The 57,671-nt window shown below is 66.3% G+C and carries 45 protein-coding genes (1 of these 45 running past the window's edge); 25 read left to right on the plus strand and 20 right to left on the minus strand.

The annotated features are described in order from the left end of the window. Nucleotides 1-90: 90 nt before the first annotated feature. Nucleotides 91-1,326 (minus strand): dipeptidase, encoded by a 1,236-nt coding sequence (locus NQ204_RS06375; protein ID WP_256643375.1) that lies wholly within the window; start codon nt 1,324-1,326, stop codon nt 91-93. Nucleotides 1,327-1,388: 62 nt separating this feature from the next. Continuing rightward, a complete protein-coding gene (locus NQ204_RS06380; RefSeq protein WP_116864016.1) occupies nt 1,389-2,558 on the minus strand; it encodes a class I SAM-dependent rRNA methyltransferase in 1,170 nt (389 codons plus the stop codon). Nucleotides 2,559-2,912: 354 nt separating this feature from the next. Between NQ204_RS06380 and NQ204_RS06385 the strand changes: the two genes are divergently transcribed. Together NQ204_RS06385 and NQ204_RS06390 are read left to right on the plus strand one after the other, a co-directional pair. Beyond that, nucleotides 2,913-3,875: a TerC family protein gene (locus tag NQ204_RS06385; RefSeq protein WP_108770554.1), complete on the plus strand. Its 963-nt coding sequence runs from the start codon at nt 2,913-2,915 to the stop codon at nt 3,873-3,875. 107 nt (nt 3,876-3,982) lie between these two features. Then, the gene (locus tag NQ204_RS06390) at nt 3,983-4,753 is read left to right on the plus strand and encodes a rhomboid family intramembrane serine protease (RefSeq protein ID WP_256643376.1); all 771 of its coding nucleotides are present in this window, start codon (nt 3,983-3,985) and stop codon (nt 4,751-4,753) included. Between the two features lie 80 nt (nt 4,754-4,833). Here NQ204_RS06390 and NQ204_RS06395 read toward each other — a convergent pair whose 3' ends face one another. After that, nucleotides 4,834-5,940: a glycerophosphodiester phosphodiesterase gene (locus NQ204_RS06395; RefSeq protein WP_256643377.1), complete on the minus strand. Its 1,107-nt coding sequence runs from the start codon at nt 5,938-5,940 to the stop codon at nt 4,834-4,836. Between the two features lie 198 nt (nt 5,941-6,138). Between NQ204_RS06395 and NQ204_RS06400 the strand changes: the two genes are divergently transcribed. Further along, nucleotides 6,139-7,233, plus strand: a complete 1,095-nt coding sequence (locus NQ204_RS06400; protein WP_243402714.1) for a beta family protein — start codon at nt 6,139-6,141, stop codon at nt 7,231-7,233. On the opposite strand, the gene NQ204_RS06405 is transcribed toward NQ204_RS06400, so the two are convergent. From NQ204_RS06405 to rpmH, 6 genes are all read right to left on the minus strand, one after another. Then, complete coding sequence (locus NQ204_RS06405) at nt 7,181-7,768, minus strand: sce7726 family protein (protein WP_256643378.1); 588 nt, start codon at nt 7,766-7,768, stop codon at nt 7,181-7,183. The genes NQ204_RS06400 and NQ204_RS06405 overlap by 53 nt on opposite strands. A 104-nt stretch (nt 7,769-7,872) precedes the next feature. Continuing rightward, nucleotides 7,873-9,222 (minus strand): tRNA uridine-5-carboxymethylaminomethyl(34) synthesis GTPase MnmE, encoded by a 1,350-nt coding sequence (mnmE, locus tag NQ204_RS06410; protein WP_256643379.1) that lies wholly within the window; start codon nt 9,220-9,222, stop codon nt 7,873-7,875. Between the two features lie 3 nt (nt 9,223-9,225). Then, nucleotides 9,226-11,901: a polysaccharide deacetylase family protein gene (locus NQ204_RS06415; RefSeq protein ID WP_256643380.1), complete on the minus strand. Its 2,676-nt coding sequence runs from the start codon at nt 11,899-11,901 to the stop codon at nt 9,226-9,228. Nucleotides 11,902-12,000: 99 nt separating this feature from the next. Continuing rightward, nucleotides 12,001-13,719, minus strand: a complete 1,719-nt coding sequence (gene yidC, locus NQ204_RS06420) for a membrane protein insertase YidC (RefSeq protein ID WP_256643381.1) — start codon at nt 13,717-13,719, stop codon at nt 12,001-12,003. Further along, nucleotides 13,719-14,213, minus strand: coding sequence for a ribonuclease P protein component (rnpA, locus tag NQ204_RS06425; RefSeq protein ID WP_256643382.1), 495 nt, complete (start codon nt 14,211-14,213; stop codon nt 13,719-13,721). Before rnpA ends, yidC begins: the two co-directional genes overlap by 1 nt. A 5-nt stretch (nt 14,214-14,218) precedes the next feature. Then, nucleotides 14,219-14,359 (minus strand): 50S ribosomal protein L34, encoded by a 141-nt coding sequence (rpmH, locus tag NQ204_RS06430; RefSeq protein ID WP_005411729.1) that lies wholly within the window; start codon nt 14,357-14,359, stop codon nt 14,219-14,221. Between the two features lie 254 nt (nt 14,360-14,613). On the opposite strand from rpmH, the gene dnaA reads away from it, so the two are divergent. From dnaA to NQ204_RS06505, 15 genes are all read left to right on the plus strand, one after another. After that, a complete protein-coding gene (gene dnaA, locus NQ204_RS06435; protein ID WP_116864025.1) occupies nt 14,614-15,945 on the plus strand; it encodes a chromosomal replication initiator protein DnaA in 1,332 nt (443 codons plus the stop codon). A gap of 275 nt (nt 15,946-16,220) precedes the next feature. After that, nucleotides 16,221-17,321: a DNA polymerase III subunit beta gene (gene dnaN, locus NQ204_RS06440; RefSeq protein ID WP_005411731.1), complete on the plus strand. Its 1,101-nt coding sequence runs from the start codon at nt 16,221-16,223 to the stop codon at nt 17,319-17,321. A gap of 877 nt (nt 17,322-18,198) precedes the next feature. Then, nucleotides 18,199-19,293: a DNA replication/repair protein RecF gene (recF, locus tag NQ204_RS06445; protein WP_116864026.1), complete on the plus strand. Its 1,095-nt coding sequence runs from the start codon at nt 18,199-18,201 to the stop codon at nt 19,291-19,293. A gap of 112 nt (nt 19,294-19,405) precedes the next feature. Further along, nucleotides 19,406-21,865: a DNA topoisomerase (ATP-hydrolyzing) subunit B gene (gyrB, locus tag NQ204_RS06450; protein ID WP_116864027.1), complete on the plus strand. Its 2,460-nt coding sequence runs from the start codon at nt 19,406-19,408 to the stop codon at nt 21,863-21,865. Between the two features lie 67 nt (nt 21,866-21,932). Further along, nucleotides 21,933-22,778 carry a CPBP family intramembrane glutamic endopeptidase gene (locus tag NQ204_RS06455; protein ID WP_256643383.1) on the plus strand — a complete coding sequence of 282 codons (846 nt, stop codon included), beginning with the start codon at nt 21,933-21,935 and terminating at the stop codon, nt 22,776-22,778. Nucleotides 22,779-22,847: 69 nt separating this feature from the next. Beyond that, complete coding sequence (locus NQ204_RS06460) at nt 22,848-23,654, plus strand: M48 family metallopeptidase (RefSeq protein ID WP_256643384.1); 807 nt, start codon at nt 22,848-22,850, stop codon at nt 23,652-23,654. A 131-nt stretch (nt 23,655-23,785) separates the two neighbouring features. Next, nucleotides 23,786-24,976: a tetratricopeptide repeat protein gene (locus NQ204_RS06465; RefSeq protein WP_256643385.1), complete on the plus strand. Its 1,191-nt coding sequence runs from the start codon at nt 23,786-23,788 to the stop codon at nt 24,974-24,976. A gap of 143 nt (nt 24,977-25,119) precedes the next feature. Then, complete coding sequence (locus tag NQ204_RS06470) at nt 25,120-25,788, plus strand: energy transducer TonB (protein WP_488192347.1); 669 nt, start codon at nt 25,120-25,122, stop codon at nt 25,786-25,788. Between the two features lie 92 nt (nt 25,789-25,880). Continuing rightward, the gene (gene exbB / locus NQ204_RS06475) at nt 25,881-26,642 is read left to right on the plus strand and encodes a TonB-system energizer ExbB (protein WP_079224460.1); all 762 of its coding nucleotides are present in this window, start codon (nt 25,881-25,883) and stop codon (nt 26,640-26,642) included. Between the two features lie 59 nt (nt 26,643-26,701). After that, entirely contained in the window at nt 26,702-27,127 is a 426-nt protein-coding gene (locus tag NQ204_RS06480; RefSeq protein ID WP_040006786.1) for an ExbD/TolR family protein, read from the plus strand. Between the two features lie 3 nt (nt 27,128-27,130). Further along, complete coding sequence (locus NQ204_RS06485) at nt 27,131-27,544, plus strand: ExbD/TolR family protein (RefSeq protein ID WP_005411740.1); 414 nt, start codon at nt 27,131-27,133, stop codon at nt 27,542-27,544. Nucleotides 27,545-27,718: 174 nt separating this feature from the next. Then, the gene (gene cls, locus NQ204_RS06490) at nt 27,719-29,179 is read left to right on the plus strand and encodes a cardiolipin synthase (protein WP_256643386.1); all 1,461 of its coding nucleotides are present in this window, start codon (nt 27,719-27,721) and stop codon (nt 29,177-29,179) included. A 41-nt stretch (nt 29,180-29,220) separates the two neighbouring features. Beyond that, entirely contained in the window at nt 29,221-29,475 is a 255-nt protein-coding gene (locus NQ204_RS06495; protein ID WP_108767148.1) for a hypothetical protein, read from the plus strand. 9 nt (nt 29,476-29,484) lie between these two features. Next, nucleotides 29,485-30,228 (plus strand): pyridoxine 5'-phosphate synthase, encoded by a 744-nt coding sequence (locus tag NQ204_RS06500; protein ID WP_256643387.1) that lies wholly within the window; start codon nt 29,485-29,487, stop codon nt 30,226-30,228. A 244-nt stretch (nt 30,229-30,472) separates the two neighbouring features. Continuing rightward, the gene (locus NQ204_RS06505) at nt 30,473-31,585 is read left to right on the plus strand and encodes a PA0069 family radical SAM protein (protein WP_256643388.1); all 1,113 of its coding nucleotides are present in this window, start codon (nt 30,473-30,475) and stop codon (nt 31,583-31,585) included. 70 nt (nt 31,586-31,655) lie between these two features. On the opposite strand, the gene NQ204_RS06510 is transcribed toward NQ204_RS06505, so the two are convergent. From NQ204_RS06510 to NQ204_RS06520, 3 genes are all read right to left on the minus strand, one after another. After that, entirely contained in the window at nt 31,656-32,363 is a 708-nt protein-coding gene (locus NQ204_RS06510) for a 2OG-Fe(II) oxygenase (protein WP_256643389.1), read from the minus strand. Between the two features lie 108 nt (nt 32,364-32,471). Continuing rightward, complete coding sequence (locus NQ204_RS06515; RefSeq protein WP_116863654.1) at nt 32,472-33,488, minus strand: class 1 fructose-bisphosphatase; 1,017 nt, start codon at nt 33,486-33,488, stop codon at nt 32,472-32,474. Nucleotides 33,489-33,710: 222 nt separating this feature from the next. Further along, nucleotides 33,711-34,913, minus strand: a complete 1,203-nt coding sequence (locus NQ204_RS06520) for an amino acid aminotransferase (RefSeq protein ID WP_116863655.1) — start codon at nt 34,911-34,913, stop codon at nt 33,711-33,713. Nucleotides 34,914-35,081: 168 nt separating this feature from the next. On the opposite strand from NQ204_RS06520, the gene NQ204_RS06525 reads away from it, so the two are divergent. Beyond that, nucleotides 35,082-37,205: a TonB-dependent receptor family protein gene (locus NQ204_RS06525; protein WP_256643390.1), complete on the plus strand. Its 2,124-nt coding sequence runs from the start codon at nt 35,082-35,084 to the stop codon at nt 37,203-37,205. A gap of 27 nt (nt 37,206-37,232) precedes the next feature. Here the strand turns inward: NQ204_RS06525 and NQ204_RS06530 are convergent, their stop codons facing one another. Further along, nucleotides 37,233-37,622 carry a hypothetical protein gene (locus tag NQ204_RS06530; protein ID WP_116863673.1) on the minus strand — a complete coding sequence of 130 codons (390 nt, stop codon included), beginning with the start codon at nt 37,620-37,622 and terminating at the stop codon, nt 37,233-37,235. A gap of 149 nt (nt 37,623-37,771) precedes the next feature. Between NQ204_RS06530 and NQ204_RS06535 the strand changes: the two genes are divergently transcribed. From NQ204_RS06535 to ligD, 3 genes are all read left to right on the plus strand, one after another. Next, nucleotides 37,772-38,170 (plus strand): hypothetical protein, encoded by a 399-nt coding sequence (locus tag NQ204_RS06535; RefSeq protein ID WP_116863657.1) that lies wholly within the window; start codon nt 37,772-37,774, stop codon nt 38,168-38,170. A gap of 91 nt (nt 38,171-38,261) precedes the next feature. Beyond that, entirely contained in the window at nt 38,262-39,191 is a 930-nt protein-coding gene (gene ku, locus NQ204_RS06540; RefSeq protein ID WP_116863658.1) for a non-homologous end joining protein Ku, read from the plus strand. Nucleotides 39,192-39,194: 3 nt separating this feature from the next. Next, a complete protein-coding gene (gene ligD / locus NQ204_RS06545) occupies nt 39,195-41,669 on the plus strand; it encodes a DNA ligase D (protein ID WP_256643391.1) in 2,475 nt (824 codons plus the stop codon). A gap of 104 nt (nt 41,670-41,773) precedes the next feature. On the opposite strand, the gene NQ204_RS06550 is transcribed toward ligD, so the two are convergent. From NQ204_RS06550 to adh, 5 genes are all read right to left on the minus strand, one after another. After that, on the minus strand, nt 41,774-44,575 hold the full coding sequence (locus NQ204_RS06550) for a TonB-dependent receptor (RefSeq protein WP_256643392.1): 2,802 nt from the start codon (nt 44,573-44,575) through the stop codon (nt 41,774-41,776). 117 nt (nt 44,576-44,692) lie between these two features. Next, the gene (locus NQ204_RS06555) at nt 44,693-45,088 is read right to left on the minus strand and encodes a hypothetical protein (protein ID WP_116863661.1); all 396 of its coding nucleotides are present in this window, start codon (nt 45,086-45,088) and stop codon (nt 44,693-44,695) included. Between the two features lie 61 nt (nt 45,089-45,149). Then, nucleotides 45,150-45,527 carry a DUF779 domain-containing protein gene (locus NQ204_RS06560; RefSeq protein ID WP_116863662.1) on the minus strand — a complete coding sequence of 126 codons (378 nt, stop codon included), beginning with the start codon at nt 45,525-45,527 and terminating at the stop codon, nt 45,150-45,152. 81 nt (nt 45,528-45,608) lie between these two features. Continuing rightward, a complete protein-coding gene (adhP, locus tag NQ204_RS06565) occupies nt 45,609-46,637 on the minus strand; it encodes an alcohol dehydrogenase AdhP (RefSeq protein ID WP_116863663.1) in 1,029 nt (342 codons plus the stop codon). Nucleotides 46,638-46,712: 75 nt separating this feature from the next. After that, the gene (gene adh / locus NQ204_RS06570) at nt 46,713-48,242 is read right to left on the minus strand and encodes an aldehyde dehydrogenase (protein WP_116863664.1); all 1,530 of its coding nucleotides are present in this window, start codon (nt 48,240-48,242) and stop codon (nt 46,713-46,715) included. 237 nt (nt 48,243-48,479) lie between these two features. Between adh and NQ204_RS06575 the strand changes: the two genes are divergently transcribed. Continuing rightward, nucleotides 48,480-50,366 carry a sigma-54-dependent Fis family transcriptional regulator gene (locus NQ204_RS06575; protein WP_243402695.1) on the plus strand — a complete coding sequence of 629 codons (1,887 nt, stop codon included), beginning with the start codon at nt 48,480-48,482 and terminating at the stop codon, nt 50,364-50,366. A 99-nt stretch (nt 50,367-50,465) separates the two neighbouring features. Here the strand turns inward: NQ204_RS06575 and eda are convergent, their stop codons facing one another. Together eda and NQ204_RS06585 are read right to left on the minus strand one after the other, a co-directional pair. Further along, on the minus strand, nt 50,466-51,104 hold the full coding sequence (gene eda, locus NQ204_RS06580) for a bifunctional 4-hydroxy-2-oxoglutarate aldolase/2-dehydro-3-deoxy-phosphogluconate aldolase (RefSeq protein WP_108767183.1): 639 nt from the start codon (nt 51,102-51,104) through the stop codon (nt 50,466-50,468). Beyond that, nucleotides 51,091-52,110: a sugar kinase gene (locus tag NQ204_RS06585; RefSeq protein WP_116863666.1), complete on the minus strand. Its 1,020-nt coding sequence runs from the start codon at nt 52,108-52,110 to the stop codon at nt 51,091-51,093. The genes eda and NQ204_RS06585 overlap by 14 nt, the downstream gene beginning before the upstream one ends. Before the next feature lie 284 nt (nt 52,111-52,394). On the opposite strand from NQ204_RS06585, the gene NQ204_RS06590 reads away from it, so the two are divergent. Both NQ204_RS06590 and NQ204_RS06595 read left to right on the plus strand, forming a co-directional pair. Continuing rightward, nucleotides 52,395-55,175 (plus strand): TonB-dependent receptor, encoded by a 2,781-nt coding sequence (locus tag NQ204_RS06590; RefSeq protein ID WP_256643393.1) that lies wholly within the window; start codon nt 52,395-52,397, stop codon nt 55,173-55,175. Nucleotides 55,176-55,400: 225 nt separating this feature from the next. Further along, on the plus strand, nt 55,401-57,671 hold the 5' portion of the coding sequence (locus tag NQ204_RS06595) for a TonB-dependent receptor (protein WP_256643394.1). Its footprint extends 912 nt past the window's final position; the window shows 2,271 of its 3,183 coding nt (coding positions 1-2,271); it begins with the start codon at nt 55,401-55,403; its stop codon lies off the right edge, out of view.

Consider the following 57,671-nt stretch of genomic DNA (forward strand, 5'->3'; position numbering starts at 1 on the left):
CCCCCCCCCCCCCCCCCCCCCCCCCCCCCCCCCCCCCCCCCCCCCCCCCCCCCCCGACTCTACAAAGGCGCAGTCGAGCATGGCTCGACTCTACGTACCCGCGGCGTAATCCTGCGCCTGGCGCATCACCCGCAGCAGGTTGCCGCCCCAGATGCCGGCAATCTGCTGTTCGCTGTAGCCCTTGCGCAGCAGCCACGCAGTGATCTTCGGCAGCTGGCTGACATCGGGCAGGTCGCTCAGGCCACCGCCGCCATCCCAGTCCAGGCCGATGCCCACATGCTCGGGGCCGACCACCTTGAGGATGTGCTCGAAGTGGGTGAAGAAGTCGTCCAGGCTGGCGTGGCGCACCGGGTGTTCGTGGTCCAGCGCCTGCTCGGCCTGCTGCAGGGCAACGCCCTGGGCAATGGTCATGCCTTCCCAGCCGCCCAGCTGCTTGCTCAGCGCTTCTTCGGCCTGCTTGCGTTCGGGCGTCTTGGCGGTGTCGATCAGGTAGCCGCCATAGGCATTTACCTGGATCACGCCACCGGCCTTGGCCAACTGGCGCAGGCGCGCATCGTCGAGGTTGCGCGGGTGGTTGTAGACCGCCTTGGCCGAGCTGTGCGAGAGCACGAACGGCACCGGCATCATCGCCAGCAGGTCATCGAACACCGCATCGGACGCGTGCGACTGGTCGATGACGATGCCCAGCTTCACCGCGGCGCGCACCAGGTCCTTGCCGGCCGGGCTCAGGCCCTTCCACTCCGCACCCTTCGGGTCGGTGGCCGAATCGGCGAACTCGTTGTTGGCGAAGTGCACCGTGCTCAGCAGGCGCAGGCCGGCGCGGTGGTAGAACGAGAGCAGGCTGGGGTCTTCCACCAGCGGGCTGGCGTTTTCCATGCTGATGTAGACCACGCGCTTGCCGGCAGCCTTGATCCGCGCGGCGTCATCGGCGCTCAGCGCAAGCTCAAAGCGCTCCGGGTTGGCCGCCAGCATCTGCCGGATCTCCAGCAGCCGCTGCAGGCCATGGTCGCGCTCGGCCAGGTGGGCCGCTACGGTGCGGTCGCCCTGATCGGTGTAGATCGCCCAGAAGCCACCATCCAGCGCGCCCTCGACCATGCGCGGGTAATCCACCTGCGAAAGCGCGTTGTGGTCGTGCCGCTGTTCGATGTCGAAGCCGGCGCGGCCGAAGTTGGCCGGCGTGTCGAGGTGGCTGTCCAGGGTGAGCAGTCGCTGCTGCAGGGCCTTGGCGCGGGCCAGCTCCTGCGCGCTGAACTCGATGGCATGGGCGGACAGCGGCGCACTCAGCGCCAGGGCAAGCAGCAGGGACAGGCGACGCAGCGACGGCATGGGCTCTCACCGGTGAGGAGAAGAGCCCGACCATAGCGCCGTGGCCCGCCGTTTTGTTGAAATCAACCAACCACGCGGCAGAACACGGCCTTCAGGTAGCGCGATTCCTGCACGTGGGCCATGAACGGATGGTCCGGACCGGCGCCGGCCACCTTCAGGATCTGGATCGTGCGGCCAGAGAAGTAGGCCGCGCGGCGCAGCATGTCGAGGAACTGGTCCTCGGCCACCAGGCCGGTGCAGGAGAACGTGGCGAACAGGCCGCCCGGCTTGACCACGCCCAGCGCCAGCTTGTTCATGTCCAGGTACTTCTTCAGCGCGGTGATGACCTGGTCGCGGTCGCGGGTCATCTTCGCCGGGTCCAGGATCACCACGTCGTACTGCTCGCCGCGGTTGGCGGCATCGCGCAGCCACGGGAAGATGTCGGACTGGACGAACTTCGGGCGCACGTTGTTCAGGCGCGAATTGCCCTTGGCGATCTGGATGACGTCTTCATCGATGTCGATGCCGACCACTTCCGAAGCACCACGCGCGGCCGCGTACACGGCGAAACCGCCGGTGTTGCAGCACAGGTCGAGCACGCTCTTGCCTTCCACCTGCTGGCTCAGCCACTCGCGGTTCTCGCGCTGGTCGGCGAAGAAGCCGGTCTTGTGCGCACCGGCCGGGTCGGCGCGGAACTTGATGCCATACTCGGTGATCACCGACGCTTCGGTGGTGGTGTTGCCGTGGAAGTCGAAGCTTTCCTGCTTCTGCACGTGTTCGTCGGCGAAGCTGTGGAAGCGGCAGCCCGGGAACTGTTCGCGCAGGGCGTCGTAGATCCACTCGCGGTGGCGGAACATGCCGGCAGCGAAGAATTCGACCACCACCAGGTCGTTGTAACGGTCCACCACCAGGCCGGACAGGCCGTCGCCTTCGCTGTGCACCACGCGCCAGGCGTCGGACACCGCGTCCAGCTTCAGCACGCCACGGCGCAGTTCAACCGCCTGGGCGATCTTGCGCGAGAACCAGCCGGCATCGACCGGCACGTTCGGGTCGGTTTCGAGGATGCGCACGGCGATGCGCGAGTGCCCGTTGTAGAAGCCACGGCCGATGAACTCGCCATCGATGCCGACGACGTCGACGATGGAACCGGGCTTGGGCCGGACGGTCGGCTTCTCGACCAGTTTCTGGAAGATCCACGGGTGGCTGGAGCGCCACGCGTTCTTGAGGCGGACAACGGGAAGGGGGGTATTCATCGGCCTATTGTAGCCGGGGGCGCTTTTGTAGAGTCGAGCTTGCTCGACTGAACGGGACCGTTCAGCAAAGGCCGTCGAGCAAGCTCGACGCTACGAGGGGCGGGGAATGGCCGCCCATTTGACGGCGGCCCGGCCAGGCCGCAGAATCGGCCCCAGAAGGGGAGTAGCTCCCAGACGTTGTCGCCGTCAATTCGAGCCCGCAGGCTCCGGTGCAACGGCAATCCCACCCGCGTGGGGTTGCGAGCGAGACCTTCGCCGTACTGGCGAAGCTCTGTCCCTGGATCCCCCTCCCGATCCTCCGTTGCAGATCCTCGCCGTCCGGCCTGGCATTCATCTTTCCAACGGATATTCCCAATGCAGACGATCGGTAATGTGTGGATGTGGGGCGGCTTCGTGGCGGTGGTCATCATCGCCCTGCTCGTCGACCTGGTGTTGATGCGACATGGCGGACCCCACAAGGTCACCTTCAAGGAGGCCCTGTGGTGGTCCATCGGCTGGGTCGTGCTGGCCCTGCTGTTCAACGCGGGCCTCTGGTACTACCTCAGCGAGACCGCCGGCCAGGTGGTGGCGAACAAGGTCGGCCTGGAATTCCTGACCGGCTACCTGGTCGAGAAGGCCCTGGCGGTGGACAACATCTTTGTCTTCCTGATGATCATGAGCTACTTCGCGGTGCCGGAGGAACAGCGCCAGAAGGTGCTGATCATCGGCATCCTGGGTGCGATCGTGCTGCGTACGATCATGATCTTCGCCGGTAGCGTGCTGATCAGCCAGTTCCATTGGCTGCTCTACGTGTTCGGTGCCTTCCTGCTCTTCACCGGCTGGAAGATGTGGTTCGCCGCCGGCCAGGAGCCGGACCTGGAGACCAACCCGGCCCTGCGCTGGATGCGCAAGCACCTGCGCCTGCTGCCGGACTACGCCGGCAACGCGATGAGCGTGATGCAGGACGGCAAGCGCTGGTTCACCCCGCTGTTCGCGGTGCTGATCCTGATCGCGGTGACCGACGTGATCTTCGCCGTGGACAGCATCCCGGCCATCTTCGCCATCACCACCGACCCGTTCATCGTGCTCACTTCCAACGTGTTCGCGGTGCTGGGCCTGCGTGCGATGTTCTTCCTGCTGGCCGGCATGGCCGACCGCTTCCACCTGCTGCCGTACGGCCTGGCGCTGGTGCTGGGCTTCATCGGCATCAAGATGATGATCATCGACCTGTTCAAGATCCCGACCCCGGTGTCGCTGGGCGTGGTCGCCGCGATCATTGCCGCCACCGTGGTGCTCAGCCTGAAGTACCCGCCGAAGGAAGACGCCGGCCAGGCCTGAGCCTGACCGGCCTGCAGCGCGCGGCCGGCGGGATTGTCCCGTCGGCCACCCCCACTCTCCCGCAGCGGTGGCCTTGGTTTCGCGCCAGCCACCGCCATTGCTGAGGTATGGACAACAACACGCCCCTGCCCGCCGGTGACGTGCCGGCCCCCCGCAACGACCGCATGCGCATCCTGCGGGCGTTCAATGTCAGCCTCGCCACCGTACTGGTGCTGCTGGCCGTGTTCGCCCTGCAGGGCAGCTTCGACTGGCGGCCGTGGGCGGTCGCGCCGCTGGAGGCCAAGGGACTGCTGGGGCTGATCGGCGGGCCGATGCTGCATGCCTCGGTCGAACACATCGCCGCCAATGGCTTTGCGATCCTGATCCTCGGCACCCTGGCCGGCAGCGTGTACCCGAAGGCCACCGTGCGTGCCCTGCCCCTGCTGTGGCTGGGTTCGGGCATCGGCGCGTGGATGCTGGGCACCCCCGGCAGCGTGCACCTGGGGGCCAGCGGCGTGACCCACGGCCTGATGTTCCTGCTGGCCAGCCTGGGGCTGCTGCGCCGTGACCGCGCGGCGATCGCCACCGGCCTGATCGGCATGCTGTTCTACGGCGGCATGCTGATGACCATCCTGCCGCATGCCGACGGCGTGTCCTGGCAGTCGCACATGGGCGGCGCCTTCGCCGGCATCATCGCCGCGCTGCTGTTCCGCAACGCCGACCCAATGACGCCGCGCCCGCACTACAGCTGGGAGGACGAGGAAGACGAGGTCGAGGCGCTGGCCGACGACGAGCTCGAGCCGCCTTCGCCGCACCGCGTGCCGGTGCTGTGGCAGCCGCGCGAGGGGCACGATTACGTGGTGATCCCGTTCCGTCGGCCGGAAGACCCGCGCGGCTGATGCAGCACGTCGGGGTCGGATCCCCGAAGGGGCTCTGACCCCAAACCGGATGCCGGCCCGCGGCCGACACTACCGGATTCTCAATTCCCTGCGGCGCCCATGCCATCCACCGCCTGCCGGCCCAGCGCCGGGTCATCGGTGAAGAACGCATCGATGCCGGTGGCCAGGTACGCGCGCATCTCGGCGATCGAGCCTTCCGGGTTGCGCGCGCTGTCGGCGCCCTTGCGCAGGTTGCTGGCCTGGAAATGGTTTTCCGGGCGGAAGGTGTACGGGATCACCATCAGGCCGGCCGCATGTGCGTCACGCACCAGCGCGGTCGGCGTGCCCAGCGCACCGTTGGCCTCCAGCGGGATGATCGAACGCAGCTCCGGGCCGATGCCATCGGCGTAGCTGGCGATGTCCTTCAGCCCGGCCGGGGTCATCATCTGCGCATAGCTGAGCGTGCCACCGGCCTTGGCGACATCGGCCGGGCGGGCATCGCCCTTCCACAGCAGCTGCAGCAGGCGGATGTTGCTGCCACGGCCGATCTTGCCGCGCAGGTAGCGCAGGTTGGCGGTCTCGAACGACTGGATCGTCACCGGCGCGACGGCGGTGTAGGCATTGCCGCGCAGCGCGGCCAGCACCTTGTCTTCCATCGGCAGGCCGATGGACTGGAAGTAGGTCGGGTGCTTGATCTCCGGCACCAGGCCGATGCCGCGGTTGGCGCGGCCGGCCTGCTGCATCAGGAAGGCCAGGATCTCGTCCAGGGTGGCGATGCGGAACTGGCCGTCGAACGCAGTGCTGCGCAGCTCCGGCAGGCGCTCGCGGGTGTAGAGGGTCTTCAGCTCGGCCAGGGTGAAGTCTTCGGTGAACCAGCCTTCGACCGTCTCGCCGTCGATGACCTTGGTGGTCTTCCGCTTGGCGAATTCCTTGTGCTCGGCGACGTCGGTGGTGCCACCGATCTCGTTCTCGTGGCGGGCCACCAGCACGCCGTCCTTGGTCATCACCAGGTCCGGTTCGATGTAGTCGGCACCATCGGCGATGGCCTGCGCGTAGGCCGCCAGCGTGTGCTCGGGCAGCAGCGCGCTTGCGCCGCGGTGGCCGTAGACCGAGACCTTCGCGGTCGCCGGGGTGGAAGTTTCAGCACTCATGGCCACCGATGGTGCCACGGCCAGCGACAACAGCAACGCACAACCCCACGACTTCACTGCGACTTCCCCAAGCGGTATGTGATGGGGGTCAGTATGCGGCGGGAATATGACAGCCGGGGGCGTCGGGGATGGGGTCAGAGCCCCTGCGGGGGATCTGACCCCAACCGCCATCATTCTTCAACTATTCCGATTGATGCGCGAAGTGGTGCGCGGCTAGCCTCGAATGACCAACACTGACGTTGTCGGAGGCAGATCGTGAAACAGCCGATGTACATGCCGATCCTGAAGTGGCGACAGGGCGAGTATCTTGCAGTGGGCCGTGCCAGCGAAGGCATCAAGGACTGGATCCATCCCCTGTTCGAGATACCCGTCGAGCAGTGGGACTTCGAGAACGATGCTCCCGCGAAGTCACTCGACGATCATCTGAAGAACGTCGGGAATCGCCTGGTCAAGAACTGGAAGGCGCGGCGTTGCCTGTTCGACTCGCCCTATCTTGCCGGCGATGACACCATGGCGGACGGGCAGCACCATCTGGAGCGGATCTTCGACCTCACGCGCACAGCCGGTTGCCAGGCCATTCCCGTAACCGGCATTGACCGGCATGTCGACTACCAGCAAGCCGTGGCACGTATCGTTGCCCGCGATGATCGCGGCTGCGGATTGCGGCTGGTACCGGATGATCTTGAAGGCAGGGGTCTGGCCCGCATCCCGGCATTGTTGAAACTGCTGGGCGTTGCGCCAGGCCAGGTGGACCTGATCCTGGACAGCTCGGCCGATGTCGCCGACTCGCCCACGCTGCAGGCAACCACGTGGCAGACCTGGATCGCAGCCGTTCCGGATCTGGCCGACTGGCGATCGGTCACCATCGCGGGCGGTAGTTTCCCTGCCAGCCTGAGCCCCTCGTCGAACTATCGCCCGCACGGTGACGTCAACCGCCGGGAGTGGCGCGCGTACACCCGGCTTGTCAGCAGTCGTCCCGATCGGATGCCGTGGTTTGGCGACTACGGCTGCGCCTCGCCACAGACCGAGCTGATGGATCCACGCCTGTTCGACCCCAATGCCAAGATCAAGTACACGATCGATGACCAGTGGCGGATCGTGGTCGGCACCCAGATCAAGCGCAATGGTCGCGACCAGTACCGCGATCTGTGCAACCACCTGGTCTCTGATCCACCGGTGGTGTTCATGGGACGCGGCTACAGCTGGGGTGATGCATACATCGAAGACTGCGCCAACAATGTCAGCAGTACCGGCGGAAGTTCCACCTGGCCGACCGTGGCCACCAACCATCACCTGACTAAGGTTGTTCGCGACCTCGCCAATCTGGCCGGCGCTTCATCTGTTCCCTGACCAGCATGCGGATTTCCGCAAGGCTGTAGAGCTCACCCAGGCGCTCGCACAGCGCTGCACGGTTTCCGCGCAGCGCTGATTTTTCAGCGGTCCTGCTGCTGATCAGGGCTGTCAGCTCATCGCGCCACAGCAGTGCCGCCACGGCAGTGGCGCTCACCGAGGGATTGAGCCTGGCAGGCCGCAGCAGTTCCATCCGGACGGCATTGCGCGCACCACGTGAGGCCAGCCTGACCCCCCACCATGCAGGCAGCGTCTCCAGCGCATGATCCAGATGGCGCTGGCCCACCACGATCGTCGCCTTGTCGAGCACGTCGGAATAGAACTGCTGCTGCAATGGCAGTCTGCGCAACGTGTCGACGTCACTCTTGATTTCGTAGCCGTGCAGGTGGCCATTGATGACACAGACATCGACCCGGCAGGCACCGCGTGCAAGCCCCATTTCCTCCACGACAAGCGTGTTCGGATTGGCGACATGCTCTGCGATGACCTTGCTCAGCAGCGCTGATCGCACGTCACTGTCGGTGATCGGGTTCATGGCGGGATGATATCAAGGAGGTGTCGCGGCCCGGGTTGAAACCACGTGGTGTCGATTGTGATGATGCGAAGGGTCAGAGCCCCGCAGGGGATCCGACCCCGGTATTACTTTCCGATGCAGAAGCTGGAGAAGATCCTGCCCAGCAGGTCATCCGCACTCATCTGCCCGGTGATCTCGCCCAGCGCGTCATGCGCCAGCCGCAGTTCCTCGGCGGCCAGTTCCAGGTGTTCATGCACCAGCTCGCCATCGGCGCGCTGCGCATGCTCCTGCGCGCGTTCGATCGCATCCACATGACGGGTGCGCGCGGAGAACTCGCCGTCCACCTGCTCCCCTGCCCCGGCCGAGGCAATCGAACGCAGGCGCGTGTGCAGGTCTTCCAGGCCGGCACCGGTGGCGGCCGAGACGAACACGCGGTCCGGGTCGTCCAGCACCGGCAACGCGTCCATCAGGTCCGACTTGTTGTGGATGTAGACCTTGTGCGGCACGGCGGCCACGGCTTCGCCCAGCGCGGCTTCGCCGGCGGCCGGGTCGCGCGCATCCAGCACGATCAGCGCCAGGTCGGTGCGCTCGATTTCCACGTGGGCGCGGCGCATGCCTTCGCGTTCGATGGCATCGCCGCCGTCGCGCAGGCCGGCGGTGTCGACCAGGGTCAGCTCCAGGCCGTCCAGGCGGATGGTTTCGCGCAGGGTATCGCGGGTGGTGCCGGCGATGTCGGTGACGATGGCGCGCTCGCTGCCGGCCAGGGCGTTCAGCAGTGAGCTCTTGCCGGCATTCGGTGGCCCGATCAGCACGGCATGCAGGCCATCGCGCAGACGACGGCCGCGCTCGGCGTCACGACGCAGCAGGGCAAGATCTCCGCGCGCCTGTTCCAGTCCACGCCGCACCTGCGCGCCGCCCAGGGTATCCAGCGGTTCGTCGGCGAAGTCGATGGCGGCTTCCACGTGGATGCGCAGCAGCACCAGCTGTTCCACCACGGCCTCGATGCGGCGCGAGAACACGCCATCCAGCGAGCGACGTGCCGCGCGCGCGGCGCGGTTGTCACCCGCGGCGATCAGGTCGGCGATGGCCTCGGCCTGGGCCAGGTCGAGCTTGCCGTTGAGGAAGGCCCGTTCACTGAACTCACCCGGCCGCGCCTGGCGCGCGCCGAGCACGATGCAGCGCGCGACCAGCTGCTGCAGCAGCACGGGGCTGCCGTGACCCTGCAGTTCCACCACTTCCTCGCCGGTGAAGCTGTTCGGTGCCGGGAACCACAGCACGATGCCGTCGTCGATCACCTCACCGTCGGCATCGCGCAGCCGGGCGTAGTGCGCGTGGCGCGGGCGCAGCGTGGGCGCGCCCAGTGCGTTGGCGATCGCCGCGGCACGCGGACCGGACAGGCGCAACAGGCCGACACCGCCCGCGCCGGGGGCACTGGCGATGGCGACGATGGTGTCGGTGCGGGTCACATCGTTCATGGCTCAGAGCTTCTCCAGCTGCGCGCGCGCCTGCGCGGCACCGCTGCCCTGCGGCTGCAGGGCGAGGTAGGTGGTGTAGGCCTGCTTCGCCTTGGCCTTGTCGCCGGCGTTGAAGTAGGCGTCGCCCAGGTTGAGGTGGGCCACCGCGCGCGACGGGTCGATCTTCAGGGTGTTTTCCAGCCAGCGCGCGGCTTCGGCGTAGCGCTGCTGGCGGTAGTAGACGAAACCGAGGTTGTTGGCCGCCTGGGCAAAGTCCGGGCGCAGCTTCAACGCTTCGGTGAACTGGGCGACGGCTTCGTCGTACTGCTTCTCGCGGTACAGCTGCAGGCCACGGTCGTTGGCCTGCTGCGCGCGCTGGCGGTCCGAGGCCGGGCCGGCGGTGGGCACCACCAGCTTGGCCTTCCCGCCCTGCAGGTCGGCCACGGTCACCGGCGCCTGCGCGCCCTTGGCATCCTGCGCGGCGTCGACCTTGTTGTTCAGTGCGATGGCATCCGGGGTCAGCTGGCGCGTGTCGGCATTGAGGTATTCCTGGCTGTCCGGCACCTGGAACACGAACTCGCCGCCCTGCGAACCGGGCAGGCTGCCGAAGGCCGGGGTCTGGTGCGAGACGGCCGACACCGCCGGCGCCACGTAGGCGGCCAGTTCGGTACCGGTGATCAGGCCGTCGCCATTGAGGTCGCCCTTGCCGGCCAGCGCCTGCAGCAGCACCCACGTGAACACCGAATGGCCGTTCGGGCCGGCATCGGCCACCTGCTGGTCGGCACCGCCGGCAGTCAGCATCTGCCGCGCGCTGCGGCGTGCGTTCTCGCGCAGGAATGACGACGACGACGGGCCACCGCGGGTCAGGCCCAGGCCGCTGTAGCAGGCATCCATCACGAACATCACGTGCTTGGCCTGCATGCTCTCGGCGATGTTCTGGATGTCGGTCATCGCGATGGCGTCGGTGGCGAATTCCTTCGGGTCTGAATCCACCGGGATGATGTAGCCGAGGTCGCGCCCGGAAGCGAGCTGGCGGGTGGCGCCGTGGCCGGCGAAGAACACGAACACGCGGTCGTTCCTGCCGGTGCGGTCGTCGGCCAGGCGGTCGTGGAAGGCGGCCAGGATGTTGTTGCGGGTGGCCTGCTCGTTCTTCAGCACGATCACCTGCGAGGACGGGAAACCGAACTGCCCGGTCAGGGTGTCGGCCACCGCCTGCGCATCGTGGCTGGCGTATTCCAGCTTTGGCCACTTGGCGTAGTTGTCGATGCCCACCACGATCGCCCACGACTTCTCGTAGCCAGTGGTGACGGTGGCATCGCTGGTCGCGCCCTTGCGCGCACGGGCGACGGTGAACTCGCGGCCGTTCCAGCCGGCGAACTGGTAGCCGTCGGCGATCAGCCGATCGAGGATCTGCGGCAGCGCCTTCACTGCGCGGTCGTGGATGTCATGGAACAGGATGATGCCGCGCTGTTCCTTGTTCACCTGGCCGAGCACGCGCTGCACGATCGATTCCGGCACCGGGTCGGCCCAGTCCATCGAGTCGATGTTCCACATGATCGACTTCAGGCCGGCCTCGTTCAGCAGCTGCAGGCCTTCGGCGTTGCGCGCGCCATACGGGAAGCGGAACAGCGGCGCACGCTTGCTGTCGACATCCTTCAGCAGGGTGTCGGTATCCAGCACCTGCTGGCGCAGCGCATCGCCGGTGGTGCGCGACAGCTGGGCGTGGGTCAGGCTGTGGTTGCCCACTGCATAGCCCTCTTCCATCAGGTTGCGGCTGATCTTCGCCATCGGGCCGAGGCTGACCTTGCCATCGGCCTCGACCTTGCCCAGGTTGCGGCCCACTTCAAAGAACACGCCCGGCACGTCGTAGCGCTTGAGGATGGCCACCACTTCATCGGTGTAGGCCTTGTGCGGGCCGTCGTCGAAGGTCAGCACCACGGTCTTGGCCGGCAGGTCGCGGCCGAAGATCTCGCGGTCGCTGTCCTTCATCGACATCGGGTATGGCTCGATCACCCCGTAGTCGCGCAGGATCGCCTCGCGGCTGTAGTCCTTGTGCAGGTGGGCGATGTAGTCCTCCCACTTCTCGCGCTTCAGGTCGATGGCGCGGGTGCGCTCGAAGCGGCTGAAGATGCGGGTCAGTTCCTGGTTGTAGTTGCGCTCGATCTCGTCCAGCGCGTCCAGGTCTTCGCCGATGCGCTGGTGCAGCTTCACTGCCGGCAGCGAGGAATCCGCGCCGACACGTTCGTGCAGGTCGCGCAGCACTTCGCGGAACGCCAGGCGATCGGCATCGAACAGTTCCGGCGCCGATTCGATGTAGTCCAGCACGCTGCCCAGCGTGGCGAAGCGCTGCGGGCTGCCGCCACGCAGCAGGCTGTCGAACTGCGCGGCGATGGCGGTGCGCTGTTCCAGCCCGTCGTGGAACAGCTGCTGGCCGATGCGGGTGGAGGTACCGCGGTCGGTGGCGCTCTGCTGCTCTTCGTCGGCCAGCAGCACGATGATGCGGCGGTAGCCATCGAGCTGCTTCTGCAGCGCGGCCAGCAGCGGTGCGGCGGCCGGATCGACGGCGGCGGCGGCCTGTGCGCTGGGCTGGGTGACGGCGGCAGCAGCGGGCGCCTTGCCCTCCTTGTCGCCGCAGCCGGCAACGGCCAGGGTCAACAGCAGCGAGGGCAGGAACAGGCGGAACGACGACGCACGCGGCATGGCAGGCTCGATGGATGGGGACACGGTGTGCGGGGCGATTCTAACCCCGCATGCGAAAAGCCCGCCTTGCGGCGGGCTTTTGCGGGGATCAGCGTCGGATTATTTCTTCTTGACCGGGGCCGGTGCGGTGGTCGCCGGCAGCGGCTCACCGCCGTGGCGCTTGGTCATCCACCACTGCTGCAGCAGGCCCAGGCCGCCGTTGACCACCCAGTACAGGACCAGGCCGGACGGCATGAACGCCATCATGAAGCCAAAGACCAGCGGCATGAACTGCATCATCTTCTGCTGCATCGGGTCCATGCCCGGTGCCGGGGTCAGCTTCTGCGTGGCCCACATCACCGCCATGTTGATGACCGGCAGGATGAAGTACGGGTCGCGCGCGGTCAGATCCTGGATCCAGCCCAGCCACGGCGCCTGGCGCAGTTCGACCGACTCGACCAGCACCCAGTACAGGGCGAAGAAGATCGGCATCTGGATGAGGATCGGCAGGCAGCCGCCCATCGGATTGATCTTTTCCTTCTTGTACAGCTCCATCATCGCGGTCTGGAACTTCTGGCGGTCATCGCCATAGCGTTCCTTCAGCTGCGCGATGCGCGGCTGGAAGCGACGCATCTTCGCACCGCTCTTGTACTGCACGGCCGACAGCGGGTAGAGCACCAGCTTCAGCAGGACCACCAGGCCGACGATGGCCCAGCCCCAGTTGCCGACCAGCTTGTGCACCTGGTTCAGTACCCAGAACAGGCCCTGGCCGATCACCGCCATCATCGAGAAGCGGCTGTAGTCGACCACGCGGTCCAGGCCCGGCACGTCTTCCTTGGCAATCTGGTTGACCAGCTTCGGGCCGACCCACAGGCGGGCTTCGGTGCTGGTGGACTGGCCCGGGGCCACGGTGAAGGCCGGGCCACGCGCTTCGATCAGGTCACGACCGGCCACCTGCGACAGCACGTAGTGGGCGGTCTGGTCCTTCTGCGGGATCCAGGCGGTGAAGAAGTGGTGCTGCAGCATCGCCAGCCAGCCGCCGGTGATGTTCTGGTTCAGCGCGCCATCGTCCAGGTAATCCTTGAACGCACGACGCTGGTACTTCTTGTCGTTGTCGTACCAGGTGGCACCGTTGAAGCTGAACGAGTCCGGGTTGGTCATGTTCCGCGACAGGATGGTCGGGGTACGGTCCAGGGTGCGGTAGACGTAGCCGTTCCACGGGGCGGTGCCGGTGTTGCTGACCTCGTCCTTGAAGCGCACGGCGTACTCGTTGCGCGAGACGGTCAGGGTGCGCTTGATGGTCACGCCGTTGTCGGCGGTCCACACGAACGGGATCTGCAGTTCGTTCTGGCCGTCGGCCAGCACGAAGTCGCGGACGTCACCGACCAGCTTGAAGCCATCGGCGCCCGGCACCGGGGTGTTCTTGTCTTCGCTGGCCCAGCCGCTGATCGCGCTGTACGGATGCGCGGGGTCTTCGGTCAGCAGGCGCACCGGGGCGCTGCCTTCTTCCTTGGACTGCGGGAACTGCAGCAGCTCGGCGTCGAGCACGCGGCCGCCGTCCACCACCAGGCGCAGCACGTCGGTGGTGATGGTCACGCGCTGGGCGGCCGGGGTGGCGCTGGCCTGGGCCTGCTGCGCCGCGGCCTGGCCCGGGGCACCGGGGACCTGCGCGCTGGGGATACTGCCCGGGGTCGCACCTGGAACGCTCTGTGCGGCGGCCTGAGCCGAGGTGGTGGCCGGAGCCGGGGTCGGCGCGGCCTTTTCACGGCCCCACTCCATCCACAGGAACACGGCCACCATCAGCCAGGCAAAAATAAGGAATACGCGGGTCTGGTTCATCAGCGGACAGGCTCGGCGGGGCCGGGACGCGATGCCGGCTCGATCAAAGAGGGAGGTGCGATGCCATCTGGCGGCGGCATTGTGCCGTCCACGCCCGGCGCGGGCAATGCACGCAGGCGCCGCAGCAGGCGCAGGAAGGCCTGACGGATGTCGTCGTTGCTGGCAGAACGCGCAGCACTACGAGCCACGACGACGAAGTCGCCTGGCTGGATATCGGTTCGTGTCCGACGCAAGATGTCGCGCAGGACGCGCTTGATCCGGTTACGCCCGACGGCGTTCGGATCAACCTTGCGGGAAACCGCCAGACCCAGCCTGGCCGGCCGGTCAGCCGGCAGCCAGTGCAGGGTCATCAGCGGATCGGACACACGGCGGGCGCCGTTGAAGACCGTTGTATATTCGGCACGCGTGCGAACCCGCGCAGAGCGAGGGAATCGCTTGCGCGGGTCTGCAGTATTCACTGTCGAAGGGATTGCGTCTGCCGCGATGTGCGGCATGGCAATCAGGCGCTCAGGACTTTGCGGCCCTTGGCGCGGCGACGCGACAGGATCTTGCGGCCGTCAGCGGTCTTCATACGGGCACGGAAGCCGTGGTCGCGCTTACGCTTGAGGTTGCTGGGCTGGTAGGTGCGCTTGGTGGCCATGTGGGCCTCTCGTATGAATGGGACGGGAAAGAACCGGAAATTCTAGAGAGGTCTCCCCCCTTGCGTCAACCCCTTGTGACTACGCCAATTCACCGGGCTGTGCAATAGCTGTGGATCTTTTTGTGAATAAGTGGGGGACAAGCATTCCGAAGCCGGGCGCTCGGTGGTAGTCTGAGCCATCCATTTCCCCCTTTCAGGCCTGTGTTTGGGCGCGTTGTCGCGCCTGTGCACAGGTCACCGGACGATTATTGCCGATGGATGCCTGGTCCCGAAGTCTCGAACGCCTCGAAGCGGAGTTCCCGCCGGAAGACGTTCACACCTGGTTGAAGCCGCTGCAGGCCGATCTGCGCGCGGACAGCCTGGTGCTGTATGCCCCGAACGCCTTCATCGTCGACCAGGTGCGCGAGCTGTACCTGGCCCGGATCCGCGAGCTGCTGACGCACTTCGCGGGTTTCGGCGACGTTTTTCTTGAAATCGGCTCGCGGCCTCGGCCCTCGGAGGCGCAGAACGCGCCGGTTTCGAGCGCGGCGACGGCGGTGGCAGCCCAACCGCAGGTGCCGTTCGCCGGCAACCTGGACAACCACTACACCTTCGCCAACTTCGTCGAAGGCCGCAGCAACCAGCTGGGCCTGGCCGCTGCCTTCCAGGCGGCGCAGAAGCCGGGCGACCGCGCGCACAATCCGCTGCTGCTGTACGGAGGCACCGGCCTGGGCAAGACCCACCTGATGTTCGCCGCCGGCAACGCCATGCGCCAGGCCAATCCGGGTGCGAAGGTGCTGTACCTGCGTTCGGAACAGTTCTTCAGCGCGATGATCCGGGCCCTGCAGGAAAAGACCATGGATCAGTTCAAGCGCCAGTTCCAGCAGGTGGACGCGCTGCTGATCGATGACATCCAGTTCTTCGCTGGCAAGGACCGCACCCAGGAAGAGTTCTTCCACACCTTCAACGCGCTGTTCGACGGCAAGCAGCAGATCATCCTGACCTGCGACCGGTACCCGCGCGAAGTCGAGGGCCTGGAAGCGCGCCTGAAGTCGCGGCTTGCCTGGGGCCTGTCGGTCGCGATCGAACCGCCGGACTTCGAGACCCGCGCCGCGATCGTGCTGGCGAAGGCCCGCGAACGCGGTGCCGAGATTCCCGATGATGTTGCGTTCCTGATCGCCAAGAAGATGCGCTCCAACGTGCGCGACCTCGAAGGCGCGCTCAATACCCTGACCGCCCGCGCCAATTTCACCGGCCGCGCGATTACCACCGAATTCGCCCAGGAAACCCTGCGCGACCTGCTGCGCGCCCAGCAGCAGGCGATCAGCATTCCCAACATCCAGAAAACCGTTGCCGACTACTACGGCCTGCAGATCAAGGATCTGCTGTCCAAGCGCCGGACCCGTTCGCTGGCCCGCCCGCGCCAGGTCGCCATGGCCCTGACCAAGGAGCTGACCGAGCACAGCCTGCCCGAGATCGGCGATGCCTTTGCCGGTCGCGATCACACCACGGTGCTGCATGCCTGCCGCCAGATCCGGACCCTGATGGAAACCGACGGCAAGCTTCGCGAGGACTGGGACAAGCTGATCCGGAAGCTGAGCGAATGATGCACGGACGCTGATGAGGCGTCATCGCACAAAACGGTGCAGAATCCGGTAGCAAGCGCGGGATGAGTTGTGGATAAAAAAGACGTCGGAAAACGCGTCGAATTTATCCACAGCTTTCCCCACCCCCTGGGGGGCGGTAATGCAGAGGGTTTCGAGGCTAGAAACTCTTTTTATTACAAAGACTTAGCATTGTTTTCCAGCGATTCTGTCTCTACCAGCACCACCAAGCTTTTGATTTATTCCACATTTTTTAAAGCATAGGGGCACGGAACCACATGCGTTTCACACTGCAGCGCGAAGCCTTTCTCAAGCCGTTGGCACAGGTCGTCAACGTGGTCGAACGCCGCCAGACCCTTCCGGTTCTGGCCAATTTCCTGGTCCAGGTGCAGAACGGCCAGCTGTCGCTGACCGGTACCGACCTGGAAGTGGAGATGGTGTCGCGGATCGCGGTTGAAGATGCCCAGGACGGCGAAACAACCATCCCCGCCCGCAAGTTGTTCGAGATCATCCGCGCCCTGCCGGATGGCAGCCGGATCACCGTCTCGCAGACCGGTGACAAGATCACCGTGCAGGCCGGTCGCAGCCGCTTCACTCTGGCAACACTGCCGTCCAACGACTTCCCGTCGGTGGACGAAGTGGAAGCCACCGAGCGCGTGGCCATCGGCGAAGCGACGCTGAAGGAGCTGATCGAGCGCACTGCGTTCGCGATGGCCCAGCAGGACGTGCGCTACTACCTCAACGGTCTGCTGTTCGACCTGCGCGGTGATGCCCTGCGTACTGTCGCCACTGACGGCCACCGCCTGGCCCTGTGTGAAACCGATCTGGCCAAGCCCAGCGGTTCCAAGCGCCAGATCATCGTGCCGCGCAAGGGCGTGACCGAACTGCAGCGCCTGCTGGAAAGCGGCGATCGCGAGATCGAGCTGGAAGTCGGCCGCAGCCACGTCCGCGTCAAGCGCGACGATGTCACCTTCACCTCGAAGTTGATCGACGGTCGTTTCCCGGATTACGAGGCCGTGATCCCGATCGGTGCGGACCGCGAAGTGAAGGTGGATCGTGAAGCCCTGCGTGCGTCGCTGCAGCGTGCCGCGATCCTGTCCAATGAGAAGTACCGCGGGATCCGCGTGGAAGTCTCGCCGGGCAACCTGAAGATCAGCGCGCACAACCCGGAGCAGGAAGAAGCCCAGGAAGAGATCGAGGCCGACACCACGGTCAGCGATCTGGCCATCGGCTTCAACGTGAACTACCTGCTGGATGCCCTGTCCGCCCTGCGCGACGAGGAAGTCATCATCCAGCTGCGCGATTCCAACTCCTCGGCGCTGGTGCGTGAGTCCAGCAGCGAGAAGTCGCGCCATGTGGTGATGCCACTGCGTCTCTGACGTCTGCGTTGTTCCACGTGAAACAGAAGACGCCCGGGAGCTCCGGGCGTTTTTTTTTTGTTCCACGTGGAGCATTGATGAGGATCCTGGGAAAGGGAGTTCCGCGTTGCCGTTTGGTCTCGGCTTCCTGGATCTCGATCGGTTCCTCGCTCGATGGATGCACGGCGATCGAGCGATCCCGGGAAGTTCTCAGCAGGCTGATCTGCCCTCTGCTGGCGCTACTGTCCACAGCCCGGATCTCTGGCCGTTCGGCCCTGCCCTAGCTTTTAAATCTGGGTATAAATCTAAAGCATGGTGGTGATGGTAGAGCCAGATTTCGTGGAAAACAGGGTTATATGATTGATTTAAAAGGTGTTTCTGTACCTGAAACCCCCTGTATATGCGCCCTTGGGGCTGGGGGGGAAGCTGTGGATAGTTTTTCAGACGGCTGAAAAGGGCTTTTTTATCCACAGATTGCCCATACCTTGTGTATAAGTCATACAGACCCCCTGTGGATAGCGTGGAACGACTGGCCTGAATTCTTTGAAATCTGTGGAACGCTTCGCAGCCCTGCCCTGCAGATTTCAAGCAGTTTGCGGCGACTTCGGCTGCTGCCCTGGCTGCGACGCACGGATACGGTTCCGCGCTGGGGTGAAATTCGCTGGATTCTGAGGGCGAGCACCCTGCCGGTTGCTGCAGATTTCAAGAAATCCAGGCCTTGCCAGCGTCCCTGTCGCAAGGATTCGCCGCATCGATTTCCACGTGGAACCGCCTGAACTGGCGGGACCGGCCAACTCCACCAGCAAGATGCTGCCCGCGACGGCGGTCTTGACCGATGCAGTAAGCTGATGGATTCCCTGCCCTGCTACCGCCCCGAGCGGATGGTCTCCTGCGTCCCATGCTGATCCGCCGCCTCGCCTTGAACCAACTGCGCCGCTTCAGTGCCGTGGAACTGTCACCCCAGCCGGGCTTGAACCTGCTGACCGGCGACAACGGTGCGGGCAAGACCAGCGTACTTGAGGCCCTGCACCTGATGGCCTATGGCCGCAGCTTCCGTGGCCGGGTCCGCGATGGGCTGGTCCGCCAAGGCCAGGAAGCGCTGGAAATCTTCGTGGAATGGGACGAACAGCGTTCGGATCACCCGCCGCACCGCCGTAAAGCGGGTCTTCGTCATAGTGGGCAGGACTGGAAGGGCCGCCTGGACGGCGAAGACGTTGCCCAGCTCGGCAATCTCTGCGCGGCGTTGGCTGTGGTGACCTTTGAACCGGGCAGCCACGCTTTGGTCAGCGGTGGTGGCGAACCCCGCCGTCGTTTCCTCGATTGGGGCCTGTTCCACGTGGAACCAGACTTCCTCTCGCTGTGGCGCCGGTACTCCCGGGCACTCAAACAACGCAATGCCCTGTTGAAGCAGGGCGGGCCCTCGCGGATGCTCGATACCTGGGACCACGAGCTGGCTGAAGCGGGTGAACCGCTGACCAGCCGCCGCCAGCACTACCTGGAACGGCTGCAGGAACGGGCGATTGCCCTGGCAACCGCGCTGGCACCGCAGTTGGGCATCCAAGGTCTGGATCTCAGCCCGGGCTGGCGCCGGCACGAGCTGCCGCTGGCCGATGCGCTGCTGCTGGCCCGTGATCGCGACCGCCAGGCCGGTTACACCTCCGTAGGTCCGCACCGGGCCGACTGGAGCGTGGATTTTCACAGCATTCCCGGCCGGGATGCACTCTCACGTGGCCAGGCCAAACTCACCGCCCTCGCCTGCCTGCTGGCCCAGGCCGAGGACTACGCCGAACAGCGCGGGCAATGGCCGGTCATTGCGCTGGACGATCTGGCATCCGAGCTGGACCGGACCCATCAGGCCCGTGTCCTCGAACGTCTGCTGGCCGGTCCGGCGCAGATCTTCGTAACGGCCACCGAGACCCCGGCGGCTTTGGTGGATCTCACCGACATCACCCGGTTCCACGTGGAACATGCGCAGATCGTGGCTGTGCCATAGTGGCTACATCAGGGCCTGCGGGGCCCGGCTGGTATAATTCAGGTTGCATCCCTTCTTACACGGCGCATCGCACCTGTGCGGTGACCGACCTGCGGAGCCTACGGCAAGCGCAATGACCGACGAACAGAACACCCCGGCAAACAACGGCAACTACGACGCCAACAGCATCACCGCCCTGGAAGGGCTCGAGGCTGTCCGCAAGCGTCCTGGCATGTACATCGGCGACGTCCACGACGGCACCGGTCTGCACCACATGGTGTTCGAGGTCGTCGACAACTCGATCGACGAAGCCCTCGCCGGCCACGCCGACCACGTCGCGGTGACGATCCACGCTGACGGCTCGGTGTCGGTGTCCGACAACGGCCGCGGCATCCCCACCGGCAAGCACGAGCAGATGAGCGCCAAGCTCGGCCGCGAGGTTTCGGCGGCCGAAGTCGTGATGACCGTGCTGCACGCGGGCGGCAAGTTCGACGACAACAGCTACAAGGTTTCCGGCGGCCTGCACGGCGTGGGCGTCAGCGTGGTCAACGCGCTGTCGCAGAAGCTGCTGGTGGACGTGTTCCAGAACGGCTCCCACTACCAGCAGGAATTCAGCAACGGCGCCGCGGTCACCGCGCTGGCCAAGCTGGAAGACACCACCAAGCGCGGCACCACCGTGCGCTTCTGGCCGTCGACCGTGGCCTTCCACGACAACGTGGAATTCCACTACGACATCCTGGCCCGACGCCTGCGCGAACTGTCGTTCCTGAACTCCGGCGTCAAGATCGTGCTGGCCGACGAGCGCGGCGACGGCCGTCGCGATGACTTCCACTACGAAGGCGGCATCCGCAGCTTCGTGGAGCATCTGGCCCAGCTGAAGACCCCGCTGCATCCGAACGTCATCTCGGTCACCGGCGAACACAACAACATCGTGGTGGACGTGGCGCTGCAGTGGACCGACTCCTATCAGGAGACGATGTACTGCTTCACCAACAACATCCCGCAGAAGGATGGCGGCACCCACCTGGCCGGTTTCCGCGGCGCCCTGACCCGCGTGCTCAACAACTACATCGAGCAGAACGGCATCGCCAAGCAGGCCAAGATCAACCTGACCGGCGATGACATGCGCGAAGGAATGATCGCGGTGCTGTCGGTGAAGGTGCCGGACCCCAGCTTCTCCAGCCAGACCAAGGAAAAGCTGGTCAGCTCCGACGTGCGCCCGGCGGTGGAAAACGCCTTTGGTGCGCGCCTGGAAGAGTTCCTGCAGGAAAACCCGAACGAAGCCAAAGCCATCGCCGGCAAGATCGTCGATGCGGCGCGTGCCCGTGAAGCGGCGCGCAAGGCCCGCGACCTGACCCGCCGCAAGGGCGCGCTGGATATCGCCGGCCTGCCGGGCAAGCTGGCCGACTGCCAGGAAAAGGATCCGGCGCTGTCCGAACTGTTCATCGTCGAGGGTGACTCCGCAGGTGGCTCGGCCAAGCAGGGCCGCAACCGCAAGAACCAGGCGGTGCTGCCGCTGCGCGGCAAGATCCTCAACGTGGAACGTGCCCGCTTCGACCGCATGCTGGCCTCGGACCAGGTCGGTACGCTGATCACCGCGCTGGGCACCGGCATCGGCCGCGACGAGTACAACCCGGACAAGCTGCGGTACCACAAGATCATCATCATGACCGACGCCGACGTCGACGGCGCCCACATCCGCACCCTGCTGCTGACGTTCTTCTACCGTCAGATGCCGGAGCTGATCGAGCGCGGTTACGTCTACATCGGCCTGCCGCCGCTGTACAAGATCAAGCAGGGCAAGCAGGAGCTGTACCTGAAGGACGACCCGGCGCTGGACAGCTACCTGGCCAGCAACGCGGTTGAAAACGCCGTGCTGGTGCCGGCCGCGGGTGAGCCGGGCATCGAAGGTGCCGCGCTGGAAAAGCTGCTGCTGACCTTTGCCGGCGCGCGCGACGCGATCGAACGCAATGCGCACCGCTACGACCGCAGCCTGCTCGAGGCGCTGGTCGACTTCGTGCCGATGGACCTGGCCCACCTGCGCGGTGCCGCTGAAGGCCAGGGCCTGGATGCACTGGCCCAGCGCCTCAACCAGGGCCGCCTCGGCAGTGCGCGTTTCAGCCTGGAACTGCAGGAGCCGAACGACGAGCGTCCGGCCGCCGTGCTGGTGACCCGCCGCCACATGGGCGAGGAACACGTGCAGGTGCTGCCGCTGGCCGCCTTCGAAGGTGGCGAACTGCGCGCCATCTACCAGGCTGCCAGCCTGCTGCACGGCTTGGTTCGCGAAGGCGCCACCATCGGCCGCGGTGCCAAGTCGGTCGAAGTGGACAGCTTCGCCAAGGCACAGAACTGGCTGCTGGAGGAAGCAAAGCGCGGCCGCCAGATCCAGCGCTTTAAGGGCCTGGGTGAAATGAACCCGGAACAGCTGTGGGATACCACCGTGAATCCCGATACCCGTCGCCTGCTGCAGGTGCGCATCGAGGATGCTGTCGCGGCTGACCAGATCTTCAGCACCCTGATGGGCGATGTCGTCGAACCGCGTCGTGACTTCATCGAAGACAACGCGCTGAAGGTCGCCAACCTGGATATCTGACATGCTTCGACCGTGGCCGCTGCGCGGGGATGCGCGCCGGCCTTCGCCCTCTGATCGCAGGTAATCGATGTCCGCTTCCGTCCCGGTATCCGCCCCGCCGCCCGTTCCGCCAGCCTCGGCTGCGCCGCGCCGCGGTTCGCCCGTGGCAGGCTTCTTCATCGATCTGGGCATCGGTGCCGCCACGCTGTTCATCCTCAGCCTGGTCGCTGGCCTGGCGTGGGGCCTGTATCGCGGCATCCAGGTCGGCTACGCGAGCGCGAAGAACAACGGCGCGGGCATCGACCCGTCCAGCGTGACCGAAGCGCTGGGCACGCCCGGTGCCCTGGCGCAGGTGCTGATGGCCCTGGTGTCGACCGGTGGCGCGGCGCTGCTGCTCTACTTCCTGCGGCGGCCGGCCAATGCGGCCGAACGGCAGGCCTCGACGCAGGCGCTGCGGCGCCCGTCCACCTGGGGCTGGACCCTGCTGGTGGCCACGCTGATCGTGATCGGCAGCAATGGCATCGCCTTTCTGGCCAAGCAGTTCGGCGTCGAACCGGTGCCGACCAACCTGGCGCTGATGCAGCACGCCATCGAGCGGTTCCCGCTGTTCCTGGTGCTGTTTGCGGTGGTGCTGGCGCCGGCCTACGAGGAGCTGCTGTTCCGCCGCGTGCTGTTCGGGCGCCTGTGGCAGGCTGGCCGGCCCTGGCTGGGCGTGCTGCTGAGCAGCCTGGCCTTTGCCCTGATCCATGAGATTCCGGGCACCAGCGCCAACGGCCCGGCCGAGATCGCCCAGCTGTGGCTGGTCTACGGCGGCATGGGCGCCGCGTTCTGCTGGCTCTATCGACGCACCGGGACGCTGTGGGCGGCGATCATCGCGCACGGCTTGAACAACGCCGTGGCCTTGGCCGCGCTGGTGGTCTTCGGGTCAATGTAAGGCCTTGGCCGGTTGACGAAAAATTAAGCGGGCCCAGTACACACTGCCTGCATGAACACGGGGGATTCCATGAAATCACTGCTGCTCGCCCTGCTCATCACCGTACTGGTGGGTGCCTGCGCGACCACCACCTCACCAACCGGCCGCCGGCAGATGGTCGGTGGCGTGTCCCAGGCCCAGCTGGATCAGCTGGGTGCCCAGGCGTTCGCGGAAACCAAACAGAAGGAGAAGATCAGCACTGACGGCCGCCAGAACGCGTACGTGCAGTGCGTGGTCAATGCGCTGGTCGCGCAGCTGCCCGCTCAGTACCGGGGCGTACGGTGGGAGACGGCGGTGTTCGTCGACAAGGAACCCAACGCCTTCGCCCTGCCCGGCGGCAAGGTCGGCGTGAACACCGGCATCTTCACTGTCGCCAAGAACCAGGATCAGCTGGCGGCGGTCATCGGCCATGAAATCGGCCATGTCATCGCCCGCCACCACGAAGAGCGCATCACGCGGCAGATGGGCGCGCAGACGGGCCTGTCCGTGCTGGGTGCGTTGGCGGGTGCCGCCTACGGCGAAGGCGCGGCCAGTACGGTCAACCAGCTGGGCGGTACCGCTGCCCAGACCGCGTTCCTGTTGCCCGGCTCACGTACCCAGGAATCGGAGGCCGATGTGATCGGCCAGCGCCTGATGGCCGATGCCGGTTTCAACCCGGCGCAGGCGGTTGATCTGTGGCAGAACATGATGGCCGCCAGTGGCGGACGCAGCCCGCAATGGCTGTCCACCCACCCCGATCCGGCCAACCGCATTCGCGAACTGCAGCGCGATGCGCCGTCGCTCGCACCCGCTTACCAGCAGGCCCAAGCCGTTGGACGCAGGCCAAAGTGTGGCTGAGTGCGCAGATTCATGCTGTATTGCAGCACATAAAACGATTTCTCACGCCATCTGTTTCTGATACGTTTGGCGGCTCAGATTTTTCTGACAGTCCGACTTTGCCGCTGACGGCGGTTCGATCGAGGTGAACGATGATTTTCCGCAACCACAAAGCTGTGCTTTCCGTCCTCATCGCGACCGCCCTGACCGGCGCCGTGGTCACCGATGCCTTCGCGCAGTCCTCGCGTTCGTCCGAGCGCGGCAACCGCGGTGGCAAGCAGCAGGCCAAGGCCGAAGTCCTGTACCCGAATGCCACCCGTGAGGAGCCGAAGGAAAAGGCGTCCGCGAAGATGGGCAAGCAGCTGCAGAAGCTGATTGACAGCTACAACGATCAGAAGTTCCCGGAGACCCTGCAGATTGCAGGCGAGATCCTGGGCAACAGCGCGTCGAACAACTACGACAAGTCGCTGGCCGCGCAGCTGGCTTCGCAGGCCGCCTACCAGAGCGACGACACCGCCGGTGCCATCGGCTACCTGAAGCAGGCGCTGCAGCTGAACGGCCTGGACAACAACGGCCACTTCCAGTCGATGCTGATGCTGGGCCAGCTGCAGCTGCAGGAAGACCAGACCGCCGAAGGCCTGGCCACGCTGGACAAGTACTTCGCCGAGAGCAAGTCGAACAAGCCGGAAGAGCTGATCGCCAAGGGCCAGGCCCTGTACCAGCTGGAGCGCTACCAGGAAGCCATCCCGGTGCTGCAGCAGGCCATCGCCGGTGCGACCGAGCCGAAGGACAACTGGAACCAGCTGCTGATGGCTGCCCTGTCCGAAGCCGGCCAGACCGGTGAAGCGGTCAAGACCGCTGAAGCGCTGGCGGCGAAGAACCCGAACGACAAGAAAGCGCAGCTGAACCTGGCCAACATGTACATGCAGGCCGATCAGATGCCGAAGGCCGCCGCGGTGATGGACAAGCTGCGCAGCAGCGGCCAGCTCACCGAAGAGCGCGAGTACAAGCAGCTGTACTCGATCTACGCCAACACCGAGAACAAGGAAAAGGACGTCATCGCGGTCATCAACGAAGGGTTGCAGAAGGGCATCCTGAAGCCGGACTACCAGGTTTACCTGGCGCTGGCCCAGTCCTACTACTACTCCGATCAGGTGCCGCAGGCGATCGAGGCGTGGCAGAAGGCTGCCCCGCTGTCCAAGGACGGTGAGACCTACCTGAACCTGGCACGCGTCCTGCATGCCGAAGGTCGCGTTCCCGAGGCCAAGAAGGCCGCCCAGGAAGCTCTGGCGAAGGGCGTGAAGAACCAGGCTGATGCCAAGAAAATCATCAACCTGAAGTAAGTAGGAATAACGCCTGAACGCCTGCACAGTTGATGCGCAGGCGCTCAGGATTGGTATAAGCTTGGAGGTTCCTGCGGTGTCATGCACCGCTGATCAGGGATTCCGCCCCCGGGATTCCGGCCCCACTATTGAGCTCTTGGCGCATGACGGAACAACTAGTCGTTCACCGGTACGAACAAACTGATGACAAGGGGCTGAGCTGGCCTCGCATCGTCGGCATCGCGTTTGTAATCGCCCTGCATCTGGCCGCCTTCATGATGCTCCTGATCCCCGCCGTGGCCCCCAAGGCCGTGGCTGAGAAGGAGCGCAACGTCATGGTGACCATCGTCGACGCGCCGCCGCCCCCGCCGCCGCCGCCGCCGCCGCCGCCGCCGCAGGACACCCCGCCGCCGCCGGTGAAGAACCTGTCGCCGCCGAAGCCCTCGCCCGTCCCGCCGCCGCCGCAGGCGCCGGTCGTCGACGTGCCGGAGCCGCGCCCGAACGACATCGTCACCCCGCCGTCGCCGCCCGCGCCGCCTGCCCCGCCGACCACCATCGAGGCAAGCGTCGACATCTCGTCGAAGGCCATGAATCCGCCGCGTTATCCGCCGGCCGCTTTCCGCGCGGGCATCCAAGGAGAAGTGATCCTGATCATTGATGTCGATGCCAACGGCAACGTCACCAATGTCACGGTGGAAAAGTCCAGCCGTAACCGCGACCTGGACCGTGCTGCGATGGAAGCTGCCCGCAAGTGGCGTTTCAACGCCGCTGAATCTGGCGGTAAGAAGGCTGCTGGCCGCGTCCGCGTCCCGGTCAACTTTGCACTGAACTGATGCGAGCGGGTGGCCGCCGGCCACCCCTCCTCCGGTTCGATTGTTTAGCTTAGCTACACCCTTTATCACCACACACAACAAAGGTAAGCGTCATGCTGCAGGAACTTTTCATCGCCGCTGCTGCCGGGGGCAATCCGTCCAACGCCCTGTCGCAGATGGGCTTCGAGCATCTGATCCACGAGATGACCACCCAGCCGGGTGACTTCGCTGTCTCCTGGGTGGTGCTGCTGACCCTGATCGTCATGTCGGCCATGTCCTGGTACTGGACCGTCATCAACATCTTCCGTTCGGTCCGCCTGAAGAGCGCTGCCGATCGCGTCGTCAGCCTGTTCTGGGACACCCCGAACGCGCAGGACGCCATCCGTGCGATGGAAGAACAGCCGGCTTCCGAGCCGTTCTCGAAGATCGCACTGGACGCTGCCCAGGCGGCTGCCCACCACCAGCGCGCTGAAGGCGGCGCCACCGGCGGTCTGGGTGAGAACCTGAGCCGTTCGGAGTTCGTCGACCGCGCCCTGCGTCAGGCCGTGACCCGCGAAAGCAACAAGCTGCAGTCGGGCATGACCCTGCTGGCCACCGTCGGTGCAACCGCTCCGTTCGTCGGTCTGCTGGGTACCGTGTGGGGCATCTACGGCGCGCTGATCAAGATCGGTGCCACCGGCTCCGCTTCGATCGACGCCGTTGCAGGCCCGGTGGGTGAAGCGCTGATCATGACCGCCATCGGTCTGTTCGTCGCAATCCCGGCCGTGTTCGCCTTCAACTTCTTCAGCAAGGTCAACAGCGCGACCATCAGCAAGTTCGATACCTTCGCGCACGACCTGCACGACTTCTTCGCCACCGGCTCGCGCGTCCGCTGATTGCGGCGCGTGACCCTGCGACGAACGACGTAGTCACCAAGATCTAGACGGAGCCCGTTATGGCTTTCAGTAGTGGTAACAGCGGCGGCCCCATGGCCGACATCAACGTGACGCCCCTCGTGGACGTGATGCTGGTGCTGCTGATCATCTTCATCATCACGGCGCCCCTGATGTCCCATAAGGTCAAGGTGGATCTGCCGGAGGCCAACCTGATCCAGAAGCCGGAAGACGCCGAAAAGCGTGCCGGTCCGATCACCCTGGCAGTCAAGGAAGACGGCTCGATCTATTGGAACGACGAAGAGATCAACAAGCAGACTCTCGAGTCGCGCTTGGCGACCGCCGCCCAGCAGACCCCGCAGCCGCCGCTGAACCTGCGTGGTGACCGCACCACCAAGATGCGCGTCATCAACGACCTGACCAAGGTCGCGCAGGAGCAGGGCATGCTGGACGTCGGCTTCGTCGCGACCAAAGAGAAGGGGCAATAAGCCATGGCATTCAGTAGTGGTGGTGGCAAGGGCCCCATGGCCGACATCAACGTCACGCCCCTCGTGGACGTGATGCTGGTTCTGCTGATCATCTTCATCGTGACCGCGCCGATCATGACGTATCCGATCGCCGTGGACCTGCCGCAGCGCGTGCTCAACCCACCGCCGCAGCTGGTCGAACCGCCGCCGCCGATCGAACTCAAGATCGACGCCAGCAACCAGGTCTCGTGGAACAACAGCCCGATCAATACCAGCGAGCTGCAGCAGCGGATGGAGCAGGAGGTCCAGCGTGACCCGACCAACCAGCCTGAGCTGCGCATCGATGCGAGCCCGGATTCCGAGTACGACGTGATGGCCAAGGTCCTGGCCGCCGCGAAGAATGCTCAGATGAAGAAGATCGGCTTCGTGCAGCAGTAATACGTACTACCGCAGCACAACAGTCATGACGCGACTGCAGACGCCCCTGGAGACAGGGGCGTCTTTTTTTGCGCAGGGTGATGCCGGCGGGGTCGGATCCCTTTCCGCAGGAAAGGGCTCTGACCCCATCACTACTGACCCCATCACCACACCCGCGCCCGCTATGATCGGCGCATGCTCGCCCTCTTCGATTCGCTGCGCCTCTGGCTCGATGGCATTGCCCACTTGGGAACGATCCTGGCGGTGGCCTATCTGCTTTACCTGCTGGCCCTGACCGGCTGGATCATGCTGCAGAAGCGCGAGCCGGTGGCCACGCTCAGCTGGATCCTGTCGCTGGCGTTGCTGCCCTACCTCGGCCTCTTCATCTACTACCTGCTGGGCCCGCAGAAGGTGAAGCGGCAGCGCCTGCGCCGTGGCCGCGCGCGCTCGGGCATGGAGCACTACAGCGATGTCTGCCCGCCCGATGCCGGCTGCACCGAGCTGGCAAAGGTCGCCCAGGCCACCACCGGCCTCGCGCCCAGCAGCGCCACCGAAGTCACCTGGCTGGTGGATGGCGCGACCACCTATGCCGCGCTCATCGAGGCCATCGGCCAGGCGCGCGACCACGTGCATCTGGAGTACTACATCTTCAACCCCGACCACGCCGGCACGGCCCTGCGCGACGCCCTGGTCGAACGCGCGCGTGCCGGCGTGCAGGTGCGCCTGCTGCTCGATGCGGTGGGCTCCTCGGCATTGCCGGCGCGCTTCCTGCGGCCGTTGCTGGATGCCGGTGGCGAAGCCGTGTGGTTCCACCCGCGGCAGCTGCTGAAACCCTTCAAGCGCCCGTGGTTGAACCTGCGTACGCACCGCAAGCTGGTGATCATCGATGGCCAGCTGGCCTTCACCGGCGGCATCAACATCACCGACGAAGAAGACGAGAGCCGCAACCCCAACGCCTACCGCGACCTGCACATGCGCCTCCGCGGCCACGTGGTGCGCAGCCTGCAGCTGGTGTTCGCAGAGGACTGGCTGTACGCCAGCGGGCAGGAGCCGTCGCGCTTCGACATCGCCCGCCTGTGGCCGGCGGACATGCCGCTGCGCGGCGATGGCAGCATCGACGCCCAGGTGCTGGTGTCCGGCCCGGACTCCGGCTGGGAAACCATCCACCGCCTGCACGTGGCGGCCATCCAGGAAGCCAACGAGCGCGTCTGGCTGGTGACGCCCTACTTCGTGCCCGGCGAGGCCGCGCGCATGGCCCTGACCTCGGCGGCGCTGGGCGGCCTGGACGTGCGCCTGCTGGTGCCGAAGATGAGCGATTCCTGGTTCGTCACCCAGGCCGCGCGCTCCTACTTCGACGAACTGCTGCATGCCGGGGTGAAGATCTACGAGTACGGCCCGCGCATGCTGCACACCAAGGCCTTCATTGCTGACGACGAGGTCTGCATCGTCGGCAGCGCCAACTTCGACCACCGCAGCTTCCGGCTGAACTTCGAGCTGTCGATGATGATCAGCGACCGCGACCGCGTGGCGGAACTGGCCACGCTGCTGCAGGCCGAGTTCGACAGCGCCACCCGCGTGCACGACGAGGCCGGCCGTTCGCTGTGGCTCCACCGCCTGCCCGAAGCCTTCGCCCGCCTGGCCTCGCCGCTGCTCTGACGCAGCGCTACACTGCGGTCGATGCCCGGGGAGGACTGGATATGTACTGGCTGTATCTGCTGCTGGCGCTGGGCTGCTTCGCCTTCGCGCTGAAGACCCCGAACATGGGCCTGATGTCGCTGGCCCTGCTGGCCGCCCTCGGATTCCTGCTGGCATGGGTGCGTGGCCGCTACGTGGCCCGCTTTGGCGACCTGCAGCGCGATCCATCCACCCTGGTCGATGCCGAGGAGCTGCGCCGCCTGCGTGAGCAGGCCCGCGCCCATGACGGCACGCCCCCACCCTCTTCCGCACCGTAGTTCCGTTCCATGACCCAGCTCAGCGTCAACGTCAACAAGATCGCCGTCCTGCGCAACTCGCGCGGCGGTGCCGAACCCGATGTCGTGCGTGCGGCCCAGGCCTGCCTGGACGCCGGCGCCCACGGCATCACCGTGCACCCGCGGCCGGACCGTCGCCACATCACCGCCGAGGATGTGCTGGCGCTGTCGACCCTGACCCGCGCCCGCGGCGTCGAGTTCAACATCGAAGGCAACCCGTTCGCGCCGCCGCGCGAGGGCTATCCGGGCCTGCTGCCGCTGTGCGCGCAGACCCGCCCGGCGCAGGCCACCCTGGTGCCCGATGGCGATGGCCAGATCACCTCGGACCACGGCTTCGATTTCGAGCGCGATGGCGAGCGCCTGCGCCCGCTGGTGGCCGAACTGAAGGCGATGGGCTGCCGCGTCAGCCTGTTCGTGGATGCCGGCAACCCGCTGCTGGAACAGGCCGCCGCGGTCGGCGCCGACCGCATCGAGCTGTACACCGGCCCCTATGCCGAAGCGCATGCCGCCGGCGATGCCGCTGCGATGCTGGAGCTGTTCGCCACCGCCGCACGGCGTGCACAGGCGGCCGGGCTGGGCGTGAATGCCGGCCACGATCTTTCGCAGGACAACCTGCGCGACTTCCTGGCCGCCGTGCCGGACGTGCTGGAGGTGTCGATCGGCCACGCGCTGATCGGCGAGGCCCTGTACGACGGGCTCGATACCACCGTGCGGGGCTACCTCGCCCTGCTGTAACGGCTGACGCCGGGCGTTGCCCGGCAGCCACCGCTGCCCATCGCAGCTGCTGAGACGTCCGTGGCCCATGCTTCCGGCCTGCTGCGGCGATGGCGCCTGCGCGACCACGTGCAACCTGTGGATAACACTGGGGTGAACGTGACGTCGGATCCGCCACAACGCCTACAGCTACGTGAATCCTGGCCGCTTGCGCCGCCTGTGGTTAGCAATAATACTAACGTCTCTGAAACGGCCGGAGGGCGCCATGCAATCCCACCCTCGCAACGCCCAGGCCGCCATCAAGGGCCGGGGTTCCACGTCCCACCTCGCGGGGCGCTTCGAAAGCACGGTGAGCGAAGCGGTCGATGACGGCTGGGCCATCGACGAAAGCGAAGAATTCCTCGCCCCGCGCCTGCGTACCGAGGTGCGCGCCGAGACCGCGCGCAGCATCATCAGCCGCAACAACTCCCCGGACGTGGGTTTCAGCCAGTCGGTGAATCCCTACCGCGGCTGCGAGCACGGTTGCTCGTACTGCTTTGCACGGCCCTCGCACGCCTATCTGAACCTGTCGCCGGGCCTGGACTTCGAGACCAAGCTGTTCGCCAAGACCAACGCACCGCAGCTGCTGCGCAAGGAACTGTCAAAGCCCGGTTACGTGCCACAGCCGATTGCACTGGGCATCAACACCGATGCCTACCAGCCGATCGAGCGCAAGCTGAAACTCACCCGCCAGCTGATCGAAGTGATGCTGGAGACCAGGCATCCGTTCTCGCTGATCACCAAGAATGCGCTGGTGGAGCGCGATATCGACCTGCTGGCACCGCTGGCGGCAGAGAACCTGGTCAGCGTGCACTTCTCGGTGACCTCGCTGGACCCGCACCTGTCGGCGAAGCTGGAACCGCGCGCGTCGGCACCGCACGCGCGGCTGCGCGCGATGAAGCGCCTGCACGACGCCGGCATTCCGGTGGGTGTGATGGTCGCGCCGGTGATTCCGTGGATCAACGACAGCGAGCTGGAAGCGGTGCTGGAAGCCGCGCATGACGCCGGTGCCGGCACTGCGGGTTACGTGCTGCTGCGCCTGCCACTGGAGGTAGCGCCGCTGTTCCGCGATTGGTTGGACACCCACCATCCTGATCGCGCCGCGCACGTGATGAGCACCATCCAGCAGCTGCGTGGCGGCAAGGACTACGACAGCCAGTTCGGTACGCGCATGCGTGGCCAGGGTGTCTATGCGGATCTGTTGAACAATCGCTTCAAGCTGGCGCGAAAGCGGCTGGGCTTCAACGCGCAGAACAGCCATTGGCCGAAGCTGGATTGCAGCCGGTTCCAGAAGCCGCTGCCGCCACGGAAGGAATCACCGCAGGGGTCGTTGTTCTGATGTCCGTAGCGTCGAGCTTGCTCGACTGATGGGAAAAGCAGTAGAGCATGGCTCGACTCTACAAGCGGTGCTACCCGCCAAACAGCTTCTGCGCGCTCTGGAACAGGATCCAGCTGGTGGCGATGAACTTGTCGCCGCCCTGCGGCCGGTTGCCGCGATGGGTGTGGGTGAACGCGGTCGGTGCGATCAGCAGGCTGCCGGTGCGCGGTGCGATCTTGCGGCCCTGGAACAGGAACTCGGTCTCGCCCTCTTCGAAGTCGTCGTTGAGGTAAAGCGTCCACAACACGTGCCGGTGCAGTGTTTCCGCCTGCGCATCCTTCGGGTACAGCTCGCAGTGCCAGTACGGGTAACCGCCCTCGCCCGCCGCATACCACTGCAGGTTGATGGCCCCGGGGCGCAGGCAGGTGCGGGCCAGCTCGGCCAGCTGTTCCGGCGCCATGTCGGGGAAATCCTCGGCTGACAGTCGGCGCGGCTGGCCGTTGCTGTCCTGGATCTGCAACATCAACGGTGCGATCAGTGCCTGTGGATAACGACGTAGATAAGTCTGCAGCCCGGCGAAAACCGCTTGTTGCAGCGCGTTGTCCACGTCGCGCCACGCATCCAGGCCGCTGATGCGCAGATCCTTGCTGTGCTTGAGTTCGGGGAACACACCACTGCCTACCGCACCGGGTTTCAGGCCCTGGCTGCTGCGCATGCGGGCGACGATGGCGGCGCACACGTCACTGGGGACGGCGTTGTGGATGACTTCGATGAAATCGACCGGGCCCGGCTCGTGCATGCATGCAATCCTTCGGCGGCAAGGGCTTGATGGTGCCGTTTGCCGCCGCTGCTGTCACCCCGCGGTCATGTCATCGTACTGCCATGACCGCTGTAGGGATGGCCGCCTTCAAGCGGTCTTCGCGTCATGCTCCTGGTGATAACGCACCGCTTCGGCCACTTCCTCGCGCGAGCCGAGGAACACCGGCACGCGCTGGTGCAGGTGGTTGGGCTGCATGTCGAGGATGCGTTCACGACCGGTGGATGCGGCGCCGCCGGCCTGTTCAACCAGCAGGCCCATCGGGTTGGCTTCGTACATCAGGCGCAGCTTGCCGGCCTTGTCCGGTTCCTTCTTGTCCCACGGGTAGATGAAGATGCCGCCGCGGGTGAGGATGCGATGCACGTCAGCGACCATGCTGGCGATCCAGCGCATGTTGAAGTTCTTGCCGCGCGCGCCTTCCTTGCCGGCCAGCAGGTCCTGCACGTAGCCCTGCATCGGTGCTTCCCAGTGGCGCTGGTTGGACATGTTGATGGCGAATTCCTGGGTGGCCGCCGGAATCTGCATGTTCTCGGTGGTCAGCACGAACTCGCCGGTCTCGCGGTCCAGGGTGAAGGCGTGGGTGCCGTGGCCGACGCTGAGCACCAGCTGGGTGCTGGGCCCGTAGATGCAGTAGCCGGCGGCAATCTGCTTGGTGCCCGGCTGCAGGAAGGCCTCATCGCCCGGCAGTTCGACGTTGGTCGGGCAGCGCAGCACCGAGAAGATGGTGCCGACGGAGACGTTGACGTCGATGTTGGAGCTGCCATCGAGGGGATCGAACAGCAGCAGGAAATCACCGCGCGGGTAGATGTCCGGCACCGGCTGGCTGTGATCCATCTCTTCCGATGCGCAGGCGGCGAGGTGGCCGCCCCAGGCGTTGGCTTCCAGCAGGATCTCGTTGCTGATGACGTCCAGCTTCTTCTGCGCTTCGCCCTGCACGTTGCCGGTGCCGGCTTCGCCGAGTACGCCGCCGAGGGCGCCCTTGCTGACGGCGATGGAGATGCTGGTACAGGCGCGGGCGACCACGGCGATCAGCTGGCGCAGGTCGGCGTTGATGCGGCCGGCGTGCTGTTGCTGGATCAGGAAGCGGGTCAACGAAGTACGGGACATGGGCGGGCAAGTCTCGGCAGCGGGAAAACGCCTATTGTCGCTGCTGTGCGCGGCGTGTGCGTGATTGGTTTGAGGCGAAATCGATTACAGGGGTGTTGCGGTGTGCCTCGCCCTGCGCTTCAGGGTTCGCCGCGAGCGCGGAGGGTGTGGCAAAGGCAGGAGCAGGAGCAAAAACAAAGGCGCCTTTCGGCGCCTTTGTTTTCAAGCATGTGCTGGGTTGCTTCAGCCCTTGGCGACGGTGGCCACGGCCTTGGCGACGTATTCCAGGTTGTTCTGGTTCAGCGCGGCCACGCAGATGCGGCCGGTGCCGACGGCGTAGATGCCGAACTCGTCGCGCAGGCGTTCCACCTGCTCACGGCTCAGGCCGGAGTAGGAGAACATGCCGGCCTGTTCGTTGATGAAGGCGAACTGCGGGGCACCGGCGGCGGCGAGCTTTTCGACCAGGCCCTGGCGCAGGGCGTGGATGCGCTCGCGCATCTCGGTCAGTTCCTGCTCCCACATCGCGCGCAGGTCCGGGTTGGTCAGTACGCCGGCCACCAGCGCGGCACCGTGGGTGGACGGGCTGGAGTAGATCGTGCGGATCACGCGCTTGACCTGCGACTGCACGGCCTTCGCATCGGCAGCGGTCGGGGCGACCATCGACAGCGCACCCACGCGTTCGCCATACAGCGAGAACGACTTGGAGTACGAGTTGGCGACGATGAAGCTGTCGATGCCGGCTTCGGCGATGATGCGCACGGCGGCGCCATCCTGCTCGATGCCCTTGTCGAAGCCCTGGTAGGCCATGTCGATGAAGGGGAACAGCTGCTTGTCCTTCAGGACTTCGGCCACCTGCTTCCACTGGCTGACGGTGAGGTCGGCGCCGGTGGGGTTGTGGCAGCAGGCGTGCAGCAGCACCACGGTGCCGGCCTGCAGCTTCTGCAGATCGGCCAGCATGCCGTCGAAATCCACGCCATGGGTGGCGGCGTCGAAGTAGGTGTACTCGACCACGTCGAAACCAGCGGCACCGAACACGGCGCGGTGGTTTTCCCAGCTCGGGTTGCTGATGGCGATGGTGGCGTGCGGCAGCAGCTTCTTCAGCACGTCGGCGCCGACGCGCAGCGCACCGCTGCCACCGACGGTCTGTGCGGTGGTGACGCGGCCGGCGGCCAGCAGCGGCGAGTCCTTCCCGAACACCAGTTCACGGGTCGCCTGCGTGTAGGCAGGCAGGCCGTCGATCGGCAGGTAGCCACGCGGTTTGGCTTCGGTGGCGAGCTGCTGCTCGATCTGCTTGACGGCGCGAAGCAGCGGAATGCGGCCGCTCTCGTCGTAGTAGATGCCCACACCCAGGTTGACCTTGGTCGGGCGGCTGTCGGCGTTGTACGCCTCGGTCAGGCCCAGGATCGGGTCGCCCGGGACCAGTTCCACGTTTGCAAAGAAGGACACGGCAGTACTCGTTCTATTTGAGGGGGAGAAGAAGCGCGGGTCGTGAAGCAGCGGCCGTCGGCCACAGCCATGCCATCGTAACAAAGCGTGCCACCCGCGCGGCGGCCATCGTCACGCCGCAGCCCGTACCATGGCGTGTTGTTTCCCCGCCGTGCGTGTAGCTGAACGATGAACGATTCCCTGGCGCCCCGCCGCCTGCCTCTGCTGATTGCCCTGCTGCCGTTGCCGGTGCTGGCCCAGAACGCCGCCGACCCTGCCCCGCAGCAGCTGCCGACCGTGGAGGTGCAGGCCGCGCGCGTGCAGGGCATCGATCCGTTCGCGCTGCCGGCCAGCCAGGACACGGTGTGGGTGGGCGACGACCGCAGCGGGCCCGGGATGCAGGTGTCCGAAGCGCTGGCCGGGGTGCCTGGGGTGCTGGCCCGTGACCGCCAGAACTATGCGCAGGACACCCAGCTGTCGATCCGCGGCTTCGGCGCGCGCTCCACCTTCGGCGTGCGCGGCGTGCGGGTGCTGATCGATGGCGTGCCGGCCACCATGCCCGATGGCCAGGGCCAGCTGTCGCACGCCAGCCTGCTTGGTGCCGAGCGCATCGAAGTGCTGCGCGGCCCGTTCTCCGCCCTGTACGGCAACTCCTCCGGCGGCGTGCTGCAGGTGTGGAGCGCGCAGGGCCAGGCCGGCGATCCGTGGCGGCTGCGGGTGAACGCCGGTGCCGACAACACCGTCAGCGTTGGCGCGCAGCTGCGCGGTGCCGGTCCGGTGATCGACTACAACATCGCCGCCAACCACTTCCACACCGATGGCTGGCGCGACCACAGCGAGGCGCGGCGTGAGTCGCTCAACGCACGGCTGGGCGCTGAAGTCGGCGGCGGCCGCCTGGAGCTGCTGCTCAACGCGCTGGATGCCGCCGATGCGCAGGACCCGCTGGGCCTTACCCGCGCCCAGGTCGCGGCCAACCCGCGCCAGGCCACGGCCGTGGCCGAGCAGTACAACACCCGCAAATCGGTGCGGCAGCAGCAGGCCGGCCTGCGCTGGACCCGCGAAAGCGGCGCCCAGCGCTGGCAGCTGATGGCCTACGCCGGGCAGCGCGCGGTGACCCAGTTCCTGCCGATTCCGCCCAACGCGCAGGCCAACCCGCTGCACGCCGGCGGCGTGATCGACCTGGACGGCGGCTATGGCGGCATGGACGCGCGCTGGGGCTGGAAGGGCGACCTGGCCGGGCGCCCGCTGGACGTGGTGGCGGGCATCAGTGCCGACCGCCAGCGCCAGCACCGCACCGGCTACGAGAACTTCGTCGGCAGCACCCTGGGCGTGCGCGGCCGCCTGCGCCGCGACCAGATCGACACCGTGCAGAACGTCGACCAGTTCGCCCAGGCGTGGTGGCAGTGGAGCCCGCGCTGGTCGCTGCTGGCCGGCGTGCGCCACAGTGCCGTGCGCTTTGAGTCGGACGACCGCTACATCACCGGCAGCAACCCCGACGACAGCGGCCGCCGCCGCTACCAGGCGACCACGCCGGTGGCCGGGGTCAGCTTCGAGGCGACCCCGCAGTGGCGCCTGCACGCGGCGGTCGGACGCGGCTTCGAGACCCCCACCTTCAACGAGCTGGGCTACCGTAGCGACGGCCAGGCCGGCCTGGCGCTGGACCTGTCGGCCGCGCGCAGCCGCAACATCGAGGTCGGCAGCAAGTGGCATGCGCAGAACGGAACCCGGCTCGATGTCAGCGTGTTCCGCGCCGTTACCGACGATGAGCTGGCCGTTGCCAGCAACACCAATGGCCGCAGCACCTACCGCAACATCGGCCGTACCCGCCGCCAGGGCGTGGAACTGCAGTACCAGCAGCCGCTGGCCGAGCAGTGGGAACTGCAGCTGGCCTGGACCTGGCTGCAGGCGCAGGTGCGTTCGCCGTACCTGACCTGCGGTGGCAGTGGTTGCCGCGTGCCGGACACCGTCGTGGCCACAGGCAGCCGCCTGCCTGGCGTGCCGCGGCAGCAGGCCTTCGCCCGCCTGCAGTGGTCGCCCGGCGAGTGGCAGTGGGCGCTGGAGGCCAATGCCAGCAGCGACACAGTGGTGAACGACCTGGCCACCGAGCGCGCGCCCGGCTACACCGTGCTGAACCTGGAAGCCGGCCGCCGCTGGACCCTGCCCGGCGGCGACCTGCGTGCCTTCGCGCGGCTCGACAACCTGCTGGACCAGGCCTACATCGGCTCGGTGATCGTCAACGATGGCAACGGCCGCTTCTACGAGCCGGGCCCGGACCGGCGCGCCAGCGTGGGCCTGCAGTGGTCGTGGCGCTGATGCGCGCGGTCGGCAGCGCCAGCGGCCTCAATCCGGTGCCTTGGCCGGTACGAAGGGTGAGGTCGGGTCACTGGCCGGAAACGTCTCTTCCAGGGCCTGGTCCTGGTTGTCACTGGCATGCTGTTTGCGCTCGCGGCGCTTGAGCGGGCTTTCCTGACCGCCGCGGTTCCGGTCGCCGCAGTCCTTCCGGTCCAGTGCTGCCTGTTCAGTCTCGCGCTTCACCGGCAGATGCGGGCCATCCTGCTGCGCGGTCTGCGGGTTGCCCGGGTCCGCATGCGCCTCATGGCTTCCGGCATCGACGAAGGGGGCACCGGTGCCGCGGAAATCTGCCTCATCATTGTCGTGCTTGGCGCGCTGCTCGCCAGCCACGGGCGCTGTCGTCTCGCGCAGCGGGTCGCGGGAGGTATCTCGGTTCATGGCGGTCATTTCTCGCTGGGCGGGGACTCCACTTAACCGTTCTGGAGGTAAAGCCACTGCGAACCCGGCGTCATGAACATCTCTGTCACCAGTGCATAACAGCGTGGGGCGTATCCCTCCCAGCCCAGACACTGACGCAGGACCTCGCCGTGGCCCGCCTGGAACGACCCGCACCGTCCGTCTTCAACGCGCTGCTGGACCCGTTGTCAGCGCGCAGCCCGAAACGCGGAACCCGCCGCCACCCGGATCCGCAGGCGGTGGCGCAGGACTACCTGCAATACATGCTGACTGATTACGAAGGGCGCCGCGGCCACGGCCATCGGAACTGGCGCGACCTGTGCCCGGTCTACGCCTTCGCACTGACCACCCATGCGGCCGACTGGCCACGTGGAGGTGATGTGGATACCTGCGAGGAGCTGGCCGCGCACTGGGATCAGATGCGAGGGCAGTCACGCCTGGATTGGGAGCAGGCGTGGCCCGTAGTGGAGGACGCCTGGCGCGCCCTGGACCACATCCCAGTCACCGCCGTGAGGCCTCTGCTGCAGTAGTACCGGCCATCCTCCCTCCACACTCCGGACACGGTCGTTTCACGGCAGGCCACCGAAGCTGGGTACCCATGCTGACTGCCCAGGTACGCCCATGGCCCGCCCGATCTGGACCGGTACCCTTTCCTTCGGCCTGCTGAACGTGCCGGTGTCGCTGATGTCCGGCGAACGCAAGGTCGACCTGCAGTTCCGCATGCTCGATTCGCGCGATCGCAAGCCGATCCGCTTCGAACGGGTCAACGCCGATACTGGCGAGGAAGTGCCGTGGAAGGACATCGTCAAGGCCTTCGAATACGACAAGGGCAGCTACGTCGTGCTGGAAGAAGGCGACATTCGCTCGGCCGCGCCGGAGAGCCATGAAACGGTGGAGGTGGAGTCGTTCGTCGACGCCGCGCAGATCGATCCCCGCTACTTCGAAAAACCTTACCTGCTGGTGCCGGGCAAAAAGGCCGAGAAAGGCTATGTGCTTCTGCGCGAGACGCTGCGCAGCACAGGCAAAGTGGGTATCGCCCGGGTCGTTGTGCGCACGCGCGAGTATCTCTGTGCAGTGATGCCCAATGAAGACGCGCTGGTGTTGATGATCCTGCGCTACCCGCAGGAACTGGTCGATCCGGCGGACTACAAGCTGCCCACCGGCAGTCTTTCCGATTACAGGATCACCAGCAAGGAAACCGCGATGGCCGAACAGTTGATCGAATCGATGGCCGGTGACTGGGATCCCACGCAATACCACGATGAATTCCGCGAGCGCCTGCAGCAGGTGTTGAACAAGCGCATCAAGACCAAGGGCGGCACCACCCAGGTGGAAGAGGAGCCGGTGGCGCACGAGGATGCCAGCACCAACGTGGTGGATTTCATGGCGCTGCTGCAGAAGAGCCTGGATGCCAACAAGCGTACGCCGGCGAAGAAGACCGCGACGCGCAAGGCACCGGCGAAGAAGGCTGCGAAGAAAGCCACGAAGAAGACCGCCGGCAAGGCCGCCAAGGCGACGAAGAAGGCCGCACCGCGCCGCAAGGCAGGCTGAGCCATGTCGCTGCACCAGTACCGCCGCAAGCGCCGTCTTGGCGGTGGCAGCGGGCAGACGCCGGAGCCGGATGATGGCCCGGCAGCAGGCAATCCGAAGCGGCGCCCGCAGTTCGTCATCCAGCTGCACCACGCCAGCTCGCGGCACTACGATTTCCGCCTGGAAATGGACGGTGTGCTGAAGAGCTGGGCGGTGCCGAAGGGGCCGTCGTTGCGGGTGGGCGAGAAGCGCCTGGCGGTGGAAGTGGAGGACCATCCGCTGTCCTATGCCGGCTTTGAAGGGGATATTCCCGAAGGCCATTACGGCGCAGGCCACGTGCAGGTGTTCGACCACGGCAGCTGGGGCTGCGAAGGCGACCCGCTGCAGGCGCTGGCCGATGGCAAGCTCGACTTCGTGCTGCACGGGCAGCGCTTGAGTGGCGGCTGGAAGCTGGTGCGCACGGCCATGAAGGGGCGGCAGGTGCAATGGCTGCTGATCAAGCGTGACGATGCCGACGCGCGTGATGCCGAGGCCGATGATCTTGTGCAGAATCCCATGCCCGCATCCAAGGCTGCTACAAAGCAGGTGAAAAAGGCCGCAAAGAAGCCAGCGCGCGCCGGGACCCGCAAGGCAGACGCACGCTGGCATGCGCGCGCGCTGAAGCTCGCCGGTGCACGCGACCATCCGTATCCGCGCGGCTTCAAGCCGCAGCTGACTGATCACCGGGACACCGCACCCGATGGCGAACGCTGGCTGCATGAGATCAAGTGGGACGGCTACCGCCTGCTGGCCGACCTGCACGACGGTGAGCTGAAACTGCGCTCACGCAATGGCCTGGACTGGACCGATGACTTCCCCGAAGTCGCCCAGGCCGTGCGCGCACTGCCGGTGCGTGATGCGCGCCTGGATGGCGAGCTGGTCGTGCTCGACAAGCAGGGCCGTAGTGATTTCGCGGCCCTGCAGCGTGTCATCGATAGCAGCTCGAAACAGCCGCTGCGCTACATCGTGTTCGATCTGCCCGGCGTGGCCGGCGTGGACATCAGCCGCGCGCCGTTGCTGGAACGCAAGGCCCTGCTCAAGGACCTGATCGGACCGGAGCCGGGCACGCTGGCCTACAGCGAACACGTGCTCGACCATGGCCCTGCGGTGTTCGCCGCCAGCGGCGAGGCCGGCTTCGAAGGCATCGTCAGCAAGCAGATCGATGCGCCCTATGTGAACGCCCGCGCGCGCAGCTGGGTGAAGGTGAAGCACGAGGACACCGACGAATTCGTCATCGTCGGCCACACCGCGCCCAAGGGCAGCCGGGTCGGCTTCGGTTCGCTGCTGCTGGCCACGGCCGATGCCGGCGGCCTGCGCTATGTCGGTCGGGTCGGCACCGGCTTCGACGATGCGGCGTTGAAGGCGCTGAGCAGCGCGCTGGTGCCGCTGGCGGTGAAGAAAGCGGTGCTGGAGCTGCCGGCGCATGTTCCCTTCCGCGCGGCCAGCGTGCGCTGGGTAAAACCGGTGGTGGTGGCCGAAGTGGCCTTCCGTGGCTGGGGCAAGGAAGGGCTGCTGCGCCAGGCCAGCTTCAAGCGCCTGCGCAGCGACAAGCAGACGCAGGACCTGGGCGTGACGCAGGCGACGGGCGGCGACGATGCAGCGGTGGCCATCAGCCATCCGCAACGGTTGGTGTACCCGCAGCGCAAGCTCAGCAAGGGCGACGTGGCCGACTACTACCGGCAGATGGCGCGCTGGATCCTGCCGGAGATCGCCGGCCGCCCGCTGTCACTGCTGCGCTGCCCGGATGGCGTCGGCAAGGCCTGTTTCTTCCAGAAGCATCATGGCCCCGGTCTGGGCGACGCCGTGCATGCGGTGCCGCTGAAACAGAAGAGCGGCCGCGAGGACTACGTCTACATCGATGATGCGCGCGGCCTGCTGCAGCTGGTGCAGATGAACACCCTGGAGCTTCACCCGTGGGGTGCGACGGTCGAGGATCCCGAGCATCCGGATCGCGTGACGTTCGATCTGGACCCCGGCGACGGCGTGAGCTGGGCGCAGGTGAAAGCGGGTGCGCGCGACGTGCGCGACCGCCTGCTGCAGGTCGGCCTGCAGAGCTTTGTGCGGCTGTCCGGCGGCAAGGGCGTGCACGTGGTGGTGCCGCTGCAGCCGACGGCTGGCTGGGAACAGGTCAAGGCGTTCTGCGAAGCCTTCGCCCAGGCGATGGCGCTGGAGCAGCCCGACCGCTACGTGGCGACGATGAGCAAGGCCAAGCGCGAGGGCGTGATCTTCATCGACTGGCTGCGCAATACGCGCGGTGCCACCAGCGTCTGTTCGTGGTCGCTGCGTGCGCGGGAGAGCGCGGGCGTGGCGGTGCCGCTGCGCTGGGAGGAACTGGCGAGAGTGAGCGCCGCCGATGCGTTCCCGATGGACAAGGCGCTGGCCCGCGCGAAGCGCCTGAAGGAAGACCCGTGGCGCGGGATGGAAGAGTTGAAGCAGGTGTTGCCGACTACCGATCTGTAGAGCCGAGCCCACGCTCGGCTTCCGCGTCCACGATCAGGAGCAGCCGAGCATGGGCTCGGCTCTACAGGGAAGGCGACGCGCGAAGACGCCGCCTCCTGCGCCGCTCAGAAGTCCGCGCGGATGCCGAAGGTGACGCGGCGGCCGGAGAACTCGTACTGGGTCGGGAACGCCTTGTCGATCGTGTAACCACTGGTCTTCTCGTCCAGCAGGTTGATCGCTTCCAGGTTCAGCTTCCAGGTGTCATTGAGGCGGAAGCCGATCGAGGCATCCAGCTGGCCATAGGCATCGCGGTAGACCGGATACATGTTCAGGTGGATGTACTCGACGTACTTGTCCTTGTAGTTGTACGAGGCGCGCGCGCTGAAGCGGTCGTTCTCGTAATACAGGGTGAAGTTGTACGCCTTCTCGGCCAGGCCTTCCGGTGGGGTCGGGATGTCCAGGTCCGACGCGCCGGTCAGCGAGTTGTCCAGCTGGGTGTAATTGGCGTTGATGCCCCAGCCTTCCAGTGCCGGGTGCAGCATCGACAGCGGCAGCTGCGCGACCAGCTCGACGCCGGTGACCCTGTAGGAACCGTCGGCGTTGACCGGCTGGTAGACCTCGAAGTCGTAGTAGCCGTCCAGCGACCCGTTGGCGTTGAGCTTCTCGACGTCCGGCACGATGCCGGTCAGCGACTGCCGCACCACGCCGTCGATCTTCTTGGAGAAGTACGACGCGGCCAGCAGGCCACCGTTCTGCAGATACTTCTCCAGGCCCACTTCCCACTGCTTGGCGGTGGTCGGCTTCAGCGCCGGGTTGCCGTCCATGAAGCGGAAGCTGCTCCAGCTGACGGTGCGGCGGTAGGCGATGTCGGTCAGCGACGGACGCATCAGCGTTTCCGAGGCGGCACCGCGCAGCACCAGGCCGTCAGCGATCTCGGCGGTCATGTTGAAGCTGGGCAGGATCTTGCTGTAGTCGCCGCTGCTGGAAATCGGCGTCGGCGTGTAGCCGCTGCTGCCATCGGCGTTCTGCACCGGGTGGAAGCCGGCCGAGTCGACCTCGGTGTCGATCGAGCGCACGCCCAGGTTGGCGTAGACCGGCACGGTGCCGATGTCGAAGTAGAAGTCGGCCATGGCATACAGCGCCAGGGTCTTCTCCTTCACCTCGTAGTACTGGCCCGGATCGATCGGGGTTTCATAGCCCGGGTAGCGGAACGTGGTGCGCGCATAGGCGTTGGACACCTGCTGCCAGTCGAGGTCGCTCGGGCGATACGCACCACCCGGTGCCAGCTGGCTGATCCACACCGGGTTGCTGTCGGCCAGCGTGCGCGTGTTGACCCACGCGGCGCTGCCGGCGGTCGGGCCCTGGATCTTGCCGCTGCCGAACTCGCGTTCCTTGGTCTTGTCGGTGTAGCGCGCGCCGAACTGCACGCCGCTCAGTGCCGGGAAGAAGGCCAGGTTCATCTGCCGGCGCAGGTCGAGCTGCGCGGCGTACTTGTCATCCTTCACCTTCTCCAGCTCGGTTTCGTACGCTTCGAACAGGTACTTGTCCGCGGCGTTGTACATGTCGAAACCGCCGGTGGTGCTCGGCACGGTCGCGCCGCCGTTGCTGGTCCAGCGTGTGCGCGACGGCGCGTAGGCCACGTGCTTGAGGTTGGCGTAGTCCGAGTCCTTGCGCGCGCCGGAGTAGCCGACCAGCGCGTCGATGTCCCAGCCCCCCACCTTCCAGTCCAGCTTGCTGCTGAACTGACGGTAGTCGGTGTTGCCGTTGCGTTCCTTGCTGAGGATCTCGTGCTGGGTGGCGGTGTAGGACACGTCCTTCAGCACGGTGATGCCGTAGGCCGACAGCGTGTCACGGTCGTAGTCGTGGATGGTGTCCAGCGTGCTGCGACTGGACGCCGAGTACGCCGCGGCATCGTACTCGTCCTCGTGCGTGTCATAGCCGCCGAGCATCGCATCGAAGCTGAGCGAGAACGTGTCGCTGGGCTTGAACTGCAGCGACGCGGTGGCGCCCCACTGGTCCTGCTCGTTGAGGTAGACGCGGTCGCCGACCTTGTCCTGGAAGATGATGCGGCTGGTCTCGTCCTTGTCCGTGCGGTTCTGCACGACGATGCCAGCATCGCGCGCCAGCACGGCGGCGGCCTGCGAACCGCGCGTGCCCGACGCTTCCAGGAAGCGGCCCATGGGACGGAAGTTGATGCCCGAGTTGGAGTCGGTGCGGTTGGTACGCTTGGCCTTGGAGAACGACACCAGGCCGCCCCAGTCGCCGAAGGTGTCACTGGCGAGGAAGGAGATCTTCGGGTCGATCTTGCCGTTGATCGAGTTGTGCGAGGCTTCGGCCGAAGCACTGAACTTGGCCTCGGGGAAGTCGAACGGCTTGGCCGTTTCGATGTAGACCGAACCGGCGATGCCACCTTCCTCGTCGGCGGCGGTCGGCGACTTCTGCACGGTGACCGTCTGCACCACGTCGGCGGCGAAGATGTCGAACTGCACGTCGCGCCCGCCACTACCCGAGGCGGTGGCCAGGTTGTTGATCGAGACCAGGGTGAACTCGCTGGGCAGGCCGCGCACGCTGACCTTGCTGCCCAGTCCCTTGGTGCGCTCGATGGTCACGCCCGGCATGCGCTGCAGCGCTTCGGCCAGGTTCTGTTCGGGGAAATCGGCCACGTCGGTGGCGACGATCGAATCGGAGAAACCGATGTTGGCGCGCTTGAGGTCGACCGCGCGTTCCAGGCTCTTGGCATAGCTGCCGGAGACGGTGACGGTGTCCAGCTGCTGCAGCTGTTCGCGGGTATCGCCATCGGCGGCTTCTTCAGCCATTGCATCGATGGGCAGTACGGCGAGGCCGCCGATCAGCACCGCATGCACGGCACGGGACAAAAGCTTCGCATGGGGGGCCGCAGCGGCGGCCTCCCGGTTCTGGTAACGCATCGGATGATTTCCCGGTTCCCTGTGGTGACTTACGCCGCGCCTGCCCGTGTTCCGTGGGTGCAGGCCCCTGCGCCGCGTTGCCGACGTTCGGCGGGCACCGAGCCTAGAGGGGAATTGTTAAGCCTGTGTTGCGCTGCGGGACGGACGACGCCCGAACCGCCAGCCACCGAGCAGCTGCACCGGCAGCGACACCAGCAGGGCGATGGCGAACCAGCGCGGGAAATCGCCGCCCATCACCCACAGGCCGTAGCCGCTGCCGAGTACCAGCAGGGTCCAGATCGAGGTGCCATGCGCACGCGGCCAGCACGGTGCGTAGTAGGTGGCGAAGGCGATGCCGGCAATGCCGCCGAGCACGGTGAAGGCCAGGTCCCAGCCCAGTTGCGCTTCGCTGCCGGGGTGCAGGCCGAACAGCGACGGCAGCCAGCCGCCGGCACTGCTGACCAGAGCCAGCGCGAGCAGCGCACCGACCAGGGCGACGACGGACAGGAAAACGGTCTTGAGCATCTCGGGCATGCCGTCATTGTACGGCGTGTGCGACGTTGCAGCCGAGCTATGGGCTCGGCGCTACAGGGCCTCAGGCCTTGCCCGCGGCCTGCAGCGCGGCGAACTCCTCGTCGCTGAACAGCCGCGAGCGGACCAGGAAGCGCACGCCCTCGCCGTTCTCCAGCGAGAACATGCCGCCGCGCCCGGGCACCACGTCGATGATCAGCTGGGTGTGTTTCCAGTATTCGAACTGCGAGGGGCTGATATGGAACGGCGCGCCGCCGATCTCGCCCAGGCAGACGTCGCGGTCGCCGACGATGAAGTCACCCTGTGCAAAGCACATCGGCGAGGAGCCATCGCAGCAGCCGCCGGACTGGTGGAACAGCAACGGACCATGGCGCGCGCGCAGCGTGTCGATCAGCTGCAGCGCCGCGAGGGTGGCGATCACCTGGTGCGGAAGTTCGTTCACTGGAGCCTCGTCAGGGTACCGTTGCACGGCCGCCGCGCCCGTGGGAGAGGGGGACGGGCGCGGCAGCCATGCGCGGGATGATCAGGCCGCGAAGTCCAGCACCACGCGACCCTCGATGGTACCGGCGTGCATGCGCGCGAACACCTCGTTGATGTTTTCCAGGCGGTCGGTGCTGACCGTCGCCGCGACCTTGCCTTCGGCGGCGAACTGCAGCGATTCCTGCAGGTCCAGGCGGGTGCCGACGATCGAGCCGCGCACGGTCACGCCGTTGAGCACCATGCCGAAGATGTCCAGCGGGAAATTGCCGGGTGGCAGGCCGTTCAACGAGACCGTGCCGCCACGTCGGACCATGCCCAGGGCCTGTTCGAACGCCTTGGGCGAGACCGCGGTGACCAGTGCGCCGTGCGCGCCGCCGATCTCCTTCTTCAGGAAGGCGGCCGGGTCGGTGGTGCGTGCGTTGACGGTGACCTGCGCGCCCAGCCGTCGGGCCAGGGCCAGCTTGCCGTCGTCGACATCGATGGCGGCCACGTTCAGGCCCATGGCGCGTGCGTACTGCACCGCCATGTGGCCGAGGCCGCCGATACCGGAAATCGCCACCCAGTCACCAGGCTTGGTATCGGTGACCTTCAAGCCCTTGTAGACGGTCACGCCGGCGCACAGCACCGGTGCGATCTCCACGAAGCCCACTTCCTTCGGAAGCAGGCCGACATAGTTGGCATCGGCCAGTGCGTACTCGGCGAAGCCGCCGTTGACCGAGTAGCCGGTGTTGCGCTGCGTTTCGCACAGCGTTTCCCAGCCACCCAGGCAGTGTTCGCAATGGCCACACGCCGAGTACAACCAGGGGATGCCGACCCTGTCGCCTTCCTTGACGTGCCCTACCCCGCCTCCCACGGCCACGACGTGCCCCACGCCCTCGTGGCCGGGGATGAATGGCGGGTTCGGTTTCACCGGCCAGTCGCCCTCGGCGGCGTGCAGGTCGGTGTGGCAGACGCCACAGGCCTCGATTCTGACCAGTACCTCGCCCGCCCCCGGGCGCGGTACCACGACTTCCTCGATGACCAGCGGCTTGCCGAACTCACGGACGACGGCAGCCTTCATGGTTCTATTCATGCGGGTTTCTCCGTAGTGCGCTTGCAGACAGGATGGCGCCGGCCCCATGCCCGCGCCTTGATCCCGATCAATCCATCAGAAGAAGCCCAGCTTCTTCGGCGAGTAGCTGACCAGCAGGTTCTTGGTCTGCTGGTAGTGGTCGAGCATCATCTTGTGGTTCTCGCGGCCGATGCCCGACTGCTTGTAGCCGCCGAACGCCGCGTGCGCGGGGTAGGCGTGGTAGCAGTTGGTCCACACGCGCCCGGCCTGGATGGCGCGGCCCATGCGGTACAGGCGCGAGGCATCGCGGCTCCACACGCCGGCACCGAGGCCGTACAGCGTGTCGTTGGCGATCTGCAGCGCTTCTTCCTCGGTCTTGAACGTGGTCACCGCCACCACCGGCCCGAAGATCTCCTCCTGGAAGATGCGCATGCGGTTGTGGCCCTTGAACACGGTGGGCTTCACGTAATAGCCGCCGGCCAGTTCGCCGCCGAGCGTGTTCTGCTCGCCGCCGATCAGCACTTCGGCGCCTTCCTGCCTGCCGATGTCGATGTAGGAAAGAATCTTCTCCAGCTGCTCGGACGATGCCTGCGCACCGATCATGGTGTCCGGGTCCAGCGGATCGCCCTGCTTGATCGCAGCCACCCGCTTGAGCACGCGTTCCATGAAGCGGTCGTAGATCGATTCCTGCACCAGTGCACGCGACGGGCAGGTACACACCTCGCCCTGGTTCAGCGCGAACAGCACGAAGCCTTCCACTGCCTTGTCGAGGAAATCATCGTCCTCGGCCATCACGTCGGCGAAGAAGATGTTGGGCGACTTGCCGCCCAGTTCCAGCGTCACCGGAATCAGGTTCTGGCTGGCGTACTGCATGATCAGGCGGCCGGTGGTGGTCTCACCGGTGAAGGCGATCTTCGCGATGCGGGGGTTGCTGGCCAGCGGCTTGCCCGCTTCCAGGCCGAAGCCGTTGACGATGTTGAGCACGCCCGGCGGCAGCAGATCGCCGATGATTTCCATCAGCACCAGGATCGAGGCCGGGGTCTGTTCGGCCGGCTTGAGCACCACGCAGTTGCCGGCGGCCAGTGCCGGGGCCAGCTTCCACGCGGCCATCAGCAGCGGGAAGTTCCACGGGATGATCTGCCCGACCACGCCCAGCGGTTCGTGGAAGTGGTAGGCCACGGTGTCCTTGTCGATCTCCGACAGGCTGCCTTCCTGCGCGCGCACGGCGCCGGCGAAGTAGCGGAAGTGGTCAACCATCAGCGGGATGTCGGCGTTGAGCGTCTCGCGGATCGGCTTGCCGTTGTCCCAGGTTTCGGCGCGAGCGATCAGTTCAAGGTTCTGTTCGATGCGGTCGGCGATGCGGTTGAGGATGTTGGCGCGCTCGGTGGTGGAGCGCTTGCCCCAGTCATCCTTGGCGGCATGCGCGGCGTCGAGCGCGGCCTCGATGTCCTCGGCATTGGAGCGCGCCACCGAGGTGAGCACCTTGCCGGTGATGGGCGTGGTGTTGTCGAAGTACTGGCCGCTGCGCGGGGCCACCCACTGGCCGCCGATGTAGTTGTCGTAGCGGGGCTTGAACAGGGCGCTGGGGTCGGCCGGGTCGGTCGAGGGCGAGGCAACGGCATTCATCGTGGGCACTCCTTGGATGGCCCGGACAACCCGGGGCCTGCCCAAGTACCGCAATGAGCGTGCCAACCGCGCTGGTGCTGCGGCGCGTCACGGGGCGCGGCGGCGCCGTTGCAACCGACCCCCGCGCGGAATGCGGCGGTGCACCAGCGGTCGTCATCGCAACTGAAGCCGCGATGTGCTTTTAATCGGGACAGTGCCCGCAACAACTGTCGCAGAATGCGACACAGGAGCGTCAGGGTGTCCCAGCCGATTCTTCCCGAGCGCGTGGGTGGCGCGCGCCGTGCCTTCTTCGAGCGCGGCGCCTCGCCGGCCGGGGCGGTGCCCGACGCCATCCTGCAGTCGTGGCGGCGCTGCCAGCGGCAGGGCCTGTCGGTGGACGCGCGGCCCGACGTGGCACCGGTGCCCGAGCTGTCGCTGCGTGAACTGCGCCAGCGCCGCGAGCGCCTGTGGCGGCTGGCCCGTCCCGAGCTGGAAGGGCTGGCAAGCTCGCTGGCCAGCAGCGATGGCATCGTGCTGCTCACCGACGAGGAAGGCTGGGTGCTGGACGCCGAGGGCAGCAACAGCTTCCTCGACCGCGCCGGACAGGTCGCGCTGATGCCGGGAGTGCGCTGGGACGAAGGCACGGTCGGCACCAATGCCATCGGCACGGCCATCGTCGAAGGCCGTGCCCTGCAGGTGCGCGGCGGGGAACACTTCTTCGCCCCGCACGGCATCCTGACCTGCTCGGCCACGCCGATCTTCGATCCGTTCGGGCAGCGCGTCGGCGTGCTCGACATCTCCGGCGATGCACGCCACGCCCACCTGCATGCGCTGGCGCTGGGCCGCCACGCGGTGGACCAGATCGAGCATCGCTATTTCGCTGATGGGCTGGACGACTGCGAACTGCTGCACCTGCATGCGCAGCCGCTGTTGCTGGGCAGCCCGCGCGAGGCCCTGCTGGGCTTCCGCAATGGCCGCCTGGTGGCCGCCAACCGGGTCGGCCTGGGGTTGTTCGGGCTGGACCGCCACGACATCGGCCACGCGTCCTACGAGGCCCTGTTCGACCAGCCGCTGTCGCGCCTGCATGACGACGGCCTGCTGCTGGACCGGCAGGGGCGTGCGCTGTACGGCCACAGTGACGGCAGGCGCCATACGCGTGCCGCTGGCGCAGTGATTGCGCGCACGCCCCGCGTGGCCCCTGCCGCCGCCGCGCCCGCGCTGCTGGCGGCACCCGGCACGGTGCTGGCGGCGCTGGTGCAGCAGCAGTTGCGCCAGGCGGTGCGGGTGCTGGATGCGGGGCTGCCGGTACTGGTGCAGGGCGAAACCGGCACCGGCAAGGAGGTGTTCGCGCGCGAGCTGCATCGCCGTTGCGCGCGTGCCGGCCAACCGCTGGTGGCGGTGAACTGCGCGGCCTTGCCTGAGGGCCTGATCGAAGCCGAGCTGTTCGGCTACGAGGAAGGCGCGTTCACCGGCGCGCGCCGGCAGGGCAGTACCGGCCTGCTGCGGCAGGCGCAGGGCGGCGTGCTGTTCCTGGATGAGATCGGCGACATGCCGCTGGCCCTGCAACCGCGCCTGCTGCGCGTGCTGCAGGAACGCGAGCTGTCACCGCTGGGCGGTGGCCGCCCGGTGAAACTGGACTTTGCCCTGGTCTGTGCCAGCCACTGCGACCTGCAGCAGGCCGTGGCCGAGGGGCGCTTCCGGGCCGATCTGTACTACCGCATCGCCGACCATGTGGTGCATCTGCCGGCGCTGCGCGAGCTGGACGAACGCGGTGCGCTGCTGCAGGCGCTGTGGGCGCCGATGGCACAGGGCCGCGTGCTGCAGGCGGAGGTGCTGCAGGTGCTGCAGAAACAGCGCTGGCCCGGCAACCTGCGGCAGCTGCAGGCCTGCCTGCGAACGCTGGTGGCGTTGAGCGACCCGGGTGAGCAGATCACGCCTGCGCACTTGCCTGCCGAACTGCTGAAGGTGCCGAGGGTACAGGCGGCTGACGTCAGCACTGCATCGGGCGGGCTGCGTGACATCGCCGAGGACGCGATGCGGCAGGCTCTGCAGGACGCCGACGGCAATGTCACCGCCGCAGCCAGGCAGCTGGGTATCAGCCGCAGCACGCTGTACCGGCGCCTGGGCCAGCCCGCCACGCGCTGAACCCGCGCGGTGGACTGGTAGAGTCGAGCTTGCTCGACTGCTGTTCGCGCAGCGCATAAGCTGAAGCAGTCGAGCAAGCTCGACTCTACGTGCAGTAGCTCAGCCGGCCAGCACCGCTGCTTCGCGGGCCAGGCGCTCGATGCTGTCCCAGTCGCGTGACTGCATCAGGGCCGCGGTGGTCAGCCACGAACCGCCCACGCACAGCACGTTGGGCAGGTGCAGGAACTGCGGCGCGGTCTGCGCGCTGATGCCACCGGTCGGGCAGAAGCGCACATCGGCGAACGGGCCGTGCCATGCCGACAGGAGCGGCGCACCGCCGGACTGCACCGCCGGGAAGAACTTGAACGTGTCCAGGCCGGCCTCGAGGCCGAGGATCAGTTCCGAACCGGTGGCCACGCCAGGCAGGTAAGGCAGGTCGGCATCGCGGGCGGCCGCATACAGCGTCGGCGTCGCACCGGGCGACACCGCGAAGCGCGCGCCGGCGGCCTTGGCCGCGTCCATCTGCGCCGGCGTCAGCACCGTGCCGGCACCCACCACCGCATCCGGAACGGCCTCGACCATCGCCTTGATCGCGTCCAGTGCACGTGGCGTGCGCAGGGTCACTTCGATCACCGGCAGGCCGCCACGGAACAGCGCCTGCGCGACCTGCACCGCATCGTCCACGTCATCGGGAGTGAACACCGGAATCACCGGTGCAAGTTTCAGTACCGCACGTACGCGCGGATCAGCGCCGGACATCGAATCGCTCCTCGCCCACCAGGGCCAGTACGTCAGCTTCGCTGACGGGGTTGAAATCGCCGGGGATCGAGTGCTTCAGTCCACCGGCAGCCAGGCCGAAACGCACGGTGGCGTCGGCATCGAAGCCGGACAGGATGCCATGCAGGATGCCCGCGGCGAATGCATCGCCACCGCCGATGCGGTCGACGATGCCCTGCAGCTGGCGCACCGGTGCCTGGGCGCGGGTGCCATCGCGGCCCAGCAGCAGCGCGCCCAGCGCATGGTGGTCCACGCTGAGGGCCTGGCGCTGGGTGCACGCCATCCACTGCAGCTGCGGGAAGGCGGCAAACGCCGCAGCGGCCGCGGCTTCGACCTTCGCCACCACGTCGGCCTGCTCGAAGCGCTGGCCGAGGATGACTTCGATATCGCGGTAGTCGGCGAAGACGATGTCGGCCTGGGCGAACAGCTCGTGCAGGATCGCCTGCGCATCGCCGCCCCAGCGCTGCCACAGCTTGGGCCGGAAGTTGCCATCGAAGGAGACGCGCACGCCCAGCGCACGCGCCGCGCGCGCCGCCGCCAGGGTGGCCTGCGCCACGTCCGGGCCCAGCGCCGGGCTGACCCCGGACAGGTGCAGCCACTGCGCGCCCTGCAGCAGCACCGGCCAGTCGTAGTCGGCCGCGGTGCTGCGCGCGAAAGCGGAGTCGGCGCGGTCATAGACCACTTCGCTGGCACGCTGCACCGCGCCGGTGGTCAGGAAGTACAGGCCCATGCGCCCGTCCCGGTCCTGCCGCACGCTGCGCGTATCGACCCCGTGCCGGCGCAGTTCACCCAGCACGTGGGCGCCCAGTGCGTTGCCGGCCACGGTGCTGACCATGGCGACCTCATGTCCAAAGCGGGACAGCGAGACACCCACGTTCGCTTCCGCACCGCCCACGTGCACCTGCAGCTGCGGCGACTGCATCAGCAGTTCGTTACCCGGTGCGCCCAGGCGCAGCAGCAATTCCCCGAAACATACGACACGACCCATTTCCGCTCCCTTTCGCTGGCCGCCCGCAGCGACTGCTGGGCGGCGTGGAATCGCGCCACGCACCCGCGTGGCGGTTGACCATCGGTGTCATCAAGAAACCGAGCGGCCGTGGGCACAGCCTACCAAACTGTCAGAACCATTGTCCCGCAAGCGTCTTGGAGACATCGCAGGTCTGTTGCGGTGCAAGATGCCGCCGAGGGAACGTGCTGCTACCGTCGGCTCTGACCAGCGGTGTCATTCCGCTGAAAACTCGCGAGACCAGACCTTTGGGAGAGGGGAAAGGCATGCATTCTCGGAACCAAGCAAAAAAGACACCGGTTACCTTGCTCGCCATGGCGGTCAGCCTGGCCCTGTCGGCAGGCGCCGCTGCCCAGCAGCAGAGCGAGGCGCCCAGCGCCACCAATCTCGATACGGTGAACGTCACCGGCTACCGCGCCAGCGTCGAGAAAGCGCTGGACATCAAGCGCGGCGAGGCCGGCGTGGTCGATGCCATCGTGGCCGAGGATGTCGGCAAGTTCCCCGACCTGAACCTGGCCGAGTCGCTGCAGCGCATACCGGGCGTGGTCATCACCCGCGAAGCCGGTGAAGGCCGCAACATCTCGGTGCGCGGCCTGGGCCCGGACTTCACCCGCGTGCGCATCAACGGCATGGAAGCGCTGACCACGGTCGGCGCCGGCGACCAGAGCGGCGGCACCAACCGCGGTCGTGGCTTCGACTTCAACGTCTTCGCCTCGGACCTGTTCTCGCAGATGGTGGTGCGCAAGACCGCGTCGGCCGACGTCGAGGAAGGTTCGCTGGGTGCAACGGTCGACCTGCGCACGGCACGCCCGTTCGACTACGATGGCTTCACTTTCGTCGCCAGTGGCCAGGCCAGCTACAACCAGATGGCCGAGAAGGCCGACCCGCGCCTGGCCGCGCTGATCTCCAACACCTTTGCCGACGGCACCTTCGGCGCGCTGCTGTCGGTGGCCTACTCCGAGCGCCAGGCGCTGGAGGAAGGTTCCAACACCGGCCGCTGGGCCAACGGCACCAGCAACGGCGGCTTCAGTGCGACCTCGCCGTTCACGGCGGCGCGCAGCGCCGATGTCTATCACCCGCGTTTCCCGCGCTACGTGCAGATGGAACACCAGCAGAAGCGCCTGGGCATCACCGGCTCGCTGCAGTGGAAGCCGTCGGACCGCACCGAGATCTCGCTGGACACGCTGTACTCGAAGATCGACGCCACGCGCGACGAGCACTACATCGAAGCGATCTCATTCAGCCGCAACCGCGACTCCGCCACCGGCGCCAACCGCCGACCGGACCGCGACGGCAAGCCGGAAACCATCGTTCGCAATGGTGAGATCCGCAACAACGCGCTGCTCTACGGCGAGTTCGACAACGTCGACCTGCGTACCGAGAACCGCCACGACGAATGGAACACCGAGTTCAAGCAGGTCAGCCTGAACTTCGATCATCGCTTCACCGATGATTTCCAGATGACCGGCAAGGTCGGCATCTCGCGCTCCGCACACGAGAACCCGGTGCAGACCACCATCATCATGGACAAGTACGATGTCGACGGCTACAGCTACGACTACCGTGGCAACAGCCGGGCGCCGATCATCAACTACGGTATCGACCCCACCAACCCCAATGGCTGGGAACTGGCCGAGATCCGCCTGCGCCCGCAGTACGTGGACAACGATTTCGATACCGCCGAGGTCAACTTCAACTGGAATCTCAGCCCTGGCTTCCGCCTGAAGGGCGGCGTGCTGGCCAAGGATTACACCTTCAGCACACTGGAACTGCGCCGCAGCAGTGAAGGCGCAGTACCGCTGCTCGCCGACGGCACGCGCATCGTGCCCGCCGAACTCACCAGCCAGGCCGGCCTGAAGGGCATCAACGGCTCGCCCTCGAACTGGGTGGTGCCGAACCTGGATGCGATCGCCGATCTGCTGGACATCTACAGCAACACCGGTACCTTCGCCCTTGCCCCGCGTGCGAACAACAGCCGCAGCGTCGAAGAGAAGGACCGCGGCGTCTGGCTGATGGGTGAGTTCTCCACCGACCTCGGCTCCATCCCGCTGTCGGGCAACTTCGGCGTGCGCTACGTGCAGACCGAGCAGACCTCCAGCGGCGCAGCCACGGTCGGCGGCGTGCTGCTGGATGCCACCACCAACCGCAAGTACAACGACACCCTGCCCTCGTTCAACCTGGTGGCGGAGATCACCCCGGACTTCCTGATCCGCCTTGGCGCGGCCAAGGTGATGAGCCGCCCGGGCCTGAGCAACCTGACCCCGGGCGTGACCGTGGCCGTAGCCGGCGGCGCGCGCACCGTAGCCGGCGGCAACCCCAACCTCGATCCGTTCCGCGCCACCAACGTCGACATGAGCTTCGAGTGGTACTTCGCCGAAGGTGCAATGGCCGGCATCGGCCTGTTCTACAAGGACATCGATTCGTTCGTGCAGACCACCCGCGAAGTGCGGCCGTATTCCAGCAGCGGCCTGCCGGCCAGCCTGCTCGACGGCACCGGCGCATCGGTCAACGACGACTTCACCTTCAGCATCCCGCTCAACACACCCGGCGGCGAGCTGTATGGCGTGGAAGCCAACTACACCCAGCCCTTCACCTTCCTGCCCGGCGAGTGGTCGAACCTGGGCGTGCAGCTGAACTACACCTGGGTCGATACCAGCATCCAGTACGTCAACGGCACCGGCGTGGCGGTGATGAAGAACCAGCTGACAGGCACCTCGAAGAATGCGTGGAACGCCACGCTGTTCTACGAAGGCGATGCCTGGTCGGGACGTGTCTCGGCCACCAACCGCAGTGACTACCTCACCCAGGCGCCCGGCCAGGAAACCGGCTTCAACCTGGACGGCTACCACGGCATGACCGGCACCACCGTGCTCGATGCCTCCATCCGCTACCGCATCAGCGAACAGCTGGAGCTGAGCCTGGAAGGCATCAACCTGACCAACGAGGCGTCCGATGAGTGGGTCTACTCGCCCACCACCGGCGAGCTGCCGCTGCAGTACACCGAAACCGGCCGCCAGTTCCTGCTGGGCGTGCGCTACAAGTTCTGACCGCTGACGCGGCGGCGTGCAGTCACGCCGCCGCACTTGGAGTGCAACGAAGAAACGCCGCTGCGGCTGCTGCGGCGCAAGATGCCGCGCGCCATGTGCTTTGTTACGTTCACGCATGACCCGCGGTGTCAGCAAGTCGTTGCACCTGTGTCGTACCGGAGGAGGCCGGTACGCACGTTAGAACGCCTTAGCAACGCTTGAGGACACCCTGGGAGGGGATTTCAGATGGATTCGTCGCTCGCGCTTCACCGCGGCCGCGCGCCGCTCACCGTGCTTGCCCTGTCGATCGGACTGGTGCTGAGCCACGCCGCGCATGCACAACAGACCCCGGAAGCGGCTGCGGCCGCACCCGATGCGGTCGACCTGGACAAGGTGGAAGTCAAGGCCACCTACCGCGAAAGCCTGCAGCAGTCGCTGGACGAAAAGCGCTACAGCGTCGAGCAGGTCGATGCGATCTACGCCGAGGACATCGGCAAGTTTCCCGATCTGAACCTGGCCGAATCGATGCAGCGCATCGCCGGTGTCTCCATCGACCGCGAAGGCGGCGAAGGCCAGCAGATTTCCGTACGCGGCCTGGGTTCGGATTTCACCCGCGTACGCATCAACGGCCTGGAAGCGCTGTCCACCGCAGGCAGCGGCACCACCGGCGTCAACCGCAGCCGCGGCTTCGACTTCAACACCTTCGCCTCCGAGCTGTTCAGCCGGGTCAAGGTCAACAAGACCCAGTCGGCGCAGATGGATGAAGGCTCGCTGGGCGCCACCGTCGACCTGCGCGCATCGCGGCCGTTCGATTTCGAAGGCTTCCAGGCCTCGCTCAACGGCCAGTACGGCTACAACGAACTGTCGCGCTCGAAAGACCCGCGCGTGTCTGCGCTGCTGAGCAACACCTGGGCCGATGGCCGCTTCGGTGCGCTGATGTCGGTGGCGTGGAGCAAGCGCACGATCTTCGAGGAAGGCTACAACCCGGTGCGCTGGGAGCACGGCAACTACCGCAATTCCAACCAGGCCACCGCCGCCAACAACGGCACCTACGGCTTCTGCAGCCCGGCCGGCTACGACCCGCAGACGCCGCGCAACCCGGCCGCGAATGAAACCGCGCAGGGCGTCGGCAGTGCCGCCAACCAGGCGCGCAGCAATGGCTGGGGCAGCTACGGCATCGATGCCACCCACTGCGGCACCGGCATCGACCGCCGGGCGGCGACCGCCGAGAACATCGCCGCCTACGAGACGGCCACCAATGCGTGGATTCCGCGTTACCCACGCTACATCCGCACCGAACACGAGATCGAGCGGCTCGGTGTCACCGGCGCGCTGCAGTTCCGCTTCAGCCCGGACAGCCTGCTCAACCTCGACCTGATGTACTCCAAGCTGGACAAGGACCAGCGCGAGGATTCGATCGGCGCCAACCTGCACCGCACCGCGCAGTACGGCGGCAAGACCCAGATCGTGGTGCGTGAGGCGCAGGTGGATGCGCAGAACCGGCTGGTCTACGGCGTGTTCGACAACGTCGACTTCCGCACCGAATCGACCGCCATCGAGGAGAGCACCGAGTTCAAGCAGGCCAGCCTGAACTTCGAGCACCGCTTCAACGATGCGCTGCGCCTGGATGCGCTGGTTGGTCATTCCTCGTCCAGCTTCGAGCGGCCGGTGTTCTCCATGGTCAGCTTCGACAACAGCAACCTGGATGGCTTCGTGCTGGACATGCGCAACGGCGCCAGCATGCCATCGATGACCTTCCCCTTCGCGCTGGGCGATGCGGCCTCGTGGCAGTGGCTGGGCTACGGCACCGCGCCGGTGAATGCCAACGGCACCGCGCGTGGCGGCAACATCAGCGAAGTGCGCTTGAACCCGCAGTACGTGGACAACAGCTTCGACACCGCCAAGGTCGACCTGACCTTCAACGTGTCGCCCACCTTCACCCTGCGCGGCGGCCTGGCCTACAAGGACTACGGCATGCGCACGCAGGAGTACCGCAACATAAGCTACGGCCGCATGTCGCAGGCGCTGCCCGACGGCGTCGGCGTAGGTGACCTGTCCACCACGCTCGATGGCTTCGGCAAGGGCCTGGATGGCAGCACGCCGGGCAGCTGGCTGATCCCCGACTTCAACCGCATCGCCGAGCTGCTGGACATCTACTGCAACTGCAACACCGGCACCCTCGGCGGTGACTACCGCCTGGCCGGCGTCGGCCATTTCGGTGCATCGAACAACAACTTCGACGTGACCGAAAAGAGCTATGCCAGCTACCTGCAGCTGGACTTCAACACCGAGCTGTGGGACCGGCCGTTCCGCGGCAACCTCGGCCTGCGTTACGTGCGCACCGAGATCGACGCCAGTGGCTACGCGCCGTGCCAGGCGGCCAGCAGCAGTGACCTGTCGGCAGCCTGCGAACCCTTCCTGGGCGTGGCCAGCGCCACCGCCGATGCCGGCGAGCGCCTGCTGGTGGCCACCACCGTCGGCCATCGCTACGACGACTGGCTGCCCTCGCTGAACCTG

It is taken from the genome of Stenotrophomonas testudinis (assembly GCF_024499815.1).
In the GTDB taxonomy this organism is placed as follows: Bacteria; Pseudomonadota; Gammaproteobacteria; order Xanthomonadales; family Xanthomonadaceae; genus Stenotrophomonas.

Bases quoted from the DNA above. Each gene is read 5' to 3' on its own strand.
- NQ204_RS06375 (WP_256643375.1), bottom strand. From the start codon at position 1,326: ATGCCGTCGCTGCGTCGCCTGTCCCTGCTGCTTGCCCTGGCGCTGAGT.
- NQ204_RS06380 (WP_116864016.1), bottom strand. From the start codon at position 2,558: ATGAATACCCCCCTTCCCGTTGTCCGCCTCAAGAACGCGTGGCGCTCC.
- NQ204_RS06385 (WP_108770554.1), top strand. From the start codon at position 2,913: ATGCAGACGATCGGTAATGTGTGGATGTGGGGCGGCTTCGTGGCGGTG.
- NQ204_RS06390 (WP_256643376.1), top strand. From the start codon at position 3,983: ATGGACAACAACACGCCCCTGCCCGCCGGTGACGTGCCGGCCCCCCGC.
- NQ204_RS06405 (WP_256643378.1), bottom strand. From the start codon at position 7,768: ATGAACCCGATCACCGACAGTGACGTGCGATCAGCGCTGCTGAGCAAG.
- mnmE (WP_256643379.1), bottom strand. From the start codon at position 9,222: ATGAACGATGTGACCCGCACCGACACCATCGTCGCCATCGCCAGTGCC.
- NQ204_RS06415 (WP_256643380.1), bottom strand. From the start codon at position 11,901: ATGCCGCGTGCGTCGTCGTTCCGCCTGTTCCTGCCCTCGCTGCTGTTG.
- yidC (WP_256643381.1), bottom strand. From the start codon at position 13,719: ATGAACCAGACCCGCGTATTCCTTATTTTTGCCTGGCTGATGGTGGCC.
- rnpA (WP_256643382.1), bottom strand. From the start codon at position 14,213: ATGCCGCACATCGCGGCAGACGCAATCCCTTCGACAGTGAATACTGCA.
- rpmH (WP_005411729.1), bottom strand. From the start codon at position 14,359: ATGGCCACCAAGCGCACCTACCAGCCCAGCAACCTCAAGCGTAAGCGC.
- dnaA (WP_116864025.1), top strand. From the start codon at position 14,614: ATGGATGCCTGGTCCCGAAGTCTCGAACGCCTCGAAGCGGAGTTCCCG.
- dnaN (WP_005411731.1), top strand. From the start codon at position 16,221: ATGCGTTTCACACTGCAGCGCGAAGCCTTTCTCAAGCCGTTGGCACAG.
- recF (WP_116864026.1), top strand. From the start codon at position 18,199: ATGCTGATCCGCCGCCTCGCCTTGAACCAACTGCGCCGCTTCAGTGCC.
- gyrB (WP_116864027.1), top strand. From the start codon at position 19,406: ATGACCGACGAACAGAACACCCCGGCAAACAACGGCAACTACGACGCC.
- NQ204_RS06455 (WP_256643383.1), top strand. From the start codon at position 21,933: ATGTCCGCTTCCGTCCCGGTATCCGCCCCGCCGCCCGTTCCGCCAGCC.
- NQ204_RS06460 (WP_256643384.1), top strand. From the start codon at position 22,848: ATGAAATCACTGCTGCTCGCCCTGCTCATCACCGTACTGGTGGGTGCC.
- NQ204_RS06465 (WP_256643385.1), top strand. From the start codon at position 23,786: ATGATTTTCCGCAACCACAAAGCTGTGCTTTCCGTCCTCATCGCGACC.
- NQ204_RS06470 (WP_488192347.1), top strand. From the start codon at position 25,120: ATGACGGAACAACTAGTCGTTCACCGGTACGAACAAACTGATGACAAG.
- exbB (WP_079224460.1), top strand. From the start codon at position 25,881: ATGCTGCAGGAACTTTTCATCGCCGCTGCTGCCGGGGGCAATCCGTCC.
- NQ204_RS06480 (WP_040006786.1), top strand. From the start codon at position 26,702: ATGGCTTTCAGTAGTGGTAACAGCGGCGGCCCCATGGCCGACATCAAC.
- NQ204_RS06485 (WP_005411740.1), top strand. From the start codon at position 27,131: ATGGCATTCAGTAGTGGTGGTGGCAAGGGCCCCATGGCCGACATCAAC.
- cls (WP_256643386.1), top strand. From the start codon at position 27,719: ATGCTCGCCCTCTTCGATTCGCTGCGCCTCTGGCTCGATGGCATTGCC.
- NQ204_RS06495 (WP_108767148.1), top strand. From the start codon at position 29,221: ATGTACTGGCTGTATCTGCTGCTGGCGCTGGGCTGCTTCGCCTTCGCG.
- NQ204_RS06500 (WP_256643387.1), top strand. From the start codon at position 29,485: ATGACCCAGCTCAGCGTCAACGTCAACAAGATCGCCGTCCTGCGCAAC.
- NQ204_RS06505 (WP_256643388.1), top strand. From the start codon at position 30,473: ATGCAATCCCACCCTCGCAACGCCCAGGCCGCCATCAAGGGCCGGGGT.
- NQ204_RS06510 (WP_256643389.1), bottom strand. From the start codon at position 32,363: ATGCACGAGCCGGGCCCGGTCGATTTCATCGAAGTCATCCACAACGCC.
- NQ204_RS06515 (WP_116863654.1), bottom strand. From the start codon at position 33,488: ATGTCCCGTACTTCGTTGACCCGCTTCCTGATCCAGCAACAGCACGCC.
- NQ204_RS06525 (WP_256643390.1), top strand. From the start codon at position 35,082: ATGAACGATTCCCTGGCGCCCCGCCGCCTGCCTCTGCTGATTGCCCTG.
- NQ204_RS06530 (WP_116863673.1), bottom strand. From the start codon at position 37,622: ATGAACCGAGATACCTCCCGCGACCCGCTGCGCGAGACGACAGCGCCC.
- ku (WP_116863658.1), top strand. From the start codon at position 38,262: ATGGCCCGCCCGATCTGGACCGGTACCCTTTCCTTCGGCCTGCTGAAC.
- ligD (WP_256643391.1), top strand. From the start codon at position 39,195: ATGTCGCTGCACCAGTACCGCCGCAAGCGCCGTCTTGGCGGTGGCAGC.
- NQ204_RS06550 (WP_256643392.1), bottom strand. From the start codon at position 44,575: ATGCGTTACCAGAACCGGGAGGCCGCCGCTGCGGCCCCCCATGCGAAG.
- NQ204_RS06555 (WP_116863661.1), bottom strand. From the start codon at position 45,088: ATGCCCGAGATGCTCAAGACCGTTTTCCTGTCCGTCGTCGCCCTGGTC.
- adhP (WP_116863663.1), bottom strand. From the start codon at position 46,637: ATGAATAGAACCATGAAGGCTGCCGTCGTCCGTGAGTTCGGCAAGCCG.
- adh (WP_116863664.1), bottom strand. From the start codon at position 48,242: ATGAATGCCGTTGCCTCGCCCTCGACCGACCCGGCCGACCCCAGCGCC.
- eda (WP_108767183.1), bottom strand. From the start codon at position 51,104: ATGTCCGGCGCTGATCCGCGCGTACGTGCGGTACTGAAACTTGCACCG.
- NQ204_RS06585 (WP_116863666.1), bottom strand. From the start codon at position 52,110: ATGGGTCGTGTCGTATGTTTCGGGGAATTGCTGCTGCGCCTGGGCGCA.
- NQ204_RS06590 (WP_256643393.1), top strand. From the start codon at position 52,395: ATGCATTCTCGGAACCAAGCAAAAAAGACACCGGTTACCTTGCTCGCC.